55 protein-coding genes, 1 tRNA gene and 2 CRISPR repeat arrays (2 of these 58 only partly in view) are annotated in these 57,671 nt (G+C 35.7%); of the genes, 21 read left to right on the forward strand and 35 right to left on the reverse strand.

Translation table 11 applies throughout. The annotated features are described in order from the left end of the window. Nucleotides 1–159: the 3' end of a nucleotidyltransferase domain-containing protein gene (locus tag PERMA_RS06645; protein WP_012675813.1), read on the forward strand. Its footprint begins 630 nt before the window's first position; 159 of the gene's 789 nt are visible here — the last part of the coding sequence; the start codon falls outside the window, past its left edge; it ends in the stop codon at nucleotides 157–159. Further along, entirely contained in the window at nucleotides 144–656 is a 513-nt protein-coding gene (cas4, locus tag PERMA_RS06650; RefSeq protein ID WP_015899034.1) for a CRISPR-associated protein Cas4, read from the forward strand. The genes PERMA_RS06645 and cas4 overlap by 16 nt, the downstream gene beginning before the upstream one ends. Before the next feature lie 3 nt (nucleotides 657–659). Here the strand turns inward: cas4 and PERMA_RS10775 are convergent, their stop codons facing one another. Both PERMA_RS10775 and PERMA_RS06660 read right to left on the reverse strand, forming a co-directional pair. Beyond that, nucleotides 660–3,005, reverse strand: a complete 2,346-nt coding sequence (locus PERMA_RS10775; RefSeq protein WP_012675939.1) for a hypothetical protein — start codon at nucleotides 3,003–3,005, stop codon at nucleotides 660–662. A 22-nt stretch (nucleotides 3,006–3,027) separates the two neighbouring features. Next, a complete protein-coding gene (locus PERMA_RS06660; RefSeq protein WP_012675374.1) occupies nucleotides 3,028–4,425 on the reverse strand; it encodes a DUF2357 domain-containing protein in 1,398 nt (465 codons plus the stop codon). A 66-nt stretch (nucleotides 4,426–4,491) separates the two neighbouring features. Between PERMA_RS06660 and cas1b the strand changes: the two genes are divergently transcribed. The 3 genes from cas1b to PERMA_RS06675 all read left to right on the forward strand — a co-directional run bounded on the left by cas1b (nucleotide 4,492) and on the right by PERMA_RS06675 (nucleotide 6,987). After that, a complete protein-coding gene (cas1b, locus tag PERMA_RS06665; RefSeq protein ID WP_012676200.1) occupies nucleotides 4,492–5,487 on the forward strand; it encodes a type I-B CRISPR-associated endonuclease Cas1b in 996 nt (331 codons plus the stop codon). Between the two features lies 1 nt (nucleotide 5,488). Continuing rightward, on the forward strand, nucleotides 5,489–5,755 hold the full coding sequence (gene cas2 / locus PERMA_RS06670; protein WP_012675710.1) for a CRISPR-associated endonuclease Cas2: 267 nt from the start codon (nucleotides 5,489–5,491) through the stop codon (nucleotides 5,753–5,755). Nucleotides 5,756–6,051: 296 nt separating this feature from the next. Next, a CRISPR array of direct repeats spans nucleotides 6,052–6,403; the repeat unit is 28 nt; unit sequence GTTTTTTCTGAACCAAGTGGGGTATAAA. A gap of 206 nt (nucleotides 6,404–6,609) precedes the next feature. Next, nucleotides 6,610–6,987: a hypothetical protein gene (locus tag PERMA_RS06675; protein WP_041530903.1), complete on the forward strand. Its 378-nt coding sequence runs from the start codon at nucleotides 6,610–6,612 to the stop codon at nucleotides 6,985–6,987. Nucleotides 6,988–7,074: 87 nt separating this feature from the next. On the opposite strand, the gene PERMA_RS06680 is transcribed toward PERMA_RS06675, so the two are convergent. From PERMA_RS06680 to PERMA_RS06695, 4 genes are all read right to left on the reverse strand, one after another. Then, nucleotides 7,075–7,365, reverse strand: a complete 291-nt coding sequence (locus tag PERMA_RS06680) for a hypothetical protein (protein ID WP_148206413.1) — start codon at nucleotides 7,363–7,365, stop codon at nucleotides 7,075–7,077. A 61-nt stretch (nucleotides 7,366–7,426) separates the two neighbouring features. Further along, on the reverse strand, nucleotides 7,427–8,878 hold the full coding sequence (locus PERMA_RS06685) for a hypothetical protein (RefSeq protein WP_012675472.1): 1,452 nt from the start codon (nucleotides 8,876–8,878) through the stop codon (nucleotides 7,427–7,429). A 215-nt stretch (nucleotides 8,879–9,093) separates the two neighbouring features. Further along, nucleotides 9,094–9,357: a hypothetical protein gene (locus PERMA_RS06690; protein WP_041530904.1), complete on the reverse strand. Its 264-nt coding sequence runs from the start codon at nucleotides 9,355–9,357 to the stop codon at nucleotides 9,094–9,096. Between the two features lie 159 nt (nucleotides 9,358–9,516). After that, entirely contained in the window at nucleotides 9,517–9,723 is a 207-nt protein-coding gene (locus tag PERMA_RS06695) for a hypothetical protein (RefSeq protein ID WP_041530905.1), read from the reverse strand. A 116-nt stretch (nucleotides 9,724–9,839) separates the two neighbouring features. Here PERMA_RS06695 and PERMA_RS06700 point away from each other — a divergent pair, with 116 nt between their 5' ends. Next, entirely contained in the window at nucleotides 9,840–10,469 is a 630-nt protein-coding gene (locus PERMA_RS06700; protein ID WP_012676131.1) for a class I SAM-dependent methyltransferase, read from the forward strand. Here PERMA_RS06700 and PERMA_RS06705 read toward each other — a convergent pair whose 3' ends face one another. From PERMA_RS06705 to lpxB, 5 genes are read right to left on the reverse strand one after another with little or no spacing between them, the layout of a single operon-like run. Beyond that, entirely contained in the window at nucleotides 10,470–11,327 is an 858-nt protein-coding gene (locus PERMA_RS06705) for a YicC/YloC family endoribonuclease (RefSeq protein WP_015898909.1), read from the reverse strand. Between the two features lie 10 nt (nucleotides 11,328–11,337). Next, nucleotides 11,338–12,426 (reverse strand): VIT1/CCC1 transporter family protein, encoded by a 1,089-nt coding sequence (locus tag PERMA_RS06710; protein ID WP_012676215.1) that lies wholly within the window; start codon nucleotides 12,424–12,426, stop codon nucleotides 11,338–11,340. Further along, on the reverse strand, nucleotides 12,423–13,619 hold the full coding sequence (locus tag PERMA_RS06715; protein WP_012675281.1) for a 3-deoxy-D-manno-octulosonic acid transferase: 1,197 nt from the start codon (nucleotides 13,617–13,619) through the stop codon (nucleotides 12,423–12,425). Before PERMA_RS06715 ends, PERMA_RS06710 begins: the two co-directional genes overlap by 4 nt. Next, a complete protein-coding gene (locus PERMA_RS06720; protein ID WP_012676658.1) occupies nucleotides 13,619–14,353 on the reverse strand; it encodes an ABC transporter permease in 735 nt (244 codons plus the stop codon). The genes PERMA_RS06715 and PERMA_RS06720 overlap by 1 nt, the downstream gene beginning before the upstream one ends. Nucleotides 14,354–14,406: 53 nt before the next feature. Then, the gene (lpxB, locus tag PERMA_RS06725; RefSeq protein ID WP_012675400.1) at nucleotides 14,407–15,546 is read right to left on the reverse strand and encodes a lipid-A-disaccharide synthase; all 1,140 of its coding nucleotides are present in this window, start codon (nucleotides 15,544–15,546) and stop codon (nucleotides 14,407–14,409) included. Between the two features lie 79 nt (nucleotides 15,547–15,625). Here lpxB and bioB point away from each other — a divergent pair, with 79 nt between their 5' ends. Both bioB and PERMA_RS06735 read left to right on the forward strand, forming a co-directional pair. Further along, nucleotides 15,626–16,636 carry a biotin synthase BioB gene (gene bioB, locus PERMA_RS06730; RefSeq protein ID WP_012676190.1) on the forward strand — a complete coding sequence of 337 codons (1,011 nt, stop codon included), beginning with the start codon at nucleotides 15,626–15,628 and terminating at the stop codon, nucleotides 16,634–16,636. A gap of 42 nt (nucleotides 16,637–16,678) precedes the next feature. After that, nucleotides 16,679–17,623, forward strand: coding sequence for an NAD-dependent epimerase/dehydratase family protein (locus tag PERMA_RS06735; protein WP_012676482.1), 945 nt, complete (start codon nucleotides 16,679–16,681; stop codon nucleotides 17,621–17,623). Here PERMA_RS06735 and PERMA_RS06740 read toward each other — a convergent pair. Genes PERMA_RS06740 through mazG form a run of 10 tightly spaced genes read right to left on the reverse strand, consistent with a single transcriptional unit; the run spans nucleotide 17,620 to nucleotide 31,612 of the window. Beyond that, nucleotides 17,620–20,586: a tetratricopeptide repeat protein gene (locus PERMA_RS06740; RefSeq protein ID WP_012675857.1), complete on the reverse strand. Its 2,967-nt coding sequence runs from the start codon at nucleotides 20,584–20,586 to the stop codon at nucleotides 17,620–17,622. The two genes, PERMA_RS06735 and PERMA_RS06740, sit on opposite strands and share 4 nt — an antisense overlap. Continuing rightward, nucleotides 20,583–21,674 carry a tetratricopeptide repeat protein gene (locus PERMA_RS06745; protein ID WP_041530906.1) on the reverse strand — a complete coding sequence of 364 codons (1,092 nt, stop codon included), beginning with the start codon at nucleotides 21,672–21,674 and terminating at the stop codon, nucleotides 20,583–20,585. The genes PERMA_RS06740 and PERMA_RS06745 overlap by 4 nt, the downstream gene beginning before the upstream one ends. Next, nucleotides 21,655–24,357 (reverse strand): bifunctional glycoside hydrolase/polysaccharide deacetylase family protein, encoded by a 2,703-nt coding sequence (locus PERMA_RS06750; RefSeq protein WP_012675801.1) that lies wholly within the window; start codon nucleotides 24,355–24,357, stop codon nucleotides 21,655–21,657. The genes PERMA_RS06745 and PERMA_RS06750 overlap by 20 nt, the downstream gene beginning before the upstream one ends. Next, nucleotides 24,335–25,708: an exopolysaccharide Pel transporter PelG gene (pelG, locus tag PERMA_RS06755; RefSeq protein ID WP_015899024.1), complete on the reverse strand. Its 1,374-nt coding sequence runs from the start codon at nucleotides 25,706–25,708 to the stop codon at nucleotides 24,335–24,337. Before pelG ends, PERMA_RS06750 begins: the two co-directional genes overlap by 23 nt. Beyond that, nucleotides 25,684–27,216, reverse strand: coding sequence for a GT4 family glycosyltransferase PelF (pelF, locus tag PERMA_RS06760; protein ID WP_012675647.1), 1,533 nt, complete (start codon nucleotides 27,214–27,216; stop codon nucleotides 25,684–25,686). The genes pelG and pelF overlap by 25 nt, the downstream gene beginning before the upstream one ends. Further along, entirely contained in the window at nucleotides 27,216–28,202 is a 987-nt protein-coding gene (locus PERMA_RS06765; RefSeq protein WP_012676499.1) for a tetratricopeptide repeat protein, read from the reverse strand. The genes pelF and PERMA_RS06765 overlap by 1 nt, the downstream gene beginning before the upstream one ends. A 2-nt stretch (nucleotides 28,203–28,204) precedes the next feature. Continuing rightward, nucleotides 28,205–29,452, reverse strand: coding sequence for a PelD GGDEF domain-containing protein (locus PERMA_RS06770; protein WP_012675367.1), 1,248 nt, complete (start codon nucleotides 29,450–29,452; stop codon nucleotides 28,205–28,207). Continuing rightward, entirely contained in the window at nucleotides 29,453–29,956 is a 504-nt protein-coding gene (locus PERMA_RS06775; protein WP_012676211.1) for a hypothetical protein, read from the reverse strand. 29 nt (nucleotides 29,957–29,985) lie between these two features. Further along, nucleotides 29,986–30,873: an MBL fold metallo-hydrolase gene (locus tag PERMA_RS06780; RefSeq protein WP_015898990.1), complete on the reverse strand. Its 888-nt coding sequence runs from the start codon at nucleotides 30,871–30,873 to the stop codon at nucleotides 29,986–29,988. Next, nucleotides 30,827–31,612: a nucleoside triphosphate pyrophosphohydrolase gene (gene mazG / locus PERMA_RS06785; RefSeq protein ID WP_012676016.1), complete on the reverse strand. Its 786-nt coding sequence runs from the start codon at nucleotides 31,610–31,612 to the stop codon at nucleotides 30,827–30,829. Before mazG ends, PERMA_RS06780 begins: the two co-directional genes overlap by 47 nt. 59 nt (nucleotides 31,613–31,671) lie before the next feature. Between mazG and upp the strand changes: the two genes are divergently transcribed. From upp to PERMA_RS06800, 3 genes are read left to right on the forward strand one after another with little or no spacing between them, the layout of a single operon-like run. Further along, the gene (gene upp, locus PERMA_RS06790; protein ID WP_012676584.1) at nucleotides 31,672–32,298 is read left to right on the forward strand and encodes a uracil phosphoribosyltransferase; all 627 of its coding nucleotides are present in this window, start codon (nucleotides 31,672–31,674) and stop codon (nucleotides 32,296–32,298) included. Further along, nucleotides 32,298–32,903 carry a LysE family translocator gene (locus tag PERMA_RS06795; RefSeq protein ID WP_041530907.1) on the forward strand — a complete coding sequence of 202 codons (606 nt, stop codon included), beginning with the start codon at nucleotides 32,298–32,300 and terminating at the stop codon, nucleotides 32,901–32,903. Before upp ends, PERMA_RS06795 begins: the two co-directional genes overlap by 1 nt. 1 nt (nucleotide 32,904) lies before the next feature. Then, nucleotides 32,905–33,768: a complex I NDUFA9 subunit family protein gene (locus tag PERMA_RS06800; protein WP_012675832.1), complete on the forward strand. Its 864-nt coding sequence runs from the start codon at nucleotides 32,905–32,907 to the stop codon at nucleotides 33,766–33,768. Between the two features lie 24 nt (nucleotides 33,769–33,792). Here the strand turns inward: PERMA_RS06800 and PERMA_RS10910 are convergent, their stop codons facing one another. After that, on the reverse strand, nucleotides 33,793–33,918 hold the full coding sequence (locus tag PERMA_RS10910) for a hypothetical protein (protein ID WP_274377780.1): 126 nt from the start codon (nucleotides 33,916–33,918) through the stop codon (nucleotides 33,793–33,795). A gap of 162 nt (nucleotides 33,919–34,080) precedes the next feature. Here PERMA_RS10910 and PERMA_RS10545 point away from each other — a divergent pair, with 162 nt between their 5' ends. Genes PERMA_RS10545 through PERMA_RS06820 form a run of 3 tightly spaced genes read left to right on the forward strand, consistent with a single transcriptional unit; the run spans nucleotide 34,081 to nucleotide 37,612 of the window. Next, nucleotides 34,081–35,472, forward strand: a complete 1,392-nt coding sequence (locus PERMA_RS10545; RefSeq protein ID WP_012676694.1) for an ExeA family protein — start codon at nucleotides 34,081–34,083, stop codon at nucleotides 35,470–35,472. Next, nucleotides 35,469–36,554 (forward strand): L,D-transpeptidase family protein, encoded by a 1,086-nt coding sequence (locus PERMA_RS06815; protein ID WP_012675869.1) that lies wholly within the window; start codon nucleotides 35,469–35,471, stop codon nucleotides 36,552–36,554. The genes PERMA_RS10545 and PERMA_RS06815 overlap by 4 nt, the downstream gene beginning before the upstream one ends. Further along, complete coding sequence (locus PERMA_RS06820) at nucleotides 36,524–37,612, forward strand: M14/M99 family metallopeptidase (RefSeq protein WP_012676332.1); 1,089 nt, start codon at nucleotides 36,524–36,526, stop codon at nucleotides 37,610–37,612. The genes PERMA_RS06815 and PERMA_RS06820 overlap by 31 nt, the downstream gene beginning before the upstream one ends. Here the strand turns inward: PERMA_RS06820 and PERMA_RS06825 are convergent. From PERMA_RS06825 to lysA, 13 genes are all read right to left on the reverse strand, one after another. Beyond that, nucleotides 37,609–39,018, reverse strand: a complete 1,410-nt coding sequence (locus PERMA_RS06825; RefSeq protein WP_012676954.1) for an esterase/lipase family protein — start codon at nucleotides 39,016–39,018, stop codon at nucleotides 37,609–37,611. The genes PERMA_RS06820 and PERMA_RS06825 overlap by 4 nt on opposite strands. Before the next feature lie 358 nt (nucleotides 39,019–39,376). Further along, nucleotides 39,377–40,334: a CRISPR direct-repeat array (repeat unit 29 nt; unit sequence GTTTTCTTTGAACCAAGTGGGATAGAAAG). Between the two features lie 1,216 nt (nucleotides 40,335–41,550). Beyond that, nucleotides 41,551–41,895: a hypothetical protein gene (locus PERMA_RS06830; protein WP_012675559.1), complete on the reverse strand. Its 345-nt coding sequence runs from the start codon at nucleotides 41,893–41,895 to the stop codon at nucleotides 41,551–41,553. A 30-nt stretch (nucleotides 41,896–41,925) separates the two neighbouring features. After that, nucleotides 41,926–42,888: an ankyrin repeat domain-containing protein gene (locus tag PERMA_RS06835; RefSeq protein WP_012675906.1), complete on the reverse strand. Its 963-nt coding sequence runs from the start codon at nucleotides 42,886–42,888 to the stop codon at nucleotides 41,926–41,928. A 122-nt stretch (nucleotides 42,889–43,010) separates the two neighbouring features. Continuing rightward, on the reverse strand, nucleotides 43,011–43,928 hold the full coding sequence (locus PERMA_RS06840) for a hypothetical protein (protein WP_012675930.1): 918 nt from the start codon (nucleotides 43,926–43,928) through the stop codon (nucleotides 43,011–43,013). A gap of 481 nt (nucleotides 43,929–44,409) precedes the next feature. Beyond that, a complete protein-coding gene (gene surE, locus PERMA_RS06845) occupies nucleotides 44,410–45,183 on the reverse strand; it encodes a 5'/3'-nucleotidase SurE (protein ID WP_015898950.1) in 774 nt (257 codons plus the stop codon). Nucleotides 45,184–45,254: 71 nt separating this feature from the next. Then, nucleotides 45,255–45,327 (reverse strand) — tRNA-Pro (locus PERMA_RS06850). Nucleotides 45,328–45,329: 2 nt separating this feature from the next. Beyond that, on the reverse strand, nucleotides 45,330–45,620 hold the full coding sequence (locus PERMA_RS06855) for an HU family DNA-binding protein (protein ID WP_012676001.1): 291 nt from the start codon (nucleotides 45,618–45,620) through the stop codon (nucleotides 45,330–45,332). A gap of 40 nt (nucleotides 45,621–45,660) precedes the next feature. Then, nucleotides 45,661–46,179, reverse strand: a complete 519-nt coding sequence (locus PERMA_RS06860; RefSeq protein WP_012675364.1) for a gamma carbonic anhydrase family protein — start codon at nucleotides 46,177–46,179, stop codon at nucleotides 45,661–45,663. 106 nt (nucleotides 46,180–46,285) lie between these two features. Beyond that, entirely contained in the window at nucleotides 46,286–46,771 is a 486-nt protein-coding gene (locus PERMA_RS06865; protein WP_012676056.1) for a 6-pyruvoyl trahydropterin synthase family protein, read from the reverse strand. Between the two features lie 11 nt (nucleotides 46,772–46,782). After that, nucleotides 46,783–47,562, reverse strand: a complete 780-nt coding sequence (locus tag PERMA_RS06870; protein ID WP_015899042.1) for a dihydroorotate dehydrogenase electron transfer subunit — start codon at nucleotides 47,560–47,562, stop codon at nucleotides 46,783–46,785. Between the two features lie 104 nt (nucleotides 47,563–47,666). Next, nucleotides 47,667–49,376, reverse strand: a complete 1,710-nt coding sequence (gene sdhA, locus PERMA_RS06875; protein WP_012675767.1) for a succinate dehydrogenase flavoprotein subunit — start codon at nucleotides 49,374–49,376, stop codon at nucleotides 47,667–47,669. Between the two features lie 95 nt (nucleotides 49,377–49,471). Then, complete coding sequence (gene purD, locus PERMA_RS06880; RefSeq protein WP_012675742.1) at nucleotides 49,472–50,761, reverse strand: phosphoribosylamine--glycine ligase; 1,290 nt, start codon at nucleotides 50,759–50,761, stop codon at nucleotides 49,472–49,474. Between the two features lie 26 nt (nucleotides 50,762–50,787). Next, a complete protein-coding gene (lysA, locus tag PERMA_RS06885; RefSeq protein WP_012676382.1) occupies nucleotides 50,788–52,068 on the reverse strand; it encodes a diaminopimelate decarboxylase in 1,281 nt (426 codons plus the stop codon). Between the two features lie 83 nt (nucleotides 52,069–52,151). On the opposite strand from lysA, the gene minC reads away from it, so the two are divergent. The 7 genes in view from minC to trpD are tightly spaced (at most 19 nt apart) and all read left to right on the forward strand, a layout consistent with a single transcriptional unit that may run on beyond the window. Beyond that, complete coding sequence (gene minC / locus PERMA_RS06890) at nucleotides 52,152–52,751, forward strand: septum site-determining protein MinC (protein WP_012675278.1); 600 nt, start codon at nucleotides 52,152–52,154, stop codon at nucleotides 52,749–52,751. 19 nt (nucleotides 52,752–52,770) lie between these two features. Beyond that, nucleotides 52,771–53,583 (forward strand): septum site-determining protein MinD, encoded by an 813-nt coding sequence (minD, locus tag PERMA_RS06895; protein ID WP_015899018.1) that lies wholly within the window; start codon nucleotides 52,771–52,773, stop codon nucleotides 53,581–53,583. Between the two features lie 2 nt (nucleotides 53,584–53,585). Beyond that, the gene (gene minE, locus PERMA_RS06900; RefSeq protein WP_012676907.1) at nucleotides 53,586–53,840 is read left to right on the forward strand and encodes a cell division topological specificity factor MinE; all 255 of its coding nucleotides are present in this window, start codon (nucleotides 53,586–53,588) and stop codon (nucleotides 53,838–53,840) included. After that, nucleotides 53,837–54,493 (forward strand): ATP phosphoribosyltransferase, encoded by a 657-nt coding sequence (hisG, locus tag PERMA_RS06905; protein ID WP_012675950.1) that lies wholly within the window; start codon nucleotides 53,837–53,839, stop codon nucleotides 54,491–54,493. The genes minE and hisG overlap by 4 nt, the downstream gene beginning before the upstream one ends. A 1-nt stretch (nucleotide 54,494) precedes the next feature. After that, nucleotides 54,495–55,955 carry a bifunctional UDP-N-acetylglucosamine diphosphorylase/glucosamine-1-phosphate N-acetyltransferase GlmU gene (gene glmU / locus PERMA_RS06910; protein ID WP_012675651.1) on the forward strand — a complete coding sequence of 487 codons (1,461 nt, stop codon included), beginning with the start codon at nucleotides 54,495–54,497 and terminating at the stop codon, nucleotides 55,953–55,955. Further along, nucleotides 55,952–56,812 (forward strand): peptidylprolyl isomerase, encoded by an 861-nt coding sequence (locus PERMA_RS06915; protein WP_012675814.1) that lies wholly within the window; start codon nucleotides 55,952–55,954, stop codon nucleotides 56,810–56,812. The genes glmU and PERMA_RS06915 overlap by 4 nt, the downstream gene beginning before the upstream one ends. Nucleotides 56,813–56,815: 3 nt before the next feature. Further along, nucleotides 56,816–57,671, forward strand: the 5' portion of a protein-coding gene (trpD, locus tag PERMA_RS06920) for an anthranilate phosphoribosyltransferase (protein ID WP_012676504.1). The gene runs 164 nt beyond the window's last position; only the first 856 of its 1,020 coding nucleotides appear in the window; it begins with the start codon at nucleotides 56,816–56,818; the stop codon falls past the right edge of the window.

A 57,671-nucleotide genomic window follows, 5' to 3' on the forward strand; every position in this document is an offset into this window, starting at 1 on the left:
AAAATATTGAATGAGTTTATAGAAAAAAATATAGATTATTATGAGAAATTTTTGAAAGAGTTTGATTTTAGGACAAATCTTCCTGAAGTTTACGGCTATAACTTCCTATTAAGAAGAATGATTTTCAAATATGATACTGAAATATGCAACCCGAAATAAACTTTGAAGAGCTTAAGGTTAATGGGATTAAAATCAATTATTACTTTATTTGTCCCAGAAAGTTATGGCTTTTTGATAGAAAGATCACGATGGAAGAAAAGTCTGACAGGGTTCTTATGGGGGCGTTACTTCACGAAACCAGTTACAAAAGAGATAAAACTAAAGAAGTTCTGATTGATAATATTATCTCAATTGATATCCTGGATAACTTAAACATCAGAGAAGTTAAATACTCTGATAGAATGGCAGAAGCTGATAGAATGCAAATTCTATACTATCTGTATTATCTAAAAAAGCTTGGAATAAGCAAAAAAGGGATAATAAACTATCCCAAGCAAAAGAGAAGAGAATTTGTAGAGCTTACACCAGAAGATGAAAGGAAGATAGAGCAGGCTTTAATGGAAATAGATAGAATACTAAAGCAGGAAAAACCACCACCTGTGATAGATGTCCCATATTGCAAAAAATGTGCTTATTTTGAGTTTTGCTTTGGGTGATTTTTACATAAAGCTTGTAAAACCTTGTGTTTGGAGCTTATAAAGCATCTCTAAAAGTTTATGGGCAGTATGTTTATAATCACTATCAATTGAGTTTAAATCTGGGATGCCTTCTTTTATGAGTTCTTCTGGACTTTTAATTTCACAGAAGTTTAGAAATCTTAAAATAGGTTTTTTCAGTTTTTGTCTTGTTCCATGAAACTTCGGTAGCACTTTCATCTTTAACGCCAGATCAAAAGCTTCATCTAAATTTTCAAATTTTATTAATGAGTTTTGACAGTTGTATAAGAACATAACTATCTCATCAAAAACTCTGTATCCAAAGTGAAGGTTAAAAGGTTTTAAGATCTGATTTATTTCTTCAAGTTTATCTTTATATTTCTTATTTTTTTCTAAAAACTCTAAAATCTTTCCTTTGTTTATGGAAGCAAAATTGCCATTATTTGTAAAGTCTTTTTTTAAATCTTCCGTGAATTTGCCTTTATTTTCAATACCGTTTGAACTATTTTTTAAAAAATTAAGGTACTCATCAAAACATCCAACATCAAACTCAATGGTAAAAGCTCTATCTAGAACTTTGGGAGAAAACATATGGGTAGTTTCATCAATATTTACAGTTCCGATGAAGTAAAGGTTCGGAGGTAAAAATAGCTCCTTTGGTACATTTGAACTTTCTTCATTGTGAAGTTTTATGCTTTGGGAAGTAAATTTATAATTTCCTTCATTCAGTTCTTTTCCAAGATTTTTAATAAACTCTATAAAACTACAACTTCCAATAGCTTCGCTTAAGTTTTGAAATTTTTTTGCTTCCAGTACAGATAAAAAGTCTGCAAAGTAATATTCAACTCTTGCTAAATTCATCTCATCAAATAGGACGAAAAAGGGGTCTGAATCTTTTCCATTTTCCAAATAGTTTTTAGAAGCTTCTAATACAAAGTCCAATAAAGGAGTTGTATGGTATTCCCTTTTTAAAGGGTTATAAAATCCAAGTAGTGATTTACTGTCTTTAAAATCGGGTCGAACGGGGAAGAATAAATTGTTATCTAAATTCTGTTCAAATTTTTTTATTTTAAGTTTTTTATCTAATTTTTTTAAGCCTAACTTCTTAATATCTTCTTTTTCAATTATTTCAAATCCAAATAAACTTCCGATATACACCGCCAAGTGATTTGTTATCTCTGATGCATTGATTAAATCTGTTCTGTTTTTTAATTCTTCTACTACAGGTATAAGTTCTGTATAGTATTTGTTTATTTTCAAAAAAACTTTTCTATTAGTCGTAGACATCAACTTCTCATTTATAGATTCAATAAAATCTTGAATTTTTAATCTTCCATTACCAAACTGTATTTGCTCTTTTTTAATGGGAACCAATTTTTCCTCTGTGTCTTCTGTAACAATCCATTTTTCCTTTTTGATACTTTTTGAGTTGGGAAAATATTTAACGAAATCCTCAAAAATTTTTGTTTTTCCTGTGCCTGAAAGTCCTGCCAAGATAACAAAACCTTTTGTTTTTAAGGCATTATAGAAAGATGCTATCTGATGATTTTCAAGCTTTAGATTTTCTAAAAATTTTTTTGAATTAATTATTGGATCGTAAACGTACAAAAATCCATTTTTTAAAGCTATAGGATTTATTTTACGATTACAGAAGCTTTTCAGATCTTTCAATGGAATGTACTCGTTTAATTCTTCAATTTTATCAATCAATAGCCATGTTTTGAATATTTCATTTTTCCTTTCTGAAAGTTTTTTCTTTCCTTTCCATCCTTCATCCAGAATAAAATCTTCCCAGTTCTCTGGACATTCTATTCCGTCATCACCTTCGTGAGTTATGAAGTCTACAACTTTGCATCTCGCTTTTAACTTACCATCTTGATAAAAATAAAACCAGAAAGGTTTTTCTTTTTCGTAGTCTTCTTTACAATGTTTTATCGGATAGCTCCACCAAAGGGATACTTTATCTTTATTTTTCAATTTAGTTTCAATATCGGATAATAGACTCTTTAGATCATCTTTGCCTATTGAACCAGCAAGAGCTATTTTCTTTTGGTTATAGCTGCCTTTTAAATCAGAATTTATTGTTTTTTCCTTAATATCTCTTAGTCCCCAAATTCCTGTTCCTTTTTCTTTTAGATAAAAAATATCCTCTTTACCTACGAAATTGTTTGAATCTGAAGAATATCTTTCAAGTGTTCCTCTTATGGTGGCTTTATAAGATTTTGAAATCTGGACATTATATTTCCGAGCTAATTTTTTAAATTCTTCATATATCTTGTTAAGATGAGCTTCTCCTCCTAAATTTTGCAACACTTCGATTAATATATCTTTATGCCTTTTGTTCTCCATAATATATGAACCTCTTTATTTTTTAATCATTAATCAGGATTTTTTTTAAATCTAAATTTAAAAACCCTATACCTTCAAAATACTCTTGGTTCAAAAATTTTTTATCAAATTCTATTTCATAAATCCCTTTATCTTTAAAATAAAAATTTCCCAATGTATTATTTCCATAACATACTGCAACAGCAAATTCAGCATCTAATCCATCTTTATAATAATGCATATTTAAGAGAATATCCTTTCTATTATCTTCAAAAATTCTAAATTTTGCATCAAAAATATATTTTTTATTATTCATTTCCATAATAAAATCAGGTCTAAATTCTAACCTGGAATAAGAGTATAAGCTCTTTTGAAAATATAGTTTTAATCCATCTTCAAACTCAAACACCGCATAATCGTATATAGTCCCTTGTTTAGTTCTTTCTTCAAAGTTAATCTTTGTTTCATAATTTCCGTAAATCTTTTTGAGTGATTTTAGTATTTCTATTAATACGTAGTATTCCCATAAAGTAGCCATATCTTTTAAAGAAAGCGCAATATCAAGATTTTTAAAAATCTGTGGTATGAATGAAGAATGGAACAATCTATATATATTGAATATTTCTCTATAACCTGCTTTTTTCATCAATACCTGAGAGTTCGAAGGAAAATAACTTAGATTTCCGACTTCCACAAAAATATCTGTTTGCAAGGCGTATTCAACTTCCTCTTTTATTTCTCTTAGCTCCTTTAGATATAGGAATTCTTCTAGTTCTTCAGACAGAACTGTTTCAATCTCTTTTAAAAAATACTTAATAAACCTATTTTCAAGAGTATCAAATGTTTCTTCTGTCACATACTGTAAAACCTTTATAGGCGAATATCTGTCTTCGATAATTCCATTTTCCGTTTTGTATAAGAACTGAGGATTAGATATAATGTCAGTCAAAACATCTTCATTAACTACGTATACCTCTCCTAAGTTCTTGTATTCTTCATTTTCGATTAACTCTTTATGAGGATTAGAGAGAACGAAATGAACAGAGTTTATCAACTCATCTTTCTTTTCTAAGAGTAGTAAAAGTTTAAAGATTTTACTTTCCACTGGTTTGCTTTCATCTACAGGGAAGTTTGCTAAAGCAATTGAGTAAATAATATTCTCTTTTGATAGTTCTCTGATAATGTAATTTAAAAATTTTTCAAAGAAAAAGTTAAAGAAAGTTTGAAAATCGCTTTCTTTTTTAAAACTTTCTAAGGATTTTTTTATTTTGGACGGTATCACAAGTATATTATCTGTCAAGTATCCGCAGAAATTTTCTACATATAAAATATCATCTTCTATTCTTACTTTTTCAGATTCCTCTAAATATTTTAGAAATTTAATATCGTTATGTCTAATGCCAATTTCTTTTAAATTAATACTATTGCTTTCTATGATCAAAATTTGCAAGTCCTTTTCTGAATTTTTCAACACTATATATTTAAATATAAAAACAAAGGGGAAAAAATGTCTCGTAGGTTTTATATTAACTCTAACGGAAGGCTTAGAAGAAAAGAGAACACCCTTTATTTTGAAACAGAGCAGAATGGGGAGATAGTCAAAAAAGCTCTTCCGATAAATGATATAGATGTAATCTATGTTTTTGGCGAGCTTGATATAAACACAAAAGCTCTGAATTACCTGTCTGGATACGATATCCCTATTCATTTCTACAATTACTATGGATTTTATTCTGGAAGCTTTTTGCCGAGAAAAAAGAATGTTTCAGGGAGTCTGTTAGTAGAGCAGGTAAGGCATTATATAGATAATAAGAAAAGGCAGTATCTTGCGGTATCTTTTGTTGAAGGAGCGGCCTATCATATTCTAAGAAATCTAAGAAAGCAGAATATAAATTCTGAAGATTTTGAAGAGATAGAAAAAGATCTTTTTCCTAAGATCTTTGAAACCAGAAATACTGAAGAACTTATGGCATTAGAAGGTAATATCAGGGAAAGATATTACCAGCTTTTTAACAAAATAATAAATAACGAAGATTTTTTTATGGAAAAAAGAGAAAAGCGGCCACCAGACAACCCGATAAATGCTTTAATAAGTTTTGGAAATTCTATTATGTACAATACTGTTCTCACGGAGATATACAGGACTCAGCTTGATCCTACTATAAGTTACCTTCACACGCCACAGGAAAAGAGATTTTCATTATCTCTTGATTTAGCCGAGATCTTTAAGCCTTTTATTATTGACCCACTTATTTTCAGTCTAATTAATAACAGACAGATAACCATAAAAGATTTTGATAAAGATCTGAACTATGCCTATCTGAATGAAAATGGACGAAAAAAGTTCTTAAAAGCTTACGAAGAAAGGCTTTCTAAAACAATTAAACACCGGAAGTTAAAGAGAAAAGTCTCTTACAGACAGTTAATTAGGCTTGAATGTTATAAGTTGATAAAACATCTGATAAGTGATGAGGATTATAAACCATTTAAAGCGTGGTGGTAAGATGTTTGTTATAGTGACTTATGATATTTCCGAGGACAGAAGATTAAATAAAGTAAGGAAGATATTAAAGAAATATCTTTACTGGAGTCAGCTATCTACATTTGAGGGTGAAATATCTGAAGGTAAGCTTGCACAGTGTATGTCTGAGATAAATGATGTTATTGATCGCAATGAAGACAGCATTTATGTTTATGAGGTGAAAAATCCCAGAAATATAAAAAAGAAAGTCTTAGGGATAAAAAAAAGTTATATGGATAATTTTTTGTAAAATTTTTTAAATATTGCACTAGAATAATAATAGTTTTATAAAGGATACATGGAAACAGAATATGTTTAACATAGGATTTATCTCAAAATAAAATGCATTCTGAGTGGAGAAAACTCAAATTTTTAATCATTGATAATCAACGCTAATAAGTTTATGCAAATAAATATAATTGCATTACTACAGGTTTAATGCAGATTACTTATTTTTGAAAAGATGTATAAAAGCAGAATGATCTTTCTCTAAACGGCTTTATAACTTGCTAAACTATTTATTTTTTTATACTTTTAGGCAGATGGGTTTTTTCTGAACCAAGTGGGGTATAAATTTTATGAGCTGGAAATATCTATAAGAAAAATTGAGGGTTTTTTCTGAACCAAGTGGGGTATAAATTCTTTCTGCTCTACATATATTGTTTTTCCTGTGTAGTTTTTTCTGAACCAAGTGGGGTATAAATTCCTTCTTTGCTTGAAAATTGATCAGACGATAAATGAGTTTTTTCTGAACCAAGTGGGGTATAAATTGAAGATCATAAAACTTATATCTAAAACTCCCTACGTTTTTTCTGAACCAAGTGGGGTATAAAGTGGAAGATACATGTAATAAGGAACTGGGACGATGCAGTTTTCTTTGAACTAAGTGGGGTATAAATGTTGTTGTTGGTTGTATATTGACCATCACTGCGTCTTGTTTGTTTTAAACTAAGTGGGATAGAAAGTTTTATAATGGAAATTGTATAGTAAAGTTTTACAAAATTTGAACTACCCGATAAAAGTTTATCTCAGCTTGAAAAAGAGGTTAAGGAAAAGGGACTTAATGATAAAGAAGTTGAACAGACATGGGATGAGTTTTTAACTATGCTTGATAATTACAACTCTAAAAGCGGATCATATTATCAGTACACATTAGAAGATTTTAGGAATGGAAAAGTTGATAAAACGTTGGAAGCATTGAAGAAAGAAATAACAAAAATGGAACAAATTCCGGGATATCTTGAAAGCGAACAACGAAATAAACTCTACAATAACTTCAAGCAACAGTATAAAGACTTAACAGAGTTAAAGAATAAATATGATGAGGCGGCAAATAATACTCTTGTGTGGAATATGTATAATTTCCTTAAAAGGGGGAGAGAAAACTCAATTGCAACCCCGGAAGTTAAGGATGGTGGTTTATTTGGTAATGATCCGTCGGCAGTTGATAAGACAACTGGCAAGCCGATATTTGAGAAATGATACTAAGATATTATATAAAGATTACCAATAAATAAAAATTAAGATCTATCAAAAGAAACAGCCCCTCTACAAAGGGCTGTTTAAAATTTAATCATCAAATTTTCTTTTATCAACTGCTGGAATATCATATTTGTAAAGACGAGGGAAGAAGTTTTCACCAAAGAAAGTCAGGTCAGATATGTCTTCAATAAACTCCTCTTCTTTTTCTTCTTCTGTTTTTTCTATACTTTCCTCTTTTTCTTTTACATTCTCGTTTGATCCAAAAAAGCCATAAATTATACTATAAATTACAATAAACATAAAATATGTGAACCCTGCTATTACCATTAAAACTCCAATTGATACCGCTATTACAGTAATAATTAGTAATGTGTCCATAACAAAAAACCCCTAATAAGGATTTAATTTTAATGTAAGTCTTATAATAAGATCGTCAATGCTATAACCGGCAAGCATTGATTTGCTCTGTTTTTATCAGCCTTCCGTCTCTAAAATATCTTATCTCATACAAACATTTTTCATAGTCATTCAAAGGAAAACATCTAAGTTGGTAGTTGTCCACATCCATTGATCTGATGTTGTACAGCTTACAGGATTTCGCAAGTATTTTTGCCTTTAGAATAACCTTCTTGGCTATGCTTTCGGGTGGAGTGTTTCCAAGGGGTATTGCATTTCCATTGCAAACTTTAAAATTCAATATCTCCTTTTTAGAGAATGCTGTTATAGTCTTTATTATTGAAACAAGATCACAGCCTTCTTTGTCTTTCCCGTTATATTTACTTAAGTATGCTATACCCCCTATCTGCTTAATTACGCCTGATTTATTTTTAGCTGTTTCTAATGCTATATCCGATGCTTCAGCTGAATCTTTTTCTTTTATCTGTTCTGGTAGAGGTTCTGACGATGCCATCTGGATCTGTTCTATTTCATCTTTAATAAGAAGTCTATAGGAAAAATCGTGGGCATAGGGACTTATATAAGTGGTTTTTTGGTTCACCTGCGATAGCTTTATTGTAAATCCTCTTATAGGTGATTTACATATATACTTTCCTTCAAAAACAGCTCCATTACCGAAGTGAAGTTTATTCTTCTCTATAACCACTTTTATCATAAACTCATCTATAGGAATACCGTCTTTGTAAAGCTGTCCACCATTGGCATTACAGAAGGAGACCATTTCATTTATTATCTTAAACTTTCTTAAAGCTGCTCCTTTATCACGGATAGATCCTGAGCCGACCACAAAATTACCGTAATCGTATTTAATATCTTTCATCTTCATAATGAATGCTGATATTTTGTCAGGTCCGAATACCTCTGTTGCTTTTTTGCCTTTGTAATCTGGATCTGGTGCTATAAGCTGGCTGTAGGGTCTTACTCCTTTTATAGTATCCTTGTGCCAGATATAAATTACTACCGGAAACCATCTAACCTCGTTATTTGCAGATGAGAAATATCCAGCTCCTTCATGGAAACCTCCGATCATAAATAACTTTTCATCTCCTCTCATACAGACGTCGCCAGCAATTACCTTATTCTCAACCTCCACAGTAGCTGTAAATCCGTCAGCTGCCTTTACTTTCCTAATCAGTTTTCCCCCGTCCTTTTCACACGCTTTTTTCAAATAAAGAGTCAACATCTCTATCCAGTGATCTGTCCTCTTTCGGTTAATCCAGAAAGTGTATCCATCAGACCACAGATAACCTGAATGGGCATCCTTGGGCAGGTATGTAGGTACTTTCTTTATGTTGTTCAGTTTATAAAGTAGTTGTGCAACAGCTGAAGACTGCTGGAATTTCTGGATCTGCTCTACACTGGCTTGCTTGGTTGACGTTCCACAGGAAGATATGAAAAATGAGGTTAAAAGAAAGATAGGCATCCATTTTTTCATGGCTAACCCCCCGTATGTTTTACAAGCTTCTCAAGTTTTTTATTTTTTGTTTTTTCATACAACTTTTCTAAATGATATTTAAGGCTCCAGTCACCGCAGGACACTACCGCTTTTGGATTGTTTTTCAGGTTCTGTAACGTGCTGATAGGCGGGAACAGTGTACATATCAGTTGCTATGAGTTCATATCCGAATATCATGATTTTGGCTCCTAATTTTATTCATTGGTGATTTCTTTGAAATACTTAAGTATTTCGCAGCTTGTTAGTCCTTCCATTTTCAGAAGTAGAACTAAAGTGTTCATAGCTCCAGCTCTCTTTCCAGAGTAGTAGTTTAGTTTTTCAAGTTTATCGTATAGCGAATAATAACAGTCTAACTCTTTTTGACTTAGACCTTTAGAGTTATTCGCAGAAGTTTCTGCCTGAGTTGTAGTAAATGTTAAAAAAGTAATAAAAGCTGATAGAAGAACTAACTTTCTCATAGTGCTTCCTCCCTCCTTTTTAATATTTACTTAGATTTTTTAGCTTAAAATCTTACTGTATATTTAAAGAATAGAAATATTCCTGTCATAGTTAAATCATAAATAAATTTACATCTTTTAAACTCTTTTTAAATTTCTCCTTAAACGAATGATGATAGTTCATGTTCCTAACTCCCAGTTTGATTTTTCTGCCCAAAAGTGACTTATTATAAGAGTTCCTTGAGACAATATACTTAAAAGTTTTATCACCCCTGCAAAAGGAATATCTGCAGGAACAGCCTCAAGAAGAACTAAGTATCCTATAAATGCTGTTATTCCAAGAAAAACTCCTACTGTTTGCAGAAAAGTTGAGGTGTGTTTTTTCATCCAGTCTGTTGTTTAGTAGATGACAGTCTTTTCTTGAATTTCTATCTTGTTACGCAATAAAAGAGGTTTTTTATTATTATAATGATTGATTAATTTTTAGATTCTGGTGGTTTATATTGGCAAAAGTTGAACCTTTTGAGGAATTTACGGAAAGATATGAAGAATGGTTTGAGAAAAACAGATATGCTTATCTGTCGGAGCTGAATGCTGTTAAGAAACTGATTCCTGAGGGAAAAGGTGTTGAGATTGGCGTTGGATCCGGTAGATTTGCTGTTCCTCTAAACATAAAGTACGGTGTTGAACCTTCATTGAAAATGGCTAAGATCTCAAAGAAAAAGGGAATTTTTGTTATTCGGGCTGTAGCTGAATATCTACCTTTTAAGAACAACTCCTTTGATTTCTGTCTATTTGTTACAACTATCTGTTTTGTTGATGATATTGATAAATCAATTAAAGAGGCTTACAGAATACTGAGGAAAGAAGGAAAGATAGTTATAGGCTTTATAGATAAAAACTCCCCTTTAGGTGTTTTTTATGAAAAAATAAAGGAAAAAAGTCCCTTCTACAGATACGCAACATTTTACTCCACAGAGGAACTTACACAGATCCTTTCCCAGAAAGGTTTTGGAAATTTCAGATATCTCCAGACGGTTTTCAAAAAACTTGACGATATAAAATCTGTTGAGCCTGTCAAAGAAGGTTACGGTGAAGGCTCTTTTATTGTTATATCTGCAGAAAAGCTTTAATCACTCAATATTCTGAACCTGCTGTCTTATCTTCTCAAGCTGTGCTTTCATCTCCACAGTATATTCTGAGAAATCTGGCATTTTATTACCCATTGTGTTTATCTCCCTGTGCATCTCCTGACATAGAAAATCCATTTTTCTTCCAACAGGCTGATCAAGTTCTAAGAGCTCTTTAAATCTTTTTATATGTGTCTTCAGTCTTACGATCTCCTCAGTTATATCCATCTTGTCTGCTATTATTGTGGCTTCTATAAATGCTCTTTCAGAAAACTCCTCACCTAATAGCTCCCTTATTTTCTCAACAGCTCTCTCTTTCGCCTTAGATATGATCTCTTCTTTCTGTCTGTCTATCTTTTCTGCGATATTTTCCAGTATTATAAGCCTGTTTTTAATATCCTTTATCAGATTATCTCCCTCTCTTTTCCTTTCCTCCTTCAGTATTTCACAGGCTTTTTTAACAACATCAAGTGTGTTTGATTTCAGTTCCTCATCTATAAGATTCTCTTCCATTTCACCGGCTATACCTGATGCAAGATCGTATATTTTGTCGTCTGAGGGGGAAAGCTGTATCTCTTCCATAACAGTTTTAACTGTCTCAACAGCTTCTTTCAGGTTGTCAATATTCATAAAAAGCTTTGGTTTCCTATATTTTAGATCTATAAAAACCTGAAAGCTCCCTCTATCAAAGAAAGATCTGATTATATTCCTGACATCAAGTTCTACAAAGGCTATAAGGTCTCTATGTCCTTTGACAGATATATCAATACCTTTCCCATTCAGAGATTTTATTCTTACAGATATATCGTACTCATCAAACTCCTGTGAAACATAGGCAAATCCTGTCATACTGTACGGCATAATATCCTCCTTAATCTATATTAATTCCAAAAATTGACTGCATTAACGATCCAAACCCATAAGAAAGACCTGCAGCTAAAAATGCTGTCAGAACCATCTCTAAGATCTTTTTCTTCACATTTATCCCTGATAAAACAGATATAACTGTTGCCACAACTGTTAGAGCAAGACCGGCAAATAAAACAGCAAAAGGAAGGGCTGTTATGGAAGTTGGACTGAAAAAGTACGGCAGTACAGGGAATAAAACACCTATCAGATAGGCAAAACCTGTAAACAGACCAGACACTATCTCATTTTCTGTAACTTCTTCTACAAGGAGTTTTTTAAGTGAGTTTTTTTCTTTTCCAAGTTTTGAGCTTATCTCCTCTGCGAGCTTTTCAGGTATTCCAGTTTCTACAAGTTTTTCTTTAAACTCATCAACAGCTTTCTCAGGGCGGATATCAAATATTATCTCAAGCTTTTCCTTAATTCCTTCATTTACCTGCCTCTGAGATCTTACAGATATGAAAGCTCCTATTCCCATAGATAAAGCTCCTGCAATACCAACAATCAGACCTGAGATCGCTACCATAAAGGGATTGTTCAGGTATACAGCTGAAAGTCCTGTAACAACTCCAAGTATCTCAACAAGTCCGTCATTCATCCCAAGAACGAAATCTCTTATGTTTGACACTCCAAGTTTCTGTGTTTCTTTAGAAAATGTTGTCTCATGCTCAAGCTCATCAACGATTATCTTTTTTATCTTCTCTTTTTCTTCTTCATCTATGGACTCTTTTTTCAGAAAGTCGTAATACTTTTTGACCGCTCCTGACTCTCCAAGTTCAAGAAAAGAAACTACAAAAACAGGATTTATTATCTTTGAAAGTACAGACAGAAGGAAAAGTCTTATTTTTGAGTGAGCTGTTTCAGGTATTTTTTCACCTCTTTTCTGTAAAAAGTCTTTCCAGAACTGGGCGTGAGATTTTTCTATTTCTGCGATCTCTTTCAGTATTTTTTTCAGCTCCGGATCTTTTGCTTTCTCAGACAGATAGCTGTAGGTAACAAAATCATTTATCTCGTCTTTATAAAACTCCTTTGCATACTCTACAATCTGCCTCAAACTAAATACTCCTCAATATTTTTTATGTAGCAGTTTAATATTTTTTCCTGATATTTTGAAATATCCAGTTCTGGTTTAAATCCTTCTTCAAGGAGTCTGTCTATAAGCTTCTCCATCTCCTTACCATCATTTACGGAAAAAACAGCATTAAATTTTTTTAAAAATCTGTATAGATCCTCAATCTTTTCATAATGGTTGCCTATTACAACAGGTTTTCCTTCAACTGCAGGTTCAAGTATGTTGTGACCTCCTACCGGAGCTATAGTCCCACCAACAAAAACTACATCAGCATATCTATAGATCCCTGAGAGCTCGCCTATTGTATCTATTATGTAAACATCAGAATCAAGCCTGTCCGTTTCTGTTCTGAGAGAGAAAGACAGTCTTTCCTCTTCCAGTAATTTTTTTATCTGATCCAGTCTCTCAAGATGTCTTGGAGCTATTATAAGCCTGAGATCTGGATATTTAAGCCTCAGATTTTTGTATATTGTTATCAGTACTTTTTCCTCAGGATCGTGTGTGCTTCCAGCAACGATAACCTTTTTTCCTTTTTTATCAAGAAATAGATCCTTTTTCTGAGAGGAAGAGACAAATTTAAGGTCACCACAAAGGACAAGCTTATCCTCAGGAACAAAGAACGAAAGATACTTCAGATCTTTTTCAGATCTTACAAGAAACCTTGAGAAGCTGTTAAGAATTTTTCTGTAGATTGGGGTAAATCTTCTGTAAAAACTGAAAGAGGAAGGCGAGACTCTTGTGTTTATTGATAGTACAGGTATTCTTTCAGAAGTTTTCACAACAAGATTCAGCCAGAACTCACCTTCCGTTATTATCAGTGCAGAAGGTCTGTAAATATCTACAAATCTTTTTATCAAAAATGGCAGATCAAGAGGAACAGATCTTACTGTAGCGTAAGGATACTTTTTTAATGCAAAATCTTTTCCCCTTGGTGAACTTACAGTTATGAGTATGTTGTGTTTTTCTTTTAATCTCTCTATTACCGGATAGGCAACATTAAGCTCACCTATGCTTGCACAGTGAAACCATAATGTATTCTCTTTAGAGCTGTCACTGTATAATACAAATCTTTCTCTAATGTCTGATCTATACCCTTTTTTTCTGTTTGTCAGAACAAAGACAGGAAGGTATAAAAATACAAGAAGCGTGTACAAAAAGTTATAAACAGCTACCATCAGTTAAAAACCGTCCTGATTATTTTTTTATAGGCAAAATTTACAGAGAATATCCCTGTAAAAAGTGCAACGGCAACGATCATATACATTATAACAAGCTGGAAGGATACAGCCTCAAGGGGATGGGCTCCTGCTATAAGCATACCTACGGTTATGCCGGGAATATGTATAACTCCAACTGTCTGAAGGCTGTTCAGTATAGGTATCATAGCTGCCTTTATTGATGCTCTATTAACAAAATAAAAAGCATCCTTTAGGCTTCCACCAAGGGCTATTATATTCTCTATAATATCTATCGTATTTTTTACCTCACCTTTCATTCTATCAACGGCGATAGTGTAAACATTCAGGGAGTTACCTATTATCATCCCTCCAACAGGTATTATCTCGTTTGGTTTGAATGTTATAAGATTAAGTGCGATTAAAGAGAAGAGAACTATAAAAGATGCACAGAATATTGATAGAAATGCAACGATATAACCCTTATCTGCCAGTTTTACTCTTCTCTGACCTGTAAATGCTGCAAAAAGTATCATGAATGTGAGGATTCCTAAAAGCTCTAAAGGGCTTTCAAGCTTGAATATGTATGAGAGGAGATAACCTAAGATCAAAAGCTGGATAAAGGCTCTTATTGAGTTTATCAGTAATGTTTTTTCTATATCTAACTTCTCTTTGTAAAGGTAGAAAAGGGCGGCTAAAACAAGAATATATGAGAGTAAAAATTTATATTCCAATTACTTACTCCGGTATGTTAATAAAATCAGATTTATAACAGATATTATAACAGCTATGATAGGGAAAGCTCTTTTATCAGGTCTGCTGATCTTTTTATTGCACCTTTTTCTCCAAGAGCCTTTTTTACTTTTTCAAGATCATTTTTTGTTCTTTCGTAAACTTCAGGATCTTCCAGATATCTCAGACTCCATCTGGCTATACTTTCAGGGTTACACTCCTTCTGTAGAAGCTCTTTGATTATCTCCCTTCCGGCAATAATATTTGGAAGTCCAAGGTAATCTATGGAAACAAGCATCTTCCCTATAAAAAATGTTACTGGGGAGACCTTGTAAACGAGTAGAAACGGATTTCCAAATATTGCCGTCTCAAGTGTTGCCGTCCCTGATGCCACATTTAAAAATACAGAATGTTTCATAACCTCATATGAAGGGTGTCTAAAATCTTTAACTGTTATCACCGATAGAGGTACTTTCTTACTTCCTGCGATCTGTTTTACATTTTCTTCCATATTAGGTGTTGATGGGATAACAAAATGGAGATCTTCTCTTTTTCTGTATATGATCTCCGCTGATGATAGTAGAATTGGAAGGAGTGTTTTTACCTCACTCTCACGGCTTCCCGGGAGAAGTCCGAATATCTTTTTATCTTTCTCTATTCCTATCTTCTCTTTAAAGCTCTCTTCTGTTTCCTCTGTTTTTATAATATCAAGTATCGGATGTCCTACATACTCAACCCTAAAGCTATCTGAGATATAATCTGTATAAATCTCCTTTTCAAAAGGCCATATAGCTATAAGAAGATCTGTGTACTGGGCTATCTTTGGTATTCTTCCCTTTCCCCACGCCCACACCTGTGGGGCTATAAAATAAACCGTTTTTATCCCTCTTTTTTTTGCTTCCTTTAACAGTTTTAGATTAAATCCGGGGAAATCAACAACAACAAGAAGATCAATACCTTTATCAAGTATCTCAACAGATCTTTTGAATGTCTCTTTTATCTTGAAGTACTTAGGGAGAGCTTCCATAAGACCGACAACAGATATATTTTCCAGCTTTTCAACAGTTTCTACACCTGCCTCCCTCATCTTTGGACCTGTTATGCCAACCCACATGAAATCAGGAAGGGCTTTTACAAGCTGTGAGGCGTAGTTATCCCCTGATATCTCTCCAACGCTGATAAACGCTTTTTTCAATCACATACACCTTTTTGATTTAATTATACAATACAAATTATGGTAAACTATAAAAAATCAACAGGTTAACGAGGTTGTTATGGAAGATTTTATAAAAGGTCTGGCTGAAAGAGTCTTAGAAGGAGAGAAGTTATCAAAAGAGGATGGATTGAAGATACTTTCCATACCTGATGAGTATCTTGATCTTCTCGTACAGGAAGCATCAAAGGTAAGAGAGGCTGTTTTTGGAGATGAGGTTGAGTTCTGCTCACTTATAAATGCAAAAAATGGTGCCTGTAGTGAGGACTGTTCATTCTGTGCTCAGTCTTCAAAGTATCCAACTCCTATAAATGCATACGGACTTGTTCCAAAGAAAGAGCTTGTTGAGGGAGCTCAAAAGGCTGTATCTATAAAGGCGAACAGATACTGTATTGTGACAAGTGGAAAAAGGGCAACAAAGGAAGAAGTTGAGCAGATAGCTGATGCTGTTAGAGAGATAACAGAGAACCTTCCTGTAAGGGTATGTGTATCAATAGGAACTGTGGATGAGGAAGACCTTAAGCTTTTAAAAGATTCAGGTGTTGACAGGGTAAATCACAACCTTGAGACATCAGAGAGACATTTTAAAAATATTGTTACAACTCACAGTTATAAAGAGAGGCTTGAAACAATAAAAACTGTTCAGAAGGTTGGTCTTTCAACATGTACAGGTGGTATATTCGGTATAGGTGAGACAGATGAGGATATAGTTGATCTCGCCTCTGTATACAGAGAGCTTAACGTTAACTCAATACCTATGAACTTTCTTATACCAATTCCCGGAACACCTCTTGAAGGGAATAAACAGCTTACACCTCAAAGATGTCTTAAGATCATATCCCTTTTCAAGTTATTCAATCCTCAGGCTGAGCTGAGGCTCTGTGGTGGAAGGGAGATAAATCTCAGGGAGTACCATGACACAGCGATGGAGATAGCAAACTGTGTTATGGCAGGTGGTTATCTCACAAGGGCTGGAAGAGCACCTGGAAAGGATGAAGAGATGGTGAGAAGACTGGGAAGAAAGCTTATCACAGGAAGGGATCTTTTCTCAAAGTACAAAACAGCCGTTTAGTCTGTTAGAATATCTCTTTAAAACAGTGAAAAGGGGATCTGATTGGCTGTTCTTGTTACAGGTGGTGCAGGTTTTATCGGTTCACATCTTGTTGAGGAGCTTATAAAAAAAGACCAGACTGTTATTGTTGTTGATAATCTATCAACAGGAAAGATTGAGAATCTGCCGTGCAGTGATAAGGTTATATTCATAGAAGGTGATATATCTGAAAAAGGTTTTGTTAAAGAGCTTTTCAGTTTTTACAGTTTTGATAAGGTCTTTCACCTTGCTGCTGTTGCCTCAGTTGCAAAATCTGTTGAACTTCCAGAGGAAACACACAGGACAAACTTTGATGCCACCCTTTATCTTTTAGAGAGTTCAATTGGTAAGGTAAACAGGTTTGTCTTCGCCTCATCTGCTGCTGTTTACGGTGATCTTCTAGAGCTCCCAAAAAGAGAGGATATGCCTGTAAAACCTCTCACACCTTATGCTGTTGATAAGTATGCATCTGAAAGGTATGTTGTAAACGCTTTCAGACTTTACGGGCTTGATTCTACAGCAGTCAGATTTTTTAATGTTTTTGGAGAGAGGCAGGATCCTTCGTCTCCTTACTCAGGTGTTATATCAATATTTATTGACAGGATAAAAAGGTATAAAAATGGTGAGGATACTGAGATTGTAATATATGGAGATGGAAAGCAGACAAGGGATTTTATCTATGTAAAGGATGTTGTGAAAGCGTTAATATTACTCTCTGAAAGTAGAGACTCCTCTGGAGAGGTTTTTAATTTAGGAACAGGAAGCTCAATATCCCTACTGGAGATACTTGATATTCTTAAAGAGATTGTGGGAGATCTGCCTCCTGTAAGATTTGAGAAAGAAAGAAAGGGAGATATTAAGCATTCTCAGGCTGATATATCAAAGATAAAGTCATTGGGATTCAGTCCCGAATACTCACTTAAGGAAGGTCTTGAAAAACTGCTTTTTTCTGAAGGGGTTAAGACCTAAAAAAGTAAAAAGTAGTTAATATTCATTCTTAGAATACTGTCAGTTGTTCCCTGAACGCCTTTATAAAAAGATATACCTACTGATAGATGATCCTGATTTATCAAACTTCCACCTGCTCCAGCCTCAAAACTGAAACCTGTTCCTGTAACGCTGTTCAGGAAAAATGCTGTATCAAAGTAAGGTCTCCATACGCCTGTGTATATATTTTTATGTTCAAGTCCAAATGAAAAGCCTGCTCCTGCCTCAATGTAGCTTTCAGGAAGAACCAGAGGATTTTCGTAAACGGATATACTTTTTATGATTCCCTTTTCATCTTTTTCTGAGAAATTCCCTTTCCTCAGGAATGTGTATACTGTGTAATCCGGATATCCTGCTCTGATCTTTCTGAAACCTTCAAATGAGAAGATATATCCTTTACCGAGATTTTTACCGTCCTGTGATCTGTACCTGCTAAACTCAGCAGAGATATCAGATGATATTCTTGATGTGAGGTTGTAATAGATCGTTGATCTTATGCTGTCTTTCATCCCTCCGTAGTAGAGGTATAACGTTTCCTGACCTGTCTGATTTTTTTCAGCTGTAAACTTTAGAGAAAACCTGTCTTTCAGGTAGGTTCTATACTCAAAAAGAAAACCTGTGAACTCTTTAAGTTTTTTAATCTGTGAAAGTATTAATTTATAGCTGTACCTTGACTTTTTTCTCCCAATACCTGCATACACTGAATAAAAAGATGAAGGTAGATTTATAATGTCCTCTGAATTATTTTTCAGAAGATTGTAGTAATTGAAACCGGCGTACAGACTGTAGCCTTTATCAATCTTTAGCCTGAGACTGTTTAAAACACCAAGCTGAGATATATCCCTTCTGATAGAGTACTCTGTTGATATACTGAGCAGATCTTCATACTCCTGAACAAGATCCCTCAACTGTCTGTAAAGGTAGTTATCATCAGGGTTTTTTCTAAGATTCTCAAAGGCATAGCTCTCAGAAAGATCAATACTTCCCGTATTCTTCAGTGCCTCAACAAGATCCCTTACAGGTAGGCTTTCTTCGTATCTTTCAGTTATCTCCTTCTGTCTGTAAAGATCATAACTGTTCAGAGCTATGCTCAGCCTCATCCACGGTTCTGGATCTCTGTATCTTCTTAATAGGTATTCCGCTGTTTTGTAGTTTCTTCTCATAAGGTGGTAAATTATCCTTATCTCTTTTATCTCATCGTAAGAGAGGATACCTTCCGCTTTTTTCAGGAGATATGAGATCTTCTCTGCAGGCTCAAAATAAAGGGAAAGATATAGATACGTTCTGAAAGCTTTACTATTAAGATCTCTGGATTTTTTCTTTAACAGCTTCCATGCTCTATACCTGTAGTGTTGGGCTTCTTCTGTTTTTCCTGATATCTCAAGTATGTCAGCATAAGCTGAGAGGATTTCCGGGTTGTTTTTGTTTTTTTTGTAGAGCTTTCTGATGTAAGGCAGTGCTTTTGATGAGTTCTGAAGTAAACTGTATCCGGATGCGTAAACAAGCATCAGATCTTCAGAGCTGAAAGAGATATTCTTCCATTTTTTTAAAGCCTTTTTTAGTTCTTTATATTTTTTAAGATCAATTAAAAACCAGAGGTATCCAGCTATAAGGCTCTCTGAATCCGGAATATAGGTGAGAGCTTCTCTGTATACCTCAACAGCTCTTTTTTTATCACCTTTTTTCAGAACAGCCTTTATATAGTAAAACCAGAAAAACTCCTCTTTCTTAAGTGTGTTAAGCTCGTAAGGTGAGAGATATCTGATGGATATAAGTATTCTGCTGTAATCCTTAAGATTATCAAGGGCATAAAGGTAGTAGTAATAAAACTGGGTCTGTCTGTATCTTAACCATCCTGAGTAAGATATATCAGCAAGATCCTTAAATCTTTTTCTGTAAAGTGTGTGTAAGATCATTCTCTCATAATCTATCTTACGGGCTTTTCTTGTGTAGTAAAGAACCGATGAGGCGAAAAATCCTGTTTCATAATCCTTCATCCCCCATGCAAGATCTGAAAGTGTCTCCCAGTACTCTTTATTATTAAAATCAGCCTTGCCTATAACCTTTTTCAGTATCTCAAGACTTTTTCTGTACTCTCTAACAGCGTAAAATACCCTTGAGAACTCAATGGCATCTGAAACTGATATCTGATCAAGTCTTTCTATCCTTTCAACTGCAGATCTGATATCACCTGTCTCTATATCAAGGTATATAAGTTTTTTTAATGCCTCTCTGTTTCCTGTCAGACTGTAAACGGTATTTAGAACATCTTTAGCCTTTTCCGGTTCTCCAAGATTTTCATAGATGGATACTATCTCTCTCCAGTGTGTGTAATCCCCATTCCTTATATCATCCTCAAGTATTTTCAGTGCTGTATCGTACTTTTTAAAAGCTAAAGAAAGTTTTAAAGCTTTATCCCTGTACTCATCCTTTCCTGTAAGCAGATAAAGTTCAGAGTATCCTTTAACAGCATCATCGTATCTTCCAAGCCAGAGTGATATATCTGCGTAGCTTTTTAAGAAGAATATATCTTCTGGAAATCTCTCTTTTCCTATCTTTGAGGCTATGTATCCGTTCTCAAGATCGTTTGTTGCTAAGAATGTTTCCAGTATAAGCTTTAAAAGTTCCTTATCCTCCCCTCTGTAAACAAATCTCTCTTTTTTCTCCGAAAGCTCTAAATTTTTATGGAAAAATGAGATAAACTCTCTGTAGTATCTGTCATCTCCCGTTTCCCTGTATCTCTCCAGTAAGTAGCCGAGATAGGATATTTTGTCTCTGTATTTTTCAGTTTTCTTACCTCCAAAAACTGTTTCTGCCTTTTTCATAAACTCCCTGTAAAAGATCTCATCCTTTGTTTCCATATATTTTCTGTACAGTGTTTCCAGATCATAGCTGTATGCAGATGTTAGCAGTCCTGAGAGTAAAAAACAGATATACCTTCTCATCTCATTTCCTCTAATACGGATAGTGAGAGCTTTCTTGCAAGCTCAGCATCATCTGCCTGAAGGGCTATCTTTATCATCAGTTTTGCGGTTTTCTTATCCTTTATAAACCTGAATCCGTATCTTCTTATCAGTTTTGTCGCCTCTTTTACCATATTCCCTGACTGGAGAGTTTTTAATGCTTTTCTGAAGTATATATTTTTTTCTCTGTATGTTTTTGCTATTTTCATACCTTTCAGATAAAGGTATGATGCCTTCCTGTATCTTTTCATGAAGATGGATATTCTGGCTGCCTTCTCCACGTAATCAAGCTTTTTCCTGTAGTTTTTCTCTACTCTTATGAGTATCTCGTAATGTTTTAAAGCATCTAAGTATCTGCCTATATGAAACTCTATCTCTGCAAGTTTTTCCATATAATAGGCTGACTTTTCAGGTTTTATACTTATAAGCTTTTTTAATGCGAGAACAGCCTTTCTGTAATCCTCTGTTGCTATGGAGAGCTGTAAAAGTTTTTCAAGGTAAAATGACTGATCCTTCACCTTAGAGACAGACAGCATATAAGCTATCTCCCTTGCAGATACTGGATCATTAAGAGCTACAGCTTCCCTGAAGAGATACTCAAGGTATGATCTGTTCTTTATGAACTTGATATTTTCCCTCAGAAATTTCCTTAATTCCTCAAGTTTTCTTTTACGTTCTGTTGAATTTTCAGGATAGGAGAAAGCCTCAAACTTCATTATATCAAACTTCAGGATGACAACAGTCTGGCTGTATCCCTTCTGTTTTATATAATCACTAAGCAGAATATCAGCTTTTTTAAGATCTCCTACCTGTATATACTTTTTTATCAGTAGCATCTTCAGATCAGCATACTCAGGATAGTTTTTTATTATCTCTTCCAGATATTTTATACTCAGGAATATATTTTCCTTTGATAGAAGGTTGTAGTTTTCCGGTTTTGCATACTGCATCAGTTTCTCCTTAGGAAAGAGAAGGAACAGAACTGTCAGAACTGTTACAAAAAGTCCTGCAAGCTCTAAATCAGAGATCAGTCTTTTATTTCTAAATCTTTTATCTACAGTCTCCCTCAATTATTATCTCTCCCTTTTCTGTGAATATGTATCTGAAATAACCATCTCTCTCAACAATGTAATCATCTCTGTTTTTTATTCTGAGATCACAGCTTTCCGGTTTGTAAACTGTAAGCTCTGCAGGTATATAGCTCTTAAGTGTTATCTTCATTTTTTTCTTATCTTTTATGAAACCTTTTACTATCCCGTTAAAATCCCTTATGTACGGAAATTCAGGCTTTCCTTCCGATATAAGATACCTTCCGGATCCATCAAGATGGATGTATGTTCTGTTTTTTTCCTTCCTGTATCCAACAACACCTGAGCTTTCTTTTATGTTTATATCAACAGGTCTGTCAAATCTTAATGTTCTCAGATCACCATCCCCTGAAACTATCCAGTTTTTACCATCAAAACCTAAAGCTATCTTCCTGAAATCAAGAACTCTTTTTATCCATTCAGATGTGTATAAAGGTGTGACCTCCTGTGAAAGAGCATACCTGTAAACCTTCTGTAAGGCTTTTAATGATGCTATCTTTGATCCTGAATAAAAATGGTAATAGATATTTATAGGTTTGAGTCTCCTTGGTTTTTCAGTCAGCTCAAATGTCTGTATAACATTCTGGTATCCGTAAAATGGACCTTTCCACTCATCTGTGTATATATTTTCATTCTGCATGGCAGAATAGACCTGAAAGTAACCATCCTTATCAATTCCCATTGGAGATACATAAACAAGGTATGGTTCTTTTTTTGTAGCTTTTGTATCTCCTCCGTTTATATTCAGAAGACCTGCTTCATAGGTTAATCTGACAGCTTCAGCAGGTGGCATACAGTCTCCCGTCCACTGGAACACCTTTACTTTTTTGTTTTCAGGGAGAAGTCTCCTGTTTATATAATCAACAGATCCGATGATCTCCCTTTTTAGATCAAATGTGTAGTTTTTTATAGGCAATGAGTAGTCTCTGTTCTGTTTACCATCGTAAAGTTTTTCCCATTTAAATGGATGGGAAAAGGAATGACTTGCAGCCTCAACATTATCAAGCCTGAAAATCTGTCTTGCTATATCTTCAAGTTTATGGGATAGATCAGGATAAAGTCCGTAAGGTGCTATCTCCCCTTCTATAACTGATACTGTGTGGGGTATCCTGAAGATTTTTATTATCTTTTCCTTTATGATCTCAGATGCAAATTTTTCCCTTTCCCACTCTGTTCTTTCCATAAAGCCATCGCCGTCAATATGAACAAAAAGGATCCTTCTGCCGTTCTCAGTAGTTGTGTCAGGTGCAGGTATATCTCTCAGTCTTAAAGCTTTCTTAAAGAATTTAAATGGGTTTACAACCCAGAGGTCTTCTATATCTGTTTTCAAAAATGCACCGTTTAATATATAACCTCCCCACGGTGTGATTGATGCTGGGGAGTAAATCTGACCTTTACTGTTTTCTACTTTTATTAAAGGTCTTCCTTTCTCAGGATATAAAAGCAGATCAGAGTACTCTAAGGAGAGTTCTGCCTCAAAATCAAAGATGTCTTCCTTATATATGATCTTTTCGTTATCAAACATACCTGATCTGTTTTTGAAAATATCTATCCCTAAAGGTCTGAGATACTTTTCTTCAAGTGGAAAACCAAAACTCTCAACAAAAACAAGTCTGTTTCCCTCATCTATCTTTTTCCTTACCCATCTGTAAAAATCCTGATAGTTTTCAACGGTCTGGGACTGTAGCCACACAACAATCCCCGCATACCTGTCAACTGTATATCCATCAGGAAGTCCCCTGTTTATATCCCACAGAACAGGGATATAACCGAGATACTCAAAAACAAGAGAACCGAGTCTGTGGGCTGCTGAGTACTCCTTTTTTACAGCTTTTCCGTCGTAAAGTATCAGTACCTTTCTCGGTATAAACTGGAAGTATGATGTTCCAAATGTTTTCAGATCCTTGTCTATTATCCAGGGTATAAACCCTTTCTCCTGTATTTTTTTTGAGATCTCAAGAGCTTTTTTCTTCTCCTTCGGTGGAAGGTAATCTATAACAATAACAGGGAGTTTGATTGAGCTGAGCTTTTCCAGAATCCATCTCCTGTCTTTTTCAGGGACAGGTCTGTAATCCATACTCCCAGGATCAAGTCCATAAAAAAGAGATTCAACAGCAACAGCATCAACTGTATCCTCAACCCTTTTTACTATCTCAAAGCCTCTGTTTATTATTATCTCTTTGTCAGGGTATAGATTTTTTAGCCTCTTGATGAAACCTACAAGAGCATCCTGATACTCAGCCTTTGATCTTTTATCCTTTAAAGCGATCTGGTATGAGTCCAGTGTATCAAGGAAGAAACCGTCGTAATCCTTTAGTCTGTTGAAAACCCTTTTTATAAGGAATTTCTGGTATTCTTCATTCCTGAGATCCAGTATAACAGTTTTCCAGTGTATGTTTTTCCCTATTACCCACTCATCTTTAATGTCCTTAAAGTAATCCCTGTAGCTTTCACCTTCTTCCAGTGATACGTAGGCTAAAAGTTTTGAGTGACCTTTTTTCTCTATGTTGTGGGATGGGTCAACAACAAGATAATCACACAGATAGAACATCTCCTCAGGTGGGCTGTGATCGTAGTAAAAACATACAGCTGTTTTTTCATTCCCAAAAGCATTTATAAATAAAACAAGTATCAGAAGTATCTTACTGAAGCATGAATGTCTCATAATTCAACCTCTCAAAATCTTTTCTGAGCATATAGAGAGCAACAACAGAGGAGACAAGTAATGAAAGGGCAAAGCCATACCCGAAAAACATTATTCCCATCTCAATGGATATAAATGTAAAGACCATATTTAGAACAAAGAAAAGGAATGTCAGCATAAGAACAGCTTTCCTTTTATCAAGATAGAAGGATATAGCAAGTAATGACATGAAGAAAAGCTGGAGACCTGTTCCCACAAGATCTATATGAAATAGAGGTATATAAAAAACGGGGAAATTTAAAATTCTGAAAATAGGCTCACTGAAAAGAAAGATGATAAGAATGACTATCGTCTGAATCCTGAAAACCTCAAAAAGGGATGTTCTCGCTGTATCAATCATCTCAATATGTCTTTTCTTTATAGCATCAAATGTTGCACCACCTCTAACGGCATCATAATAGCTGTCGTACTTCTCTGCAAACTCCGTCTCAAGTCTGAGGAGAAAAACCGCCATTCCCGGAACGATAGCAAGATATGCAAGGAATATAGGCAGATCGTAAAGTATTGAGTTTCTCAGCACACCTATAACCTTCTCTCCTGTGTCAGGATGAAACCAGAATATAAACTTGTCTACCCATATGCCGAGGTTGTAGAAAAATCCTGTAAAGATAAGGGACGGGTATATCTTTTTTCTGTCTAAAAAATCAAACTCAACAAGTTTGTCAGACTCAAAGCTGTATATGATAAGTCCAAGTAAGAGGAAAAACAGTATTATCTGTCCACCCATAAATGATATGAGGAGACCGTCAAGACCTGATCCTGCTATACTCAGAACAAGTACTGAGCTTATTGTAAATGTATAGGCGATAAAAAATGAAAAAACTATAAATCTGTAGTTCTTTAAAGCTGTAAGAACTATATTCAGTATCCAGACTCCAGATAGTACGAGGAATGTAAAAACAAATGTAACGCTGTAAAGGGCTCCCTGATCTTTAAATATAAAGAAGGCTGGGGATATAAATAAAAATGCTGTGGTGAGGACGAGTAAAAGCATACCCATAATGTTTGGAAGAACCTTTTCAAACCTTTTTTCAAAAAGCCTGTCAGCGATATACCTTGAAAAGTAAAACTGGAAAAATCCTGTAAATATAAGACTGAGTGCAAGAAGGTATGTGATACTTACCATAAAAGCCATAAGGTCATGTTTATTTTTTATGAAGGGATAGCTTATATATCCTGAAACAACGATACTTATGATGGATATTATCCATGGTCCTGAGCTGATCACAGCAGAGTATCCGTATGCTTTTAGAAGGGATAGAATGTCCCCTTTTTCCAGGATCTTTCTCAGCTCAAAACCGATTCCTGCCACTTTGAGAGAGCCTCCATATAAGTATTCCTGTAGCTGTTTAAAAACTTTTCCATAGAGTAGTATCTTTTAACCCTTTCCAGAGCTGTCCTTTGGTACTGATACCAGATTTTTTTATCTGAGAGTATACTGATGTAGGCTTCTGCCAGTTTAGATGGGTTTGCTATTGGGACAACCTCACCTGCCTTTCCAAGTTTTTTGTCCTCCTCATCTATCCCTCCGTATATGAGCTGTCTGCATGAACCTACATCCGTTGTAACAGCAGGAACTCCTGCAGCAAAACCTTCTATCACAACAAGGGGCATACCCTCACTTATAGATGTGAGTGTAACTATACCTGTTTTAGGCAGGATATCATCTATCTTCTGAAATCCTAAAAACTTTATATTATTTTTTAAACCGAGTGTTTCCACAAGAAAACGGCATTCCCTTGCATAGTCCGGATCCTCATCCTCAGGACCTACTATCCATCCCTCTATATCTGGTATGTGGTTTGCAACTATACGGATAGCCTTTATAAATGTTTTTATATCTTTAATGGGAACAACCCTTCCTATAAGTGTTATAACAGGTGGTATATCCTCTGATCTTTTCTTCACCAGATCGCCGAGTCTATGAATGTCAACACCGTTAGGTATGATCTTTGTTTTTTCAGGTGGGGCTCCATAAGATATCTGTATATCCCTTGCTCTATCAAAAAGAGATATTATAGGATCTGATGCTGTGTATATCATCTTACCAAGACCCTCAAAAAAGCTGACCCATACCTTTCTGAGGTAGTCTATCTCACCTATCTCCTTCTGTAGAATCGTTCTTTTATCCTCTATCCAGTCAGCATTTAAAAGGTCTATCTTCCTCTCCCTTGTGTATATCCCGTGTTCAGTAAGTATAAAAGGTTTTCCTGTATCAAAATGCATTAAGGCTCCTAAAAAGCCTGCGTATCCTGTTGAAGGTGAGTGTATAACCCTGTAATTTTTTATCCTTTTAGCAAGTCTCGCAACAACCCAGATAGGAGTGTGTATATTTCTTATAGTCCAGAAGTAGTCTATAAATGACTGATCAGGTGAAAATCTGTAGTACTTGCTCAGTATAAATCTCCACGCTTCCTCACTGTAAAGGAATTTTTCTATCGTTACCTTTTCTGTATAAAAATCAAGATCCTTTATGTACTCAGGAAGATCCGTTTGAGATCTGCTTTTGAACCATCTGTGAAGCTTTTTTATGTATAAAAAATCCTCCTTTTTTATCCTTGTTTTCTTCACAGAAGGTTTTTCATCACTCCCAAAAAGGTAGTGAACCTCTAAATGTTTTAGATTGTCGGGGAGATCATACTTTATATCTCCGTAATCCTCAGGTCTGCTCCCTAAAAAAACAACACCGAAGCTTATCTCAGGAAGACCTGTTATAAGCTGGTATATCCATGTTGAAACACCACCTTTCACATAGGGAAACGTTCCCTCAGCAAGTATCAAGATCTCCACATCATCGGACTTTTTCAGATAAAAACCCATCAGCCTTCCTCCCATAAAACCGCTACAGGATAGAATGATGGGTCGTACTTCAGGTAGGGATGTTTTTTTATAAACTCTTTTATCCTGCTGTACTCCCTGTTTCTGAAAAATATCTCCGCAAGGTAGGGGGCAACTTTAAACTCCGGAATGTTTGAGTCAAGAGCTTTAGTAAGGTATATATATGAGTCATCAAGTCTTCCTTTAAGGAGATATATCCTTCCAAGGAGAAGATCAATATAAGGATCATTTTTTATTATATCTTTTGCTTTTAATGCGTATCTTTCTGACTCATTCAGATAAAAGTCTGTTATCTCCTTATCAGCCATACCAATATATATTATCTCCCAGTAAAGCTTTGAAAGCTCTCTGTATATGATCCCCTTTTCCTTTTCATCCTTTGCTTTTTTCAGCTTTTCAAGGTTGTTGTGTATCTGTTCGCTCAGTCTTTTCTCTATCTTATCAAGAACACTGAAGGATAAAAGTCTTATCTCATCATTCTCATCTGAAAGTCCATACCTTAAAAGCCTGACACTTTCAGGTGATTTCACCTCTGTGAGAAATAAAAATGCTTTTAATCTCAAGGATGAAGGGAGATTTTTTCTGAGGACAAACTCTCTCACTGAAGACTCTCCAAACTTTCTTTTTCTTACCTGTATCTTTTCTTCTATAAGCTGGAAAACAGGAACGGTCTCAAGGGGAAGAACTGGCAGTTTCTTCTGTTTTCTGAAGATAATAAGTGAGAATAGAACGGCAATATAGCTTAGAACAGGCGTTGAAAACATAATAATGAATATCACTATGATACTTAACGGGAAAGGTTTTTTATACCTTTTTGGGAAAAATGTCCATACCACAACCGATAACAGTACTGATGCTACAGTATGAAAGATAAGGAAAAGAAAGATGTTATATGTATTACCGAGCATTAAAAATCCTACAGCCAAAAGCTCAAGCAGGATTGAAACAGGCGTAATTTTTCCTTCCATGATCACAGCTCTTTAACTTTTGTAAGTGTCTGCTCAAGATCATTTTCAACGGTAAGTATTCTGCTTTTTATTTTACCTTCTACCTCTTCACCGAATATATCCTCTATCTTTTCCTTTATCCTGTTAACAAACTCAACAGCTGCAACATCACCTGTAAAAGGGAGAAGAATTATAAGCTTTTCCTTCTCAACCTCACTGCATCTTGTTGAGATATCAAATCCTCTTAAGCCTCTCTCTATCTCTGTAAATGCTGCATCAAGAAAGTCCTGTTTTAACATAAAGAAAACAACTATACTGCTCTCAATACCAAACTTGCTCTTTAGATGTATAAGCTTTCTCAGCTCCTTTATAAATGAAAGATGTATATTTGGGAATTTAACAACTGTTTCTTCAAGACCTTTTGCGAGATTGTACTCATCAAAAAGATATGTGAGAAAAACGTTTATCGTGAGAAGATTGTCCTTATTAAGGCTTAAAAAAGGCATATCGGTTATGAGAAGGAGTCCGTTAATATTTCCATTTATATCAACAGCTGGAACAACAGCCAGATACTCGGATTTTACATCCCCTTCCAGTCTGTTTACAGCCAGATATGTTGATGTTTTATCAATAAATGCCTGTTTAACAAGTGGATCATCTCTGTTAAGCTCTGCTCCTTTCCCTATCTGGGCTACCTTTTTGAATCCGTTGTCTTCATTTATATATAGGGCTCCTCCATCAATATTGGTAAATCTTGATATAAGCATTAAAAAATTTTTAAAAAGATCCACCTCCTTATTCAGTATCATCATCCTTATATCCCTTAAAACGGATCTTATACTGAGAGGTTTCAGAACATAATTCTTCTCTATCTGGTCATGTGATATTTTCAGCATAAAAAAATTTCTTCCCAGCTCCTCAATCTTTTCCTTAAGAAAGCTGTTCTCTTCCTCAAGCCTCTCTTTTCTCCTGTTCCAGTACTGGAAAAACTCTCCTAAAACAAATGTTATAAGTAGATACCAGAAAAATGTCTCGTAGGGAAACTGCTCATACAGAAAAAATGCTGATATTCCAAAAACGAACATAGATACTATACCTGATAAAAGACCGTAGTAAAGGGTTAAAAGAATGATCACAAATATGTAGTAGGTTATATTTCCCCCGATATTTAAGAAAAGAGGGTCATCATTATTCCACACAAAACCAAAAAGAACAAAAAGGATTGAGAGTGTTAAGCTTTCAACGAGTATCTTAAATCTTTTTCTTTCCATCTATTTATTTTTTCTCAGTCCATCTATCATCTCATTTATAAGCTTCTGTGCAACAGTTCCTACAGATTCGTAACCCCATCCTGTTTTTGATCCCACTGCTGTCCAGACTGTTTTTCCCGTTTCTGTCTCTATAATCTTGAGTGTTATACTTACAGCAGGTTCACCATCAATACCTGTCTTGTACCTCCATTCATTAACATAACCGGTTACCGCATACTTTATATTTTTTGAGGATGCTTTCTTTAAAAGATCTTTTATCTCCTGATCTGAATAATCTTCATACTTGTTGTTATAAAATCTTTCGGATATATTGAACCCTTTTGATACAAATACACCTTCAGCAATACCTGATGCTTTCTGGCCTGCAAGTGGAACCTCTGTGAAATTCTCAAAGGGAAGTATAACAATACTTTCATCTCTGTTTATATTTTTTTTCTGGACATTGTAAACGGAAGAACAGCTTAGTATTACAACGGATAGTAATAATAGGAACCACTTTTTCAAATTTACCACCCCTCTTCTTGATTATCCCATTAATTTACTTTTTCTGTTATACATAAGTCAATCGCATTTGGCTCAACTATGATTGCTCTATGCTGTAACTTCCTGTTCTTTATCTCATCAGTAAAATGTCTCAATGGTGCCTCAACCTTTACGAATTTCGGGATTGTGTGGAAAGTTCCATAATGAATGGGAACTATAAACTCAGCTTTAAGATCAATAAAAGCCTGTATTGCCTCCCAGGGATTCATATGGATCTTGTGAAGGAGAAGTGTCGGCTCGTATCCTCCTATCGGAAGAAGTGCTGTATGAATATCAAAAACCCTGCCGTACTCTTTAAATCCATCAAAGTATGCTGTATCTCCTGCAAAATAGTATGTTCTGTCTTCAATCTTTATCATGTAGCTCACTGTATCCGTGTTTGGAAATAGAAGGGATCTTCCTTTGTTATGTTTTACCGGAAGGGCTGTTATCGTCACACTTCCGTTATTAAATATCTCGTATCTTTTCAGCTCTATGATCTTTTTAAAGTATGTTCTACCTAAAACAGGTTTTGTATTTTCTGGGATAATAAGTGTTGTATCCCTTTTAAGTCTCCTCAGTGTTCTCATATCAAGGTGATCGTAATGTGCGTGGGATATAAGAATAAAATCAACTGATGGTATAAGATCAGGTCTTAATGCTGGCTTCTGCCTCCTTATTCCGAATATATGGGGACTCAAAAAAGGATCCGTCAAAAATCTTATCCCTTTGTAAGATATAAGAAATGTTGAATGGCCTAAGTTCGCTATAAAGTCGTAACCGTGTGCTATAGCGTATCTTATCTCCCTGTAAAGAAGGGAGTTCTCGTCAAGTATAAAGTTCCTGTGTAATTTATAATCCTTTGCTTTTTGCTTCCTGCCAAAGTTGTTCCATATCATCCAGTTTCATCTCCTTTAACTCTTTGTTTTTCTCTTTTGCTTTTTTCTCAATATACTGAAATCTGTTGACTGTTCTGTCTATAGAGTGGTGTAAAGCCTGTTCAGGATCTATCCCATACACCCTTGCAAGATTTGTAACCGCTATCAGAAGATCACCTATCTCATGCTCTCTTTCCTTATCCGTTTTTGCATTTTTAAGTTCATTAAGTTCTTCCATAACCTTTTCCCATACATCCTCAGGGTTTTCCCAGTCAAAACCAACCTTTGCCATTCTTTTCTGTACCTTAACAGCTCTCATCAATGCGGGCATTCTCTTAGGTATCCCCTCAAGTATGGACTCTCTTTCCTTTTCCTTTTCCTTTATAGCCTCCCATTTTTTTAGATGATCCTCACCTTCAAGCTGTGAGTACTCCACATCCCCGAATACATGTGGATGTCTTCTTATAAGCTTTTCCTTCAGATTTTCAAGAACATCATTTATATCAAAGCTTCCTTCATCCTTTTTTATCTGTGAATGGAAAACAACCTGTAGTAAAAGATCACCAAGCTCCTCAACCATAGCCTTATCATCATCAGACTCTATAGCCTCAAAAAGCTCATAAGCCTCCTCTATAAGATTGTTCTTTATGGACTGGTTTGTCTGTTCCCTGTCCCATGGACATTCCCTTCTCAGCCTTTTAACAATATCAACAACTTCCTGAAATCTTCTACCCTCTTCTCTACATTCCGTTTTTTCCATACAGACCTCCCTTAATGATAAAATATTCAAATCTCTATAATATATGTAAAAGGTGGGAAATGGAAAATATAATCAATGTGAAAAATCCTGCATTAACAAATATAGTAACAAAGCTGAGGGATATAAATACAGACAGCTATCTATTTAGAAAATATATATCAGAAGCCGGAAGAATACTACTTCTGGAAGCATTAAAGGATGAAAAAACCGTTGAGAAAAAGGTAAAGATATGGGTTGGTGAGTACAGATTCCCAGAGATAGAAGAGGAAAGATACGTTTTTATACCTATAATGAGGGCCGGACTTCCTATGCTTGATGGTGTTTTTGAGGTACTGAAAAATGCTAAGGCAGGTTTTTTGGCTATAAAAAGGAATGAGGAAACACTTGAAAGTGTGTTGTATTACGACAGGGTCCCACCTCTTGAAGGGAAAAACGCTGTCATACTTGATCCTATGGTGGCAACAGGGGGATCACTTGATTATGCGGTAAAAGTAATAAAGAAAAAAAATCCTGAGAAGATAATATCACTCAATATAATTGGAGCTCCCGAAGGGCTGAAAAGGATAGCAGAAAAACATCCTGAGATTAAAGTCTATATAGCTCAGATTGATGAGAGACTTAATGATAAAGGCTACATAATTCCAGGAATAGGTGATGCCGGAGACAGGGCATTCAATACAGAATGATGGGAATAATTGAGGATATATCCTTCGGACTTTTCTTAGGAATAGCTGCAGCTATATCACCTGGTGCACTTCTTGCACTTCTTATATCTGAAACACTGAGGGGAAATATAAAAAATGGTATTCTCGTTTCAGTCTCCCCTATTGTTACAGATCTGCCTATACTGTTTGTTTCAATATACATACTGAAAAAGATAGAGAATTTCACATCTCTTGTTGGAATAATATCTGCAACAGGTGGAGTACTCCTCTTTTATCTTGGGATAAAGAATATCTTTGCTAAACATTCCGAGATATCAACAGATATGCATGGCTCTTTTGTTAAAGGGGTTGTTATCAATATACTTAATCCTTACACATACCTTTTCTGGTTCTTTATAGGTGCTCCTTATATATCGGATAAAGGGTTTGTAAATTCAGCGGCTTTTGTTATCTCTTTCTTTATAGGTATAACAGGAAGTATGATACTTATAGCTTTCTTCGTTGAGAAGATAAAGAGATTTATAGAGAGCAGATACTATGATTATCTGTTGAAATTTATAGGTTTTCTTTTTATTATCTTTGGAGTACTACTTATAAAAAACAGTATGAAATATTTAGGGCTGTAAAATGAAAATTCTTGTTACTGGTGGGACGGGATTTGTAGGAAGATATTTAGTTGAGGAGCTTTCAAAAGAACATCAGTTAGTTCTTCCTACAAGGGATATAAAAAAAGCGGAGCTTCTGTTTTCTGGGAGAGGTAATCTGGATAATATAAAGATCATCCATTTTCAGGAAGACCTTGACCACACCGTCAGGAAGTACAGACCTGAAGTGATAATAAATCTTCTCGGAATTCTTTACGAGAACAGAAAAAAGGGGATAACATTTGAGAAGGTTCATTTTGAGTACACAAAAAAGCTTGTTGATGCCGCTTCTGATATTGGCATTAAACTATTTGTCCAGATGTCTGCCCTTGGTGCAGATCCTTCAAGTAAAAGCAGGTATCAGAGAACAAAAGGTGTTGCTGAGGAGTATATAAGATCATCAAATATAAATTACATAATCCACAGACCATCAATAATTATGGGGAGAGAACAGAAACTATTTCAGGACATGAAAAAGTTTGGAAAAATTATGCCTTTATTTTTAGCACCTGAAGGGAGAGTTCAGCCTGTTCATATACTTGATGTCAGGGACTGTTTCTTAAAATCACTGGACGAAGAGGATGAGATATTTGAACTGTGCGGTGATAGGGTAGTAACATTCAAGGAGCTTTTTGAGTTTGCACTGAAATATGCTGGTTATAGAAGACCTGTCATACAGATGCCTAAGATCTTTTTCAGGTTTATGCTGCCATTTTTCAAACTTCTGCCAGAGCCTCCAATGACTGAAGATCAGTACTATATGCTTCAGAAGGACAATGTATGTTCAGGAAAATACAGAGGAGTTAAAGAGCTACTTGGAAAGATCAGAAACCCGTTTGAATTTTAGTATGTTTTATTTCAGAACCTACCTTTATGGTTTTTTTATATGGTTTCTTATTGTTATAGCTGTAGGATTTTTTATAAACAGCGTTCCTTTTGACTGGAGCAGAGAGTACTTCAGAATAGTTTTCTCAAAAAACTCAAAGATTATTATCAATAATAGTATCCTATTTGTATTCTTAACTAATTTTATAATAATTACGATATATTTTAAAAGGAGATTTAAAGAAAATCTGAAAAAATCAATGGTCAGGGCGTTGATTTTTAATAGTATAGTTACTGTTTTTTTCTTTGGTAACTGTATATTTGGGAGATAAGTATGGAAAATTTCTTTAAATTTTTTGGACTGAAAGACGATCCTTTCAGGGTCACACCTGATATTGAGTACTTCTATATGTCTCAGGCTCATAAAGATGTTTTAGATGCCCTTGAGTATCTTTATCATACAGGTGAAGGGTTTGCTGTCATCATAGGAGAACCCGGGACAGGTAAGACAACAACCGTTAAAAAGTTCTTAGCAAACCATCCCTATGAGATACTGTACGCATATATTATCTTCCCCAGCTTCTACCCACTGGAGATGCTTAGGGCTATACTGAGAGAGTTTGGCGTTAAGACCTCACCTGAAGAGGCAGAAAGTGATCTTTTTGCCAAATTAAAGGAATTTCTGATAAAGAAAAAGGAAGAAGGTCATAAAGTTTTTATAATCGTTGATGAAGCACAGAATCTCCCTATAGAAACTATGGAGGAGCTAAGGATACTGTCGAATCTTGAGACTAACAGGGAAAAACTACTCCAGATAGTTCTTACAGGACAGACGGAACTTGAGAAAAAGATAAATATGCCTGAGCTCAGGCAGTTAAAAGAGAGGATAACAGTTGTAGCAAAACTTAGAAATCTTGATTTTAATGAGACGGTTGATTATATAAAGTACAAACTTGAAAAGGCTGGAAACCCTAAGATCCATATACCATGGTATATATACAGGCTCATATTCAAGTACTCTCAGGGTAATTTCAGAAAGATTAATCTCATAATGAGAAGAACATTAATGGCCGCATATGTTGATGAGAGTAAAAAGATCAAATACAAACATCTAAAAGAGGCATTAAAAACCCTTGGTTTTTATGAGGAAGCCAAGGAAAAGAAAAAATTAAAATATCTCGCCCTTGCATCTGTAATTCTAGCCATTTTACTTGGACTTACAGGAACGTTCTCCTGGTTCCTGTACGCTATAGCAACCGGTGAGAAAAAGATAAATTCTGAGCCTGCTCAGTACAAGAATATGACCAAAACACAGCATACCCAGCATCTAAAAGCTGAAACCAGAGGGGAAAAGAAAAAAGTACATCCACCGCTGAAACCTGAAGAACAGATAAAGGAGTTTATTAAGAGATGGAAAAACTCATGGGAAACACAGGACTTTTTAAGATACATCTCTTATTACTGTAAAGATTTTAGATGGGCCGGTGGAGGAATTGAAAAATGGGAAAAATACAAAAGGAAGACGATACTCAACAAAAAATTTATAAAGATATACATAAGCGATATAAAGATCAGAAAAATCAAAGAGAACAGATGGGAGGTTATATTCAAACAGGAATACTTTTCAGATAAAATAGATGATGTCACCTTGAAAAAGCTGATTATTATAAAAAGTAATGGAAAGTACTGTATAAAAGAAGAAAGAACGATCAGGAGGATTAAGTGAGATATCTGAGGGTAGTAATAACATTAATAGCTGCGGTGGTTTTAGGTTCTTTCAGTTATGCTTCACAACCTACTATAGAGGAAGTTCTCAAGCAACTTGAGGCAAAAAATATTGATAAAGCTGAGGAGCTTGCAAGACAGCTTCCATATGAGGAAAGAATAAAGCTTAATATCATTCTATTACTTCAGGAAGGGAGAAAAGCTGAGGCCCAGAAACTCTTTTCAAAGATATCAGAGAAAAACAAAGGTGTTTTAGAAAATGTTATATACATACCTGAAGGCAGTTATGCGATTGTTGTAAGTAAAAGTAGACAGAGACTTAAAGTTATAAAGTTTGTAAATGATCTTCCTGTTGAGGTTCTTGAGCTAAGATCAATAACAGGGAAAAGACCGGGAGACAAGTTGAAGGAAGGAGATCAGAGAACTCCCAACGGTGTTTATTTTCCTGTTAAATACCTGACAAAGCTTGCGCCGATGTACGGTGTAGGTGCTTTTCCATTGAACTATCCAAATATACTTGACAGGAAGTTTTTAAACAAAACAGGAAATGGTATATGGATCCATGCTTCTGATAAGCCTGACAGACCTTACTTTAGCTCAAATGGATGTGTTGTTCTGAATAATGAAGATTTCAACAAATTAAAAAGATTTATAAAACTTAAGGAAACACCTGTGGTTATCGTTGAGGATTTTGAGTATACAGATGCCGGATCATTTAAAGAAAAACAGATGGCACTTATATACTTCGTTTATCAATGGAAAAGGGCCTGGGAAGAAACAGCGAAAGGAAATCTTGACAACTATTTCTTCCTTTACTCAGAAAGGTTTGTCTCAAAAAAGGGCAACAAAGAGCAGTGGATGAGATATAAAAGAAGAATATCAAAGCTGAAGGACTGGATAAAGATAGATATAAAAAATCTATCAATACTTAAAGACGGAAGAATGCTTGATTTTGGTAATATATACGTTGCAACATTTGATATGAATTACAGATCAAATAACTACAACTTTAAAGGTAAGAAAATACTGTATATCATCAGGGAAGATGGGAAATGGAAGATCTTAGCAGAAGAAACTTTATAAGACTGGCTGGATCATCTTTATTACTGCTATCTTTAAATCCTGATGAAGTTTTTGCAAAACATAACAGCAAACTCCATTTCAAACTTCCACCTAAGCCTCTCCAGTACTACATAAAAGAGGGTAAAGAGAAAGGTGGGAGAGTTCTTATAATAGGTGGAATTCACGGAAATGAACCGGGGGCATACAAAGCTGCAGATATTCTTATGGATCTTGATGTTAAAAAGGGAACTGTTGCTGTTCTACCAAGAACTAATTTCGTTTCTGTTCTTGCAAATGTGAGAGGATACAACGGAGATATGAACAGAAAGTTTCACAGAATATCCAGGAAAGATCCTGACTACAGATATGTATCATTCATTAAAGATTTTATAGATGATTTCAGACCTGATGTGGTTCTTTCACTTCACGACGGTTACGGCTTCCATATAAAGAATAAAAAACACTGGGGGCAGTGTATAGTTATTGATGCTGTTAGCTATAAAGGATATCCCCTTTACAGCACAGCAAAATACGTTGCAGATAGGGTCAATAAAAAAATAACTAAGAAGCACTGGAAGATACCTATCCACAATACAGACACGTTTAATAGATACACAAAGTATAAAGAACAGAGGAAATCCTTAACATACTATGTACTTTCCAAGTGTAATATTCCTGCATTCTGTATAGAGGCTTCAAAACAGCTACCAGATCTTGAAACAAAAACAAAAATGCATCTTATGATGATAAAAGAGTTTCTTGAGATCTTTAATGTTGAGCTTGATCCCGGTATAGATCACGTTCTTTCCAACCTGAGTTCCTTTATAAACAGAAAAAGAGTGTACTCTGTCAGGTTAAATATAAATGGTAGAACAGAGATCATTAACTCATCTAAAACAATAAAGGTTCCTGCAGGGAGCAGGATAAGATTTGAATCCGTCTATGGAAATAGAGGAAGTTTCGTAATTCCCGAAGGGGTAAATCTGAACTACTCAGGTTTTTATTACTCAAGAAATATAAGATTCTTCCTTAAAGATGACTATAAAAAAGTTTTTACCCTGAAGTTTGTAAAAACCTAATGTTTTCTCGGCTTTATATCAACAGTGACATATTTTGTTGATCTGTTTATCTTCATCTCTATAAGTGTTGTGGTATTTGGATAAAAGAGAGATGGTTTTTCATCAACTATCTGTCCATTTTCAGTCCTGAGGAGAATTATATTTTTTAGTTTTTCAGTCTCATAGTATATTCCCTCGTCAACGCGGGGAACGTATATTTTCATGCTTAAAACGATATCCGAACCTAAAGATTTACAACATTCTTTTATCTCATTTTTTAACTTTTTAATACCAACTATAAACCTTCTGAAACTTGGATCAGTTGAGTTATTATGAAACTCATCTGTTATAAGCTCATGAAATCTTCTGCTCCAGTACTCTTCTTCAGCAGAGATCTTCTTTTTTGTAAATTCTCCATTTCTTATGTACCTTCCGTTGTACTTATAAACGAAGAACTCTATGGTGTAATCTTTTATAGGTTTATTATGGTCATCAACCGCTCTAACTATGAACTGCTGGTAAATCTCCCTATTTTTGAATGTTTTTTCTGTAATCTCTTCCAGCTCTTTTTTAAATTCTGCGTACTCCTCAGGCTTTTTTATTTTGATAGCTCTCAAAACCAGATCTGCGATCTGTGATTTCCTGCCAGGTTTTATATCATCAACTATTGATCCATGATCATAATTTCTTAAAACGGCAAAAGCTGTATCAAATCTGTAATCCTTTACATAAACATCTACAGCTTTGCCTTCCCTTGAGAAGTCAAGTATAAACTTTACTGGATTGAGATTTGTTCCGCAGACAACAACCGTTCCATCTGTTCCTTTTTTGTTAACGAGTTTTCTAAGACCGCCGTATCCTTTGTTACCGACAAATATAAATGTCTGTATCTGATTCCTGTTGTAATAAGGTCTTTCCTTAAGTAGATCCATATGGGCAAGCTTCCACTGGTAAGGACTTGCAAGCTCAAGACCATTTAAAAGTCTTCTTCCTACCTCAAACATATCTCCAAATTTGTACCTGCCTTTAAAAACCATACCTAAAAGCGATTTTCCATAATGAGCTAAAGGAGATCCAAAGTTAGCAGGGGCGAGCATTATTATCTTTTTAACAGGACATTTATCTATACGGTGTCTGTAGTACTCTGCTATAAAATGTCTGATCACTAAACCACCTGTTGAATGGACTATAACATTGAGATCAACAAGTTTATTTCCCTCTTTATCTATGAAGCCTTTTTCTCTGAATCTGTCGTATAGTCCATCTATAACATCTTCGTAGGTTACATTGTCCTCTCTTGATTCATAATCAGCGTAGTATATGGTATCAACAGATCCGATACCATTTTTAATCAGGAATGCTTTTACATCTTTGAAGCTTTCTGAACAGTCGCTCCAACCGTGAAGGATAAGGGTTATCTCTTTCATTACTCCCTCCCCCATATTTTTAATTTCATATCAGATTAATAATTTGTCAATATACTACGAATAAATTTTTAAGAATCTTGATTTTTAAAAGAAGGATTATTACTATTAAACATGCCAGTTAAACGGATTCATGGCAACTGAATATGCTATTATGATGCATTTTGAGTAAGAAAGACTAAGATTTTTAATCCTTGATAATCAACATTTATAAGATAATGCTAATAAGTATAATTGCATTACTACAGGTTTAATGCAGATTACTTATTTTTGCAAAGATGTATAGAAGCGGAATGATCTTTCTCTAAATGGCTTTATAACTTGCTAAATGGCTTATTTTTTTATATCGATAGAATAGTGGGTTTTCTTTGAACCAAGTGGGATAGAAAGTTAACAACATCTGTTGCTGTTACTGCAGTTACATCTGTAGTTTTCTTTGAACCAAGTGGGATAGAAAGGTATCTTCTTCTGCTTCTATATAAGATATAGTTTTACCAGTTTTCTTTGAACCAAGTGGGATAGAAAGAAGCGTGTATCTTGTGGTGTAACGAAATTGCGGGATGTTTTCTTTGAACCAAGTGGGATAGAAAGGTGGAAAGGTTTAAATTTTAATTAGTCCACTGGTGAAGTTTTCTTTGAACCAAGTGGGATAGAAAGTTGGAAGTATAACATTTTTAGGCTTTGAAACTTCATCAGTTTTCTTTGAACCAAGTGGGATAGAAAGTTTCACTCCGGTGGTGTTATCGCTCATTCTGGAATGGTTTTCTTTGAACCAAGTGGGATAGAAAGACCAGTGATGACGAAAGACTTGCAAGGTTCTGGGCTGTTTTCTTTGAACCAAGTGGGATAGAAAGGCAGTTCTTAAAGCTCTGGAATCTATGAATGCAAAGTGTTTTCTTTGAACCAAGTGGGATAGAAAGACTTCCTGATTCTGTTTCAACAACATCCTGCGAAATTGTTTTCTTTGAACCAAGTGGGATAGAAAGTTTTTCATAGCTACCCAAATAGGCTTTGCTACTGATGTGGTTTTCTTTGAACCAAGTGGGATAGAAAGTCTGTTTTAGCAGGGATAACAGTTTTATTAACATTTGTTTTCTTTGAACCAAGTGGGATAGAAAGCAGCAACAGGTTCAAGTATTTTCTGTATTGCTCCAAAAATGTTTTCTTTGAACCAAGTGGGATAGAAAGTGTATGTATACCTGTTCTCCTTTTTTGTACTCTACAGTTTTCTTTGAACTAAGTGGGATAGAAAGTGAGCGTGTGTTTGCACATACGCAAACACACAAGAAAGTTTTCTTTGAACTAAGTGGAATAGAAAGAATGGAAGTTGGCTTCCTCATCAATTAATGATACAGGATCAGAGACTTCTTTTATATTTAGAGAATCAAGGATCTCTCTAACAATCTGTCTTTTTACAGCTTTTTCTTCAGGGGTTTCATTCTTTAGCTTTTCCTCTAATTCATTGATAAATTCCTCTATTCTCTTCTCTGTTTTCTCCTGTTTTTCTCTTATCTCTTTGATTTTTTTCTCAATTAAATTATTGACTTCCTGAAGGCTAGTATTCTCATCAATCTTGTCAATCCCAATACTTCCCTTTAAAGTTTCCTCTTCTGCATCCGTAAACTCATAACCAGATCCACTTTCCAAAGCATTATTAACGCTTTCCTTTATCTTCTCTAATTCCTGAAGAATCTTATACTCATATGAATCTGGCTCTTTGTTTCCCTCACCATTATCTTTTTCTGTATCGCCCTTCTTCTTTTTCACACCTTTTACGGTATAAAGTTTTTCTTTAATTTCTTCTAATTGTCCATCTTCCTCTTCCGACAAATAAACGGCAAGTAATGCTTTTGTTATATCAGGATCATTTCCATACTTACTGGAAAGATCCATTATAGATTCAATCATATTTAAGCCGTATCTATACTTTCTGTTATCAATTAAAAACTGTTCTGCTTTTTCTCTTCCCTCACTTGATATATCATTTACCATTAAGTTTGAAATCCTATCAAAGACATCAGATAGGACAAGGTATGAATAATTAGCCACTGAAAACTCAAGAGCTTTTTTTACATTGAGATAATTCTCATAATTGCTTTCAGGAAGTCTCTCCAGTGCTTTTTTACTCTTGATAACACTTCTTATTCCAAATAATGTGGTCTTTCCAGTCGAAGTATCTATTATAAATTTCCCTTTGGACAGACTTCCAAAATCTGCAACATCACTCTCATCTCTTTTTAAGTTTGCTACCACACCAAGAAGTACATCATTTTCTATAGACTCTATCTTCTCTGCCTTTTCTAGATTATCACCTCCCTGACCCTCCAATAAACTTTTTTCCTTTTTTAAAGCAGATAAAATCTCCTCTTTTTTTCTCCTGTAATCTGAATTTATATGCATTAGGACTTTATTTGCCATTACCGTACCTAACGAAGCACTGGTCCACACATAATCAGCAAATTTTTCTGTACTATTAGTAGACAGAATTAACTGTCCAAAATTCTCTGGCTTATCCATTTTTAACACCCTTTTTGATTAATTGAGGTTGAAACTTTTTCTATTATAAACACCGTATCTTTTACCAATCTCATTCATAGACACATTGGCAGGTTCGAATACTACATCAATAAACCTTATATCTGCCATACCATTACCATTTGAATTCTCTATTATTCTCAGTTGTTCTTTGATCATATCAGGGTATAGAGTGTAGTACTGTCTATAGGCAGCACTTAGTTCGTCCTTGGCTATTCTCAACTCTTTCTTTGAATAAAGCCGATGTATAGCACCAAAAAGCAATCTGTTTTCTAAAATATCATCAGAAGGTAAAAAATCTTCACATCTTAAGTTTTCTAAAGTTTCAGATATTACCTTTTCCATCTTTATCTCCTTATATCAATTTTTCTTATTTCACTGCTGGCTAACTTTTTTAGGGATCTTTTTCCCTTTGAAGTCTGGATTGTCTTCATAAACTTTGCTTGCCATAATCTGTTTTCGTTTCTTGAACTGCTGTATTACTTGGATCTGTCTGGCTATCTTTTCTCTCATTTCAATCTCTTCTTTGTTCTGCTTCGGCAGTTCAATGGCAAGCCTGTCTATTTCTTTAAGCATATATTCAAGTAGACTATTATCATCCATTTCCAGACTATAGAACCTTGCCCAGTCTATTACATCTCTACCGAAGTAATCTGTTTCTAGAGGATCTGCACCTCTCTCCAGAAGCCATGTAATTAGTGCCTTTTTGCCATTGATTAATTTTTCCTCTATTATGTCTGGGTTTGTACGAAAAAATTCAGAGGACAAAAACCTTTTTACACTCTCTTCTTGAGTCTGCATTCTTTTATATCTATCTTCTTCTAAGCTTTGTTCTATATTCATAGATCCACCAACCGTCCTAATAACATCAGTTCCAACACTTTTCGTTTTAATCAACCTTCCTATATATCTTCTTGACATAAAAACTGTATGCAAGGGGGTCAATCCCATTGATTTCTCTTTTATATTAACATCAAGTAAATGCAAAAATCCCATTGCAAAAGCATATCTGCCCTGCATAATCAAGAGATGTACTGCATGGTGTCCTGCACTCGTGTACATCTCATCTATTTTTAAACCACTTGTTACACTTTTTTCTAGTATATTTCCAATTCCTCGTGCAAGTTCTTCCAATTCCTGCTTCACTTCCTCAAGGGGATAAATTGAATAGTCTCTTGATTCTATGCCTTCTTCATCTTTATAGATGAAATTCCAAAAGATAGTCTTGTACCTTTCCTCGTCTATTTTTCCATTTTTAGGCTTAGGCAACATTCTATAATAATATTCACTTAACACCCCTTCATTAACCCCTTCCTGATCCAGCCATCTGTCACTCATTTACTCCACCTCAACTTTTATAGACTGTACCTAATTTATGTTAAAACTTAAAACAGATTCATTAAATTTGCAAGCTATTTTTTTGCACTAAAAAAATAATGCAACTTTCTTCTAATCAAAAGCTAATTTGTTAACATAGCATCCTTGATCTTCTGGATTGCAGGTCCATTTACATATCTCATTATTACGGATCTGTCTTTTATATAGAACCTCTTAGCAAGGATTGTTCCACTATCTAACCTTAAAAGATAATCAACCGTTTCGCCAGCAACTGTCATTCTAAGAAGAACGAAACCAACACCGTCTTTTTCTTTATAAAAGACCTCACCCACATCTCTTTCTTCCTGTGTATACTCGTCAAAAAACCTTATGTACCCCTCAAGTTTAAATCCAAATTCAAACCCTTTTGCTGATTCTGTCCAGTTCGATGGATTCTCCAAGTAGTAGGTGCCGGTATCTTCATCATAATACTTATACCCAAGAGATTTACACCCAGATCCATACATTCCAACTTTATCGCATGTTGTTTGAGGGTCCTTACTTACTCCATATAGAAAGGAATACAGACCATAAGAAGATGGGTCACAGGTTGAAGCATAGTTATAAAAATAACCTGTAGAATAGTTGTAAGTGTAATTTACAGACAAAGAAGATATATAGGGGTCCCCACTATCGTCATAAGCATAGCTTTCTGAACAGGAAGGAGTTTTAGGTGGAATTAGATAATACTTATTTTTGTTCGATGTCTCTCTAACAAAATAAAGTGGAACTCTCTCAAGAATTACTGCATTATCTTTTGAATCATATGTAAATATATCAAGAACACTTGAATGGTTATAGCCAATCTCAAGATCTGCCTGATATTTTGAGAAGAAAATATCACCTGTGGCTTTAGCTTCCCCTCTAATTATATATAGCACATCCCCTTCAGAAAAAGAGATGTTAAAATTAGGAAGAATATTATCTCTAAACAGATCCCTTGACCTGACTACACGATTTGCAAGATCCTCTTCCCTAATGTTTGTAATATTTAACTGCAAACCTCTATTGTATGATGCAATTAAACTTCCATTATCAGAAATTATATATGTCCCAACCTGCTGTAAGGACTCGTTCAGTGGAATACTGGTCTTGTTTACGTTTACTTTGAACTAAGCGGGATAGAAAGGCTTTATCAAGAAAGATAATATCATTTAACACTTGTGTTTCTTTTGAACTAAGCGGGATAGAAAATTAGTATTCTTTACGTTTGATTAGGATGATAGAAAATCGGTGTAAAAAATAGACGCCCGCCCGCTTCCCTGCTCGCAGCGGGTCTGGTGCCGGTAGTTCACTGGAGGCAGGGTCTCCACCTACCAGCACTCCCATTAATAATTATGAGAAAAAATAAGAAAATTTCAATCATAGCTAGAATGAATTATTTAACACATTATATCTGGAATATTGGCAGGAATATTTAGAAACGGGGCTGTTATCAAAAATTCCAGCATTAGACTCGATTAAAATTAATAAGAAGACAGACTACTCAATACTTAGAAAGCTCAATTTTTCTAATATCTCTATTCCCCTGTAATCTGTTAGATCAAGTCTTATCGGCGTTATGGAAACATAACCTTCCCTGACAGCCGTATAATCTGTTCCTCTCTCACATTCCTCTTCAAGTGCCTCTTCGCCGCCTATCCAGTAATAAACCTCCTTTGATGGAGATATATATTTTTTTATCTCCTCTCTGTATGCTCCTCTTCCCTGTCTTGTTAAGAGAAATCCTTTTATCTGATCTATCTTGATATTTGGAAATGTTACATTCAGGAAAACTTTTTCAGGAAGACCTTTATGAAGAATCTGTTTTACTATCTTAATAGCAAGATCAGCCATCCCTTCAAAGTCTGGATTTTTTGATGATGCAGGTGAAAATGCTACAGAGGGAATACCGAACATAGTTCCTTCTCTCGCTGCACCTACAGTTCCTGAGTAAAAGATATCATTTCCAAGATTTGGTCCTGTGTTTATTCCTGAGATCAGGATATCAGGTTTTTCTCCATTGAGAATGATATGATACCCGAGATGAACACAGTCTGCAGGTGTTCCATCAACTATGTAGTAAAAGTTTTCCTCAAGTTTTTCTATTTTTAAAGGTCGTGTGAATGTAAGCGAATGGCTTGTTCCTGACATATTCCTGTCAGGGGTTACGGTTATAACTTCAAAGTTTTCATTCAGAAGTTTTTTCCTGAGAGAGAGAAGACCTTCCGATTGATAACCGTCATCATTAACAAGTAGTACTCTGTACTTTTCCATAAAATTTTTATCCCCATTCTGTTTTCAGCTGATTATTATATTTGATTCGTGGAAAATAATCTATTTAAAAGTCGGAGCGAGCGGACTCGAACCGCCGACCTCTGGCCCCCCATGCCAGTGCTCTACCGCCTGAGCTACGCTCCGAACTATTTTGATAAAGACTCTTTTAGATGCTTCCCAGCTTTAAAAGATATACCGAATCTTTCTGGAATCAATTTTTCTTCTTTTGTTTTTGGGTTTCTTCCTATTTTAGGAGCTCTTTTCTTGACTATAAATGTTCCAAATCCTGAGATCTGGACTTTATGTCCGTCTTCACCTGTAACAAGCTCCTGTATGATTTTTTCAAAGATTGCATTGACAACGTCTGATACATCCTTTTTTGATACTTCCGGATTTTTATTTTTCAGTATCCATTCAACAATTTCTGCTTTTGTCATATCCTTCGCTCCGATAAATGTTTTTTAAAAATTTATAATATTATAACTGATTGAGATAGGAATTTTTATACCTGATATAGTTCTGATATGACTTTTCAAGCCACTGTATCTCCTCTTCTGTCAGTTTTCTTTTGAATTTTGCAGGTGATCCTGTCCATAATGATTGGGGTTCTATCTTTTTGTTTGGTGTTACAAGTGCGCCAGCACCTATGATGCTTTCCCTTCCAACTACTACACCATCCATAACTGTTGCAGACATGCCTATCAAACATCTGTCTTCTATTGTGCAGGCGTGGAGCATAACGTTATGTCCAACAGTAACTTCTTTTCCAATGATTGTTGGATATTTTTTATGGTCTACGTGAATTATTGTCCCATCCTGTATGTTTGTTCTGTCGCCAATTCTTATATAGTTAACATCTCCTCTTATAACAACGTTATACCATATTGAGCAGTCCTCTCCAATCTCAACATCACCTATGATCACGGCATTTTCAGCTATAAATGCAGAGGGGTGGATTTTGGGATACTTACCTTTATAAGGCTTAATTATCGCCATTTCCTTCCTCTTTATGTTTTTTTATGAATTTATAACCAACAATAAAGTAAAGGGCTGTTATGGATATCATGATAAGTGCAACTATGCCTATATACAGGAACTCCATCTACTTTCCCTTGTAAACAGCTTTTCCGGTTTCTGTTTCCCATATTGTTACAGATACAACCTTTATCTCATCAAGAAGGCCAGCTTCTCTCAGTTTATCTTCTAAAAAGTCATATATGTATTTTGCAAGTGCTTCTGCTGTTGGACAGAAATCAACTACTGTTAGTTTTAAAAAACCAAAGTTTTCCTTGAATTTTGGAAATAGAGGATCATTTTTGTCTATTATAAATGAGTGATCAAGCTGGTTGTCTATAAGATCTTTTAGGGCTGATTTTATATGGTAAAAATCTATTACCATCTCCTGCTCATTTAATTTATCAGATCCTACAGTTACTTCAACTTTATAACTGTGACCGTGAATGTTGATACACGGGTTAGGTGGTATCTCATCAGCCATAAGTTTTGCACCTTTACCAGAAGAGAGATTCTGCTTCCATACCCTGTGTCCTGCCTCAAATTTAAATCTTTTTGTTATCTCATATCTCATCGGATTATCCCCTAAAACTGTATTTTATGTCCATCAAAAACAGGACCTTCATAACATACTCTCACATAGCTGTTACTTTCAGTATCTTTAACAACACATCCTATACAGATACCAAAACCGCATGCCATCTTACTTTCCAGTGAAAGATACGCAGGTGTTTCTGTCTTTTTTGCCACTTCCATAACAGCTTTCATCATTCCCTTTGGACCGCAGACCATAAGTGCTGTGTTTTCCTTCTCTTTTATCAGGTCTTCAAGATCCTTTGTTACAAGGCCTTTTATACCGTAACTTCCATCTTCCGTATATACGATAACATCATCCTTAAACCCGTTTTCTTCTATCCATTCAAGCATTGAAAGCTGTTCTTTTCTTCTTACACCGTATATGGCTTTAAATGATCTTCCTTTTTCTTTCAGCCTTCTCATGAAAAGAGAAAGGCCTGCAAACCCGATACCACCACCTACGAGTATGTAATGATCAAAGTTCTCAGGAAAGAAGTTCCTACCAAGTGGAGCGAGAATGTTTATCTCTTCACCTTCCTTTTTTTCTGTAAGAGCTCTGGTTCCCTTTCCGTAAACATCATAAAATATGAGAATATCATCTCCCTGTATATCAGCTATAGCAAAAGCCCTTCTCATCATTGGATCATAAAGATAATCCTCAGATGATCTTACCATTACAAATGATCCTGCAGGTGCATCTTTAAGTTCTGGAGCTTTTACTCTTAGGAGCCATGTTATACCTGAAATATACCTGTTCTCAACTATCTTGTATTTTCTGTCATATATCAACTGTTTTCTCCTGGGATTGTTTGTGAATAATATTTTATAACACTTTTGGAATGGTAAGTCTGGATGAATTTTGAAAGGGAAGGGGACTACGGTCCCCTTTTATATTAGTACTTTCTTTCCTGAGGTTCGTACTTGGTTATTCTAACATCTATGTACTCTACTTTTGGGCCATCTTCTGTGTAGTATGAGAGAGAGTGTTTCAGGAAGTTCTCGTCATCTCTCTTTGGATAATCTCTTCTTGCGTGAGCTCCTCTTGACTCTTTTCTCATCTCAGCTGTTATCGCTATTGCTTCCGCAAGATCAAGAAGGAATCCAAGCTCAAGGTAGTTTATAAGTGCTGTATTGAAAAGTTTTCCGCTATCACCAGGTGCGAGATTTTTGTATCTCTCTTTAAGCTCTTTTATCTTCTCTATAGCCTCAAGCATAGGCTTTTCTTCCCTGAATATACCTACTTTGTCCCACATTGTCTGGGCCATCTCTATTCTTATATCGTTTATATTTTCTTTACTCTCTTTCTTCAGAAGTTCCTCTATCTCTTTTCTTGCCCTTTCCTCTTCAGCTTTCAGGTTAAATGTTGTATCTTCAGGTTTATTTCTTGCATACTCAACAGCTGCTGCTCCTGCTGGTTTTCCAAAGACAACAAGATCAAGAAGTGAGTTTCCGCCAAGTCTGTTAGCACCGTGAACAGAAACACAGGCACACTCACCAACAGCGTAAACACCTTTAACAGGTGTCATAGAAGTTTTGTAGTCCTCTACATGTATCCCACCCATTGAGTAGTGAGCTGTTGGTCTGACAGGGATAGGTTCTTCTATCGGATCAACACCTTCAAAATCAATGGCAAGCATCCTGATCTGAGGCAGTCTCTCTTTTATCTTTTTAGCACCGAGATGTCTAAGGTCAAGATGGACGTAAGCCATCATTCCTTCGCCCCATCCTCTACCTTCAATGATCTCAGTTTCCATAGCTCTTGCAACCATATCCCTTGGGGCGAGCTCCATCTTCTCAGGAGCATACTTTTCCATAAATCTCTCGCCTTTGTTGTTTATAAGATATCCACCTTCACCTCTAGCTCCTTCAGTAACAAGTATTCCAGTTGATCTTAAACCTGTTGGGTGGAACTGGACAAACTCCATATCCTTTAGAGGAATTCCTGCTCTGTAACAGATAGCCATTCCGTCACCTGTAGAACCGATAGCGTTTGTGTTTCTTACCCAGTAAACCCTTGCATAACCACCTGTAGCGAATATGACAGCTTTTGTCTGGATTGCATGAACTTCACCATTTCTTATATCTATAGCTATAACACCTTTTACTTCACCATTGTCAACGATAAGCTCTTTTACAAACCACTCATTCAGAAACTCAACATCATTTCTGAGACACTGTTCATAAAGTGTATGCAGTATAACGTGACCGGTTTTGTCAGCAGCGTAACATGTTCTTGGGAAACCTGCACCACCGAAAGGTCTCTGTGCTATTCTTCCATCAGGAAGTCTTGAGAATGGAACACCTAAATGCTCAAGTTCATAAATTCTCTTAGGAGCTTCCTGACACATATATTCTATCGCATCCTGATCTCCCAGATAGTCACTTCCCTTAACAGTATCAAAGGTATGAACTTCAGGGCTGTCTGAGGCGTCAACGTTAGCAAGGGCAGCGTTTATTCCTCCCTGTGCTGCACCTGTATGGGATCTTGTGGGATATACTTTCGTTACTACACCAACCTTTACATCTTTTGCTTTACTTGCTTCAAGGGCTGCCATCAGTCCTGCACCACCAGCACCTACAATCAAAACATCATACTTAAGCATAAGAACCCTCCTTACATAAAAACTAAAAGTTTTGTTTTAATTATAAATCAACAAAAAAATATTTTCTATAATTGAGATTAATTATCATGTGAAACTCATTCTATTCCAAGCTGTTTTAACCTTTTTATCCCTTTATCTCCTATATCTCTTCTGTAGTGTGCACCCTCAAAATGTATCTTTTCTACAGCTCTGTAAACCTTTTCTTTTGCTTCTGTCAATGTTTTCCCTGTTGCTGTTACTGTAAGAACCCTTCCACCAGAAGTTACCAGATTTCCGTCTTTTATATCTGTTCCAGCGTGGAAGACAACTATATCAGGATCTTTTTCAGCATCCTCAATTCCTGTTATAACTTTGCCTTTCTCATACTTTCCTGGATATCCTGCAGATGCCATAACAACGCCTATTGAATAATCCTCGCTCCACTCAGGTTTTACACTTTCTATTCTTCCTTCAAGTATATCCATTATATGCTCTACAAGATCGCTTTTTAGTCTTCTCATTATAGGCTGTGTTTCAGGATCACCCATCCTTACATTAAACTCAAGAACGTTTATCCCTTTTTCTCCAATCATAAGTCCTGCATATAGAAATCCACACAGCTCCCTTCCTTCGGACTGCATTCCCCTTAATGTTGGATACATTATCTTTTCAAGTATCTCCTTTTCTATCTCAGGTGTTACAAGAGGGGCTGGGGAGTATGCACCCATTCCACCTGTGTTAGGTCCTTTATCGTTATCAAAAACCCTTTTATGATCCTGTGATGTTGCCATGGGAACGAGCTTGTCACCTTTTACCATCGCTATGTATGATGCTTCTTCTCCTGTGAGGAACTCTTCTATAACTATTCTCTTACTTGCCTCTCCAAACCTGCCGCCAAACATATCCTTTATTGTGTTTACTGCCTCTTCCTCTGAGTTTGCTATAACTACACCTTTGCCTGCTGCGAGACCGTCAGCCTTGATAACGATAGGAGTACCCATCTTTTTAACAAACTCAACGGCCTCATTTTCGTTATCAAATGTCTCATAGAATGCGGTTGGTATCCCGTACTTTTTCATAAAGTTTTTTGCAAAAACCTTACTTGCTTCAAGAATCGCAGAGGATCTCCTGTGGCCAAATATTTTCAGTCCTGCCTCCTCAAAGGCGTCAACAATACCTTCTGAAAGAGGTTGCTCAGGACCAACTACAGTGAGGTCTATCTTTTCTTCTTTGGCAAACTTCACAAGATTTTTAATATCTGTAGGTGATATATCTACCTTTCTGGCTATCTGCCATATCCCGGCATTACCTTTTGCACAGTAAAGCTCTTTTACAAGTGGACTCTGTTTTATCTTCCAGGCAAGAGCATGTTCTCTACCACCGTTTCCTACTACTAAAACCTTCATCTACACCTCTCCTGTATTCTCTTTTGTTATTCTGTTATTAAAGAAGCCATAGCATCTTCTTCAAGCTTTGTTATGTAGCTGTAGTCTTCCCTTTCTTTGATCAGGTAAAAGCTGTTGTCAGAAACGAGAACCTCAGCAGCCCTTGGTCTGACATTGTAGTTTGAAGACATAGAAGAACCATAAGCACCAGCACTCATAACAGCAAGATAGTCTTTTCTCTGGACATCATCAATCTCCCTGTCAAGGGCGAAGAAATCACCTGTCTCGCATATCGGACCAACAATATCAGCTACAACCTTTCTTTCCTTTTTCTCAACTGAGAGTATATGATGGTAAGCGTTGTACATAGCAGGTCTTAGAAGATCGTTCATACCTGAGTCAACGATTATAAAATGTTTATCACCTTTATTTTTCAGAAAAACGACCTGTGTTATTAAAGCTCCTGCCTCCCCTATTAGCGATCTACCCGGTTCTATTATAAGTCTGAGTCCTGTTGTTCTTACTATAGGTATAACGGCTTTTGCAAGATCCTCAGGTGTAGGTGGATTATCCTCAGGTCTGTATCTTATCCCTATACCTCCACCTATATCAAAATGCTGTAGCTCAATACCTTCTTTTTTTAGTCTGAAAACAAGCTCCGCTGTTTTTTCAACAGCTTCAACATAAGGAGAGATCTCCATTATCTGCGATCCTATATGGCAGTGTATACCTATAACATCAATATTTTTTTTCTTTACAGCTTTTCTGTAAACATTAAGAGCCTCGTCAATATCAATACCGAATTTGCTTTTTCTGAGCCCGGTTGATATGTACGGATGTGTTTTTGGATCTACATCAGGATTTACCCTTATTGATATCCTGACAGTTTTGTTCAGTTTTTCAGCAAGCTCATCAAGAACATCTATCTCCATCTCGCTTTCAACATTAAATGAGAGAATGTTCTCCCTTATAGCATACTCAAGCTCAAAGTCTGTTTTTCCAACACCTGCATAAACTATCTTGTTTGATGGAAATCCTGCTTTTTTTGCCTTATAAAGCTCTCCACCTGAAACTATATCAAGTCCAAGATCGTTTTCTTCAAAGATCTTAAGTATGGAAAGATTGGAGTTTGCTTTTGCTGCGTAGCATATTAATGTGTTGTATTCTTCAAAAGCTTTTTTGTACTGATCTATTCTGTCTAATATAGCCTGCTTGCTGTATAGGTAGAAAGGTGTTCCAACCTTTGAGGCTATCTCCTTAATAGGAATGTTTTCACAAAAAAGCTGATTTTCTCTGTAATAGAAATACCTACTAAATCCTTCTTCCATCTAAATCTTTTGCCTCCAGATTAAACTTGGTTTAAAATATATATGATAAATAATACTACGAGTTTTCACAAGAGAGTAGAACTTTGGGATTGGAAATTAAAGGTGTAACTATTCCAGCTTTGATGATAAAGCTGGACAAAAGCAGATCTTTTGAGGAAAATCTTGAGGAACTTGAAAAAAAACTCTCATCAGCTTTTTTCCAGGGTTCTGTTTCTGTAGTTGATCTTTCAGATATGGAACTTTCTGAGGATCAGAAGGAAAAGATAGAAAGCATCCTCAAAAAGTACAATTCCAAGGTTTTAGGTTATAGAACATCAGACAAAAGATCTGAGAAAAGGTCTATCAGTAATGTTTCTGAAAAAAAATCTCTGAAGATAATAAATAAAACTCTCAGAAGCGGGCAGAGAGTTGAGTATGATGGTGATATCCTTATTATAGGGGATGTTAATCCGGATGCTTATGTTATAGCTTCTGGGAATATTATAGTAATGGGAACACTTAGAGGTATCGTTCATGCAGGAGCAAATGGTGATGAGACAGCTGTTATAATGGCCTTAAAGTTAAAACCACAACAGCTAAGGATAGCAAGTTATCTCACAAGATCACCTGATGAGATGGAAGAACCGGAATATCCAGAAAAGGCATATATTGAAGATAATCAGATTTATATTGATAAAATTTGAAATACCTTTGAGGTAAAAAATGATGGAAGAGAGAAAAAACGGTAAAAACGCAAGGGTTTTTGTAGTAACCTCAGGTAAAGGGGGAGTAGGAAAGACAACTGTAACAGCCAATGTGGCTACCTCCCTTGCAAAGATGGGCAAAAAGGTTCTTACAATTGATGCTGATATAGGACTTAGAAATCTTGATATGATACTTGGACTTGAGAACAGGATCGTTTATGACATTGTTGATGTTGTTGAGGGTAGAGTTTCACCTGAAAAAGCTTTTGTTAAGGATAAAAGAGGACTCTCTCTCTATCTTCTCCCTGCTGCACAGACAAAGGATAAGGAAGCGGTGAAACCTGAACAGCTTGTTGAGATAATAGAGGCAGTAAGGGAACAGTTTGATTATATATTTATAGACTCTCCTGCAGGTATAGAGGGAGGTTTCAAGACAGCTGCAGCTCCTGCAGATGAAGCACTGGTAGTCACAAATCCAGAGGTTTCTTCTGTCAGGGATGCTGACAGGATAATAGGTCTTTTAGAGTCTATGGAGAAGGAGAATATAAGACTTATAGTAAATAGAATAAGAGTACACCAGGTTAAAAAGGGAGAGATGTTATCTGTAGAAGATATAGAGGAGATACTCCACATACCGAAAGTTGGAATAGTCCCAGATGAGGAAAAGATGGTTGATTTCACAAATAAAGGGGAGCCTATAGTACTTTATGCTGAAAACTCACCGGCTGGAAGAGCGCTTATAAATATAGCAAGAAGACTGGAAGGTTTTGATGTTCCATTTGATGAGCTTGAGGTTAAGAAGGGGTTCTTAAGTAGATTATTCGGGAGGTAATTATGTCTATTTTAGATTTTTTTAGAAAGAAAAAATCTTCTGAAGTTGCTAAAGAAAGGCTTATGATGGTTCTTTCCTATGAGAGGAAAGGTCTTCCTACTAACTTCGCCGAGCTTCTACAGAAGGATCTTATAGATGTTTTCTCAAAGTATCCACAGTTTGATCCAAATAAAATTGAAGTTGAGATAAAAAATGAGAATAATGTATATGAACTCTGGATAAGTATTCCATTTGCAAAGGAAAGTGGAAGTAGATGATAAGAAAGCTAAATAGTAATAAACTGACTGTAGCCCTTCCTAAAGGAAGACTATTTGATCAGACGATAGACATTTTCAGAAAAGCCGGCATTTTAAAAGAGGAGATCAACAGCTCATCAAGGAAGCTTATTATTGAAAGTGGTGACTTTTATTTTCTTCTTGTAAGGGCTAAAGATGTTCCAACATACGTTGAAAATGGTATCGCAGATATAGGTGTGGCAGGTGATGATGTTCTTATAGAAAGCGATCCGGATGTTTACAGACCTGTTGATCTAAATATAGGTGTCTGCAGTATAGTTGTTGCAGGACTTCCTGAAAGTAAGGAGAAATACTTTTCAAATCCTACATCAATAAAGGTCTCAACAAAATATCCTAAAGTGACCAAACAGTTTTTTGGGAAAAAGGGTGTTAAAGTTCATATTATTGAGCTTTATGGATCTGTGGAGCTTGCACCTCTTGTAGGTCTTTCTGATTACATAGTGGACATCGTTGAGACAGGTAGAACATTAAGGGAGAACGGACTTGTTGTTATTGAACATATAAGACAGTCCTCAGCAAAGCTTATAGTGAACAGGATAAGCTATAAAACAAGAAAAGAGAAACTTTTTCCAATAATTGAAAAACTGCACAAATTCCTGGATAAAGGAGAGTGAGATGGAGCATATCCATTCTGGTGAAAAAACAAAGGTTATAATACTCGCAGCTGGTAAAGGAACAAGGTTTAGATCTGAAAAGCCAAAGGTTTTACATGAGATACTTGGAAAACCTATGATCTTTTATGTATCTCTCTCTGCAAGATGGATAAATCCTGAACAGATCATATACGTTGTAGGACATAAAAAGGAAGAGGTTAAAAAGGCAATAAACTGTGATAGATGTGTTTATGTGGAACAGGATCAGCAGCTAGGGACGGGGCATGCGGTTGCTGCTGCAAAGGATTATTTCAAGGATTATGACGGCTATGTTCTTATAATGAACGGTGATATGCCCCTTATAAAAGGTGAAACGTTGAAAAATGCTATAAGCTTTATGGATGCCCTTGTCAGGTACGAAGGGGCTAATCTTGGAGATATGGCAGGTTACAGAAATGAAAATATAGCTGGTGTTGTTCTTACAGCATATATGCAGGATCCGACAGGATATGGAAGGGTTATTAAGGACAGTCAACACAGGGTTTTAAGGATAGTGGAGGAGAAAGATGCTTCTCCACAGGAAAGATCAATAAAAGAGGTTAATACAGGGATATACATATTTTACGCTCCTTATCTTGCAGAGGTTATTGATCAGCTTGAGAACGATAATGCCCAGAATGAGTACTACATAACTGATGTGATAAGACTTTTAAGAAAGAAAGGTAAAGAGGTACACTCACTTATCATTCCTGATCCTACGGAGGCTATAGGAATAAATAACAGATGGGATCTTGCCAGGGCTGAGAACATTATGAAAATGCAGTACCTGAGCTTCTGGGCGTTAAACGGAGCTACAATACACAGTCCTGAGACTGTATGGATAGAGTTTGATGTTGATCTTTCTAAGGATGTTGAGATATTTCCTAATGTTATGCTGAGGGGAAGTACACAGATCGGCGAGGGAACTGTTATAGAGTCAAACTGTATCATAAAGAATAGCAGGATAGGTAAGAATGTAAAAATTCTTGCGAATACAGTTATTGAGGACAGTGTTATACAGGACAATGCTGTTGTTGGTCCATTTTCAAGGATAAGAAATAATACCGTTGTAGGATCTGAAGCTGTTATAGGTAACTTTGTTGAAGTTAAAAACTCAAAGATAGGCGACAGGACAAACGTAAGACATCTAAGTTATATAGGTGATGCTGAGGTTGGAAATGATGTTAATATAGGTGCTGGAACGATAACGTGTAATTACGACGGTTTCAAGAAACATAAAACTGTTATAAAAGATAAGGCATTTATTGGAAGTGATACTATGCTTGTTGCTCCTGTGACGGTTGGAGAGGAGGCTATAACAGGATCAGGCTCTGTTATAACCAAGGATGTACCTGATAAAGCTCTTGCAGTTGAAAGATCAGCCCAGAAGATAATCCCAAACTATGCGGAAATTAGGAAAAAGAAGAAGGGAGCTGATGAATGAGGGTGCTTCTTTCACTGATTCTTCTGGTAATGATGGTAGTATCATCAGCTATATCTGAGGAGAAACTGCTTGACAAAATAGTTCTCGTTGTTAATGGAAAACCTGTTTTAAAATCTGAGATTGAGCTTGCTAAAGAGTGGTATGGTGTAAAAAGTGATAAGGAGGCGGCGAAAAAGCTTATAGATCAGATAATTCTCGCTCAGGCTGCTGAAAAGGTTGGAATACATGCAACGCCTACAGAGGTTGATAATGCTATTTTGAGACTTGCGAGGATGAACAGGCTGGGAAGTGTTAATGAATTCAAAAAAAGACTTGAAGAGAGAGGTCTTGTCTTTTCACTCTTTAAGGATCTTATAAAAAGGGAGATAGTTATATCAAAGTTTGTTCATATATACCTTAAGAGAAATCTTTTTGAGGGGATTGAGGAAGGTAAAGCTGTAGATCTAAGGAAGATAAGACTTATATACCTTGATAAAAGTAAACCGGGATTTAATGAGAAGTACGAGATACTTAAAAAGCTTGTAAATAAAGAGCCGTTTGATAAACTTGCAAAAGAGTACTCTGATGATCCTGTAACAGCTGAGAAAGGTGGGCTTTTGGGAGAGGTTAAAAAGGGAGATCTTGTTAAGACGCTTGATAAACCAATATGGGAACATAAAGTAGGGGATATCTTTGAGATAGATACAGATAAAGGTGTCTATTTTATAAAGATAGAGTCTGAAGAGAAAAAGATAGTTCATCAGGAGCCAACTGGAGAAGAGGTTAATAAGAAATTACAGAAAGAGGTTGAGCTTTATCTAAAAAAACTTAAAGAAAATGCTGTGGTAGAGTATATTGATAAATCTCTTGAGGGATAGGAGATGATTAAGGAGTATATAAGGAAGATTACTGAAGGTAAGGATCTATCAGCTGATGAGATGAAGGATCTTTTTAATATCCTTATGGAAGGACAGGCAACAGATGCCCAGATAGGTGCTGTTCTTATAGGTCTCAAGATGAAAGGTGAGTCTGTAGAAGAGATATCATCTGCTGCCCAGATAATGAGAGAAAAGGCCGTAAAGGTTCCTGTGAAGGATAGATCCAGGCTGATAGACACCTGTGGAACAGGTGGTGACAAGGTTGATACATTCAATGTCTCAACGATAACGGCTTTTGTTATAGCAGGTGCGGGAGTTAAGGTTGCAAAACATGGAAACAGGTCTGTCTCTTCAAAATGTGGAAGTGCGGATATTATGGAAGCTCTTGGAGTAAAGATAGATCTGTCTCCTGAGCAGGCTGCTGAGGCTATAGACAGGATAGGGCTTGGATTCCTTTTTGCACCTGTTTACCATCCGGCTATGAAAAATGTTATAAGACAGAGAAGGGAGATAGGTGTAAGAACGATATTCAATATACTAGGCCCACTTTCAAATCCAGCTGGGGCTAAATACCAGCTTTTAGGTGTCTATGATAAAGATCTTGTGGAGCCTGTTGCAAGAGTTCTATCGCTTTTAGGTATTGAAAGGGCTTATGTTGTTCACGGGATGGAAGGTCTTGATGAGGTTTCAATAACAACAGATACTATGGTTGCTGAGGTTGACGGTGGTGATATATCCGTTTACAGCGTAAAACCTGAAGATTTTGGTATTGAAAGAGCCTCTTTAGATGATATAAGAGGTGGAGATCTTGATTTTAATCTACAGATAGCACTTGATATTCTTGAAGGAAAAGATAGAA

It is taken from the genome of Persephonella marina EX-H1 (assembly GCF_000021565.1).
In the GTDB taxonomy this organism is placed as follows: domain Bacteria; phylum Aquificota; class Aquificia; order Aquificales; family Hydrogenothermaceae; genus Persephonella; species Persephonella marina.

Bases quoted from the DNA above. Each gene is read 5' to 3' on its own strand.
- PERMA_RS06780 (WP_015898990.1), bottom strand. From the start codon at position 30,873: ATGATATGGAACAACTTTGGCAGGAAGCAAAAAGCAAAGGATTATAAA.
- PERMA_RS06680 (WP_148206413.1), bottom strand. From the start codon at position 7,365: ATGGACACATTACTAATTATTACTGTAATAGCGGTATCAATTGGAGTT.
- hisG (WP_012675950.1), top strand. From the start codon at position 53,837: ATGATAAGAAAGCTAAATAGTAATAAACTGACTGTAGCCCTTCCTAAA.
- PERMA_RS06830 (WP_012675559.1), bottom strand. From the start codon at position 41,895: ATGGAAAAGGTAATATCTGAAACTTTAGAAAACTTAAGATGTGAAGAT.
- PERMA_RS06800 (WP_012675832.1), top strand. From the start codon at position 32,905: ATGAAAATTCTTGTTACTGGTGGGACGGGATTTGTAGGAAGATATTTA.
- PERMA_RS06740 (WP_012675857.1), bottom strand. From the start codon at position 20,586: ATGAGAAGGTATATCTGTTTTTTACTCTCAGGACTGCTAACATCTGCA.
- surE (WP_015898950.1), bottom strand. From the start codon at position 45,183: ATGGAAAAGTACAGAGTACTACTTGTTAATGATGACGGTTATCAATCG.
- pelF (WP_012675647.1), bottom strand. From the start codon at position 27,216: ATGGGTTTTTATCTGAAAAAGTCCGATGATGTGGAGATCTTGATACTT.
- minE (WP_012676907.1), top strand. From the start codon at position 53,586: ATGTCTATTTTAGATTTTTTTAGAAAGAAAAAATCTTCTGAAGTTGCT.
- cas2 (WP_012675710.1), top strand. From the start codon at position 5,489: ATGTTTGTTATAGTGACTTATGATATTTCCGAGGACAGAAGATTAAAT.
- PERMA_RS06795 (WP_041530907.1), top strand. From the start codon at position 32,298: ATGGGAATAATTGAGGATATATCCTTCGGACTTTTCTTAGGAATAGCT.
- PERMA_RS10545 (WP_012676694.1), top strand. From the start codon at position 34,081: ATGGAAAATTTCTTTAAATTTTTTGGACTGAAAGACGATCCTTTCAGG.
- bioB (WP_012676190.1), top strand. From the start codon at position 15,626: ATGGAAGATTTTATAAAAGGTCTGGCTGAAAGAGTCTTAGAAGGAGAG.
- lysA (WP_012676382.1), bottom strand. From the start codon at position 52,068: ATGGAAGAAGGATTTAGTAGGTATTTCTATTACAGAGAAAATCAGCTT.
- cas1b (WP_012676200.1), top strand. From the start codon at position 4,492: ATGTCTCGTAGGTTTTATATTAACTCTAACGGAAGGCTTAGAAGAAAA.
- PERMA_RS06860 (WP_012675364.1), bottom strand. From the start codon at position 46,179: ATGGCGATAATTAAGCCTTATAAAGGTAAGTATCCCAAAATCCACCCC.
- PERMA_RS06835 (WP_012675906.1), bottom strand. From the start codon at position 42,888: ATGAGTGACAGATGGCTGGATCAGGAAGGGGTTAATGAAGGGGTGTTA.
- mazG (WP_012676016.1), bottom strand. From the start codon at position 31,612: ATGGAAAAAACGGAATGTAGAGAAGAGGGTAGAAGATTTCAGGAAGTT.
- PERMA_RS06695 (WP_041530905.1), bottom strand. From the start codon at position 9,723: ATGAAAAAACACACCTCAACTTTTCTGCAAACAGTAGGAGTTTTTCTT.
- PERMA_RS06685 (WP_012675472.1), bottom strand. From the start codon at position 8,878: ATGAAAAAATGGATGCCTATCTTTCTTTTAACCTCATTTTTCATATCT.
- sdhA (WP_012675767.1), bottom strand. From the start codon at position 49,376: ATGCTTAAGTATGATGTTTTGATTGTAGGTGCTGGTGGTGCAGGACTG.
- PERMA_RS06770 (WP_012675367.1), bottom strand. From the start codon at position 29,452: ATGGAAAGAAAAAGATTTAAGATACTCGTTGAAAGCTTAACACTCTCA.
- upp (WP_012676584.1), top strand. From the start codon at position 31,672: ATGGAAAATATAATCAATGTGAAAAATCCTGCATTAACAAATATAGTA.
- minD (WP_015899018.1), top strand. From the start codon at position 52,771: ATGATGGAAGAGAGAAAAAACGGTAAAAACGCAAGGGTTTTTGTAGTA.
- PERMA_RS06865 (WP_012676056.1), bottom strand. From the start codon at position 46,771: ATGAGATATGAGATAACAAAAAGATTTAAATTTGAGGCAGGACACAGG.
- PERMA_RS06750 (WP_012675801.1), bottom strand. From the start codon at position 24,357: ATGAGACATTCATGCTTCAGTAAGATACTTCTGATACTTGTTTTATTT.
- purD (WP_012675742.1), bottom strand. From the start codon at position 50,761: ATGAAGGTTTTAGTAGTAGGAAACGGTGGTAGAGAACATGCTCTTGCC.
- PERMA_RS06820 (WP_012676332.1), top strand. From the start codon at position 36,524: ATGGAAGATCTTAGCAGAAGAAACTTTATAAGACTGGCTGGATCATCT.
- PERMA_RS06915 (WP_012675814.1), top strand. From the start codon at position 55,952: ATGAGGGTGCTTCTTTCACTGATTCTTCTGGTAATGATGGTAGTATCA.
- PERMA_RS06855 (WP_012676001.1), bottom strand. From the start codon at position 45,620: ATGACAAAAGCAGAAATTGTTGAATGGATACTGAAAAATAAAAATCCG.
- PERMA_RS06715 (WP_012675281.1), bottom strand. From the start codon at position 13,619: ATGGTAGCTGTTTATAACTTTTTGTACACGCTTCTTGTATTTTTATAC.
- glmU (WP_012675651.1), top strand. From the start codon at position 54,495: ATGGAGCATATCCATTCTGGTGAAAAAACAAAGGTTATAATACTCGCA.
- PERMA_RS10775 (WP_012675939.1), bottom strand. From the start codon at position 3,005: ATGGAGAACAAAAGGCATAAAGATATATTAATCGAAGTGTTGCAAAAT.
- PERMA_RS06705 (WP_015898909.1), bottom strand. From the start codon at position 11,327: ATGCCGTACAGTATGACAGGATTTGCCTATGTTTCACAGGAGTTTGAT.
- PERMA_RS06825 (WP_012676954.1), bottom strand. From the start codon at position 39,018: ATGAAAGAGATAACCCTTATCCTTCACGGTTGGAGCGACTGTTCAGAA.
- PERMA_RS06675 (WP_041530903.1), top strand. From the start codon at position 6,610: ATGCTTGATAATTACAACTCTAAAAGCGGATCATATTATCAGTACACA.
- PERMA_RS06690 (WP_041530904.1), bottom strand. From the start codon at position 9,357: ATGAGAAAGTTAGTTCTTCTATCAGCTTTTATTACTTTTTTAACATTT.
- PERMA_RS06765 (WP_012676499.1), bottom strand. From the start codon at position 28,202: ATGGAAGGAAAAATTACGCCTGTTTCAATCCTGCTTGAGCTTTTGGCT.
- cas4 (WP_015899034.1), top strand. From the start codon at position 144: ATGCAACCCGAAATAAACTTTGAAGAGCTTAAGGTTAATGGGATTAAA.